We start from the raw sequence: 57,671 nt of genomic DNA on the forward strand, positions 1-57,671 counted from the left end.
TTGCGCTTCCATCACGCGCTTGCTGGTGTAGTTCTCTGACGCGATCAGCTCGATGTGATCTTCCTGGCGTTGCTCCTCGGCATTCATCGCCGCCAGCAGTGCATCGTCGTAACCCTGAATCTGGTCTTGCTTGCTGAACATCGCGTCTCTCCCAGCGGCGGCGGTGCGCCTTTCGTCTCGGTGAGGCACTGGCATTTCGGCAGTGCCCTTTGATAGCGATGGTATGACCGGCGCAGACAGGTCAAATGCCTATGGACGCCACGCAAAGGTGCGTTTACGACATGGGCCGAAATGGGTGAACGGGCGAACACCCCTGTGGCGAGGGAGCTTGCTCCCGCTCGACTGCGAAGCAGTCGTGAAACCGACAAATTCGATCTAACTGACGAACCACATGCGCCGGGTTTGGGTCTGCTGCGCAGCCCAACGGGGGCAAGCCCCCTCGCCACAGGGGACGGGCGTCAGGCGATGAGTTGGCGCAAGGCCAAAAGTACGAGGAAATGTCCGGGATAAAGGGCGTAGGCCCAGCGGCGCATCGGCGGTGGCTGGATGCCTTGGGCATGTCGCAATAGCAGCAGGCCCGAGAATGGCGCAATCAGACAAACGACAATACCCAAAATCGCCGCACCGCTGCCGAACCAGGCAGCGGAGTACAGCACTTGCCATTGATTGGCCGCCAGGCACACCAGCCCCGGCAACAGGCCGAAATACCAGGGCCGCTGGATCACCAGCAACATCGCCAGTGGCAACAGCACGCCGAAAAAGCCGAACATCAATCGCTGCGGGAACAGTGCCGCCAGCACCAAGGCAACGACCGCCAACAGACGCGACTGAACTGGCCCGTGCTGCCAGCCACGGGCCACCAGCAACCCCATGACCAGCGTAGGCAATACATTCAAGGTGTCGTGATCAGGAATGTACATCCGATACGGAATTTCGCTCAGGGCACTGAACAGCAACAACCAACCGAGGTAGCGCCACTGGCCGTCGGTCGTCACTGTACGGACACGCGCCAGGTTCGCCGCCATCGCCAGACAGAACCACGGGAACGCCAATCTGCCCGGCACATACAGCAGATCGAGGGAATAACCGACATATCGCAGGTGATCGAGCACCATGCTCAACAGCGCCAGCCACTTGAGCAGATCCAGTGCACCGTCCCTCTGCGTCATGTGCATAATTGCCCGAGGCATTTGTATTTTTCTGACAGACTCATCCCGTGTGCTCCCCGGACGATCTTCGGTAAAGTGCACATCATCATTGACCAACGAAGCGCCACAAGCGCCTCGATCACGGAAGCCGGCCATGACCGACAAGAGCCAACAATTCGCCAGCGACAACTATTCCGGTATTTGCCCTGAAGCCTGGGCTGCCATGGAACAGGCCAACCACGGACACCAGCGCGCTTATGGCGACGATGAGTGGACCGCACGCGCCGCGGATCAATTCCGCAAACTGTTCGAAACCGACTGCGAAGTGTTCTTCGCCTTCAACGGCACCGCGGCCAACTCGTTGGCCCTGTCGTCGCTGTGCCAGAGTTACCACAGCGTGATCTGCTCGGAAACCGCCCACGTCGAAACCGACGAATGCGGCGCTCCGGAATTTTTCTCCAACGGTTCCAAGCTGCTCATCGCCCGCACCGAAAACGGTAAGCTGACCCCGGAATCGATCCGCGAAATTGCCCTCAAGCGCCAGGATATCCACTACCCGAAACCGCGCGTCGTGACCCTGACCCAGGCCACTGAAGTCGGCAGCGTGTACACCCCGGAAGAAATCCGCGCCATCAGCGTCACCTGTAAAGAACTGGGCTTGAACCTGCACATGGACGGTGCCCGTTTCTCCAACGCCTGCGCTTATCTGGGTTGCTCGCCAGCCGACCTGACCTGGAAGGCCGGCGTCGACGTGCTGTGCTTTGGCGGTACGAAAAACGGCATGGCGGTGGGCGAAGCGATTCTGTTCTTCAACCACAAACTGGCTGAAGACTTCGACTACCGCTGCAAACAGGCCGGGCAACTGGCGTCGAAGATGCGCTTCCTCTCGGCCCCCTGGGTCGGGATTCTTGAAAACGACGCCTGGCTCAAATACGCCCGCCACGCCAACCACTGCGCGCAGTTGCTGGCCGAACTGGTGAGCGACATTCCTGGCGTCGAGCTGATGTTCCCGGTGCAGGCCAACGGTGTGTTCCTGCAACTCTCCGAGCCGGCCATCGCCGCACTGACCGCCAAGGGCTGGCGCTTCTACACCTTCATCGGCAACGGCGGCGCACGGTTCATGTGCTCGTGGGACACCGAAGAAGAACGCGTGCGGGAACTGGCGGCAGATATTCGGCACGTGATGACAGCCTGACTCCCTCCCCCTCACCACAGGCTCTGTGTTCCACCTCAGCTATTTGGTTGAAATGCGACTTTGTGGCGAGGGAGCTTGCTCCCGCTCGGCTGCGCAGCAGTCGTAAAACCAGCCAACGCGGTCCACCTGACAGACCGCATGCTCAGGCTTTGGGGCTGCTTCGCAACCCAACGGGAGCAAGCTCCCTCGCCACAGGTTCTGCGCTCGACCTCAGCTATTTGATTGGCAAGAGATCTTATGGCGAGGGGGCTTGCCCCCCCTTGCCACAGTCCCGCACGAGTTGGTCTACATTGACTGCGAGCCGTTTCGATCCGCTCGGATCACGCCAATCGGGAGCGTCCGCATGTCACTACAAGGCAAAACCCTGTTCATCACCGGCGCCAGTCGCGGGATTGGTCGTGAGATTGCGCTGCGGGCCGCGCGCGACGGGGCCAACATCGTGATTGCCGCGAAAAGCGCCGCCCCTCACCCCAAACTGCCTGGCACCATCTTCAGCGTGGCAGCGGAAGTCGAAGCCGCGGGTGGCAAGGCGCTGGCCCTGGAGGTGGATGTGCGCGATGAAACCATCGTGCGCCAGGCCCTGGCTGACGCCAATGAGCATTTCGGCGGCATCGACGCGCTGGTCAACAATGCAGGAGCGATCAAGCTGACCGGCGTGCAGCACATCGAACTCAAGCGCTTCGACCTGATGCACCAGATCAACACCCGCGCCGTGCTGCTGTGCAGCCAGGCCGCCCTGCCCTATCTGAAAAAATCCAGCGGCCACATCCTCAACCTGTCACCGCCGTTGAACCTGGCCACCAAATGGTTCGCCCAATACAGCCCCTACACCGTCACCAAGTACGGCATGAGCATGCTCACCCTGGGCATGAGCGAGGAATTCGCCGCCTACGGTATCAGCGTCAACTCTCTATGGCCGCAGACCATGATCGCCACGGCCGCGATCGAGTTTCAGCTCGGATCGCGCGAATCTTTCAAACATGCCCGCACACCCGCGATCATGGCGGATGCCGCCCACGTCATTCTCGACAGCAGCGGTCGCAGCATTACCGGTCGGTTGCTGATCGATGAGGAGATTTTGCGCGAGCAAGGGGTGACGGATTTTGAAGGGTATCGGTATGCGCCTGATTCCACCGACAAACTGATGCCAGACCTGTTTGTCGACTGACTGAAGCGCGCCCTCTACAGGCGCTGCCGAAGGCTGCTCCTGTAGAGGTTATTCAGCGATCATCCGACCGATCAATACTCGATCCGCACGTCACCCTTCGGCACGCTGCAGCAAGACAGGATGAACCCCTCGGCTTCGTCTTCCTCGGTAATCCCGCCGTTGTGTTCCATTGCCACTTCGCCGGCAAGCTTCATTACCTTGCAGGTACCGCAGATACCCATGCCGCAGGCCTTGGGGATCATCAGGCCCAGCTTGGCGGCAGCGGCGTGGACGGTTTCGCCCGGAGCCACGCGGATGCTCTTGCCGGAGGCGGTGAATTCCACCTGGTGCAGGTCGGCGGCGTCGATTGCAGGGGCGTCGGCCGCTTGTTCAGCGTGTTCCTCTGCATCGGCGATAGCCTCTGGCGGTGTGGCGCCGAAGGACTCTTCGTGGTAGCGCTTCATATTGAAGCCGGCGTTTTCCAGCAAACGCTTGACCGCATTCATGTAGGGCGTCGGACCGCAGCAGAACACTTCCCGCTCAAGGAAGTCCGGGACCATCAGTTCGAGCATCTTGTGGTTGAGATAACCGCGGTATCCGGCCCACGGCTCACCGAAACCGTGTTTCTCGCAGATCAGGTGCAGGCTGAAGTTTTCGATCCGCGCCGCCATGTGCTCCAGCTCGCGGTGATAAATGATGTCTTTCGGCGAGCGGGCGCTATGGATGAAGGCCATATCGACATTGCCGTTGGTATCGAAGAACCAGCGCGCCATGGACATCACCGGGGTGATGCCCACGCCGCCACTGAGGTACAACACTTTCGGGTTCGGAAAGTCGATGGCGTTGAACAGCCCGACCGGGCCGTGCACCGCCAGCTCGTAACCTTCATGCAGGGTGTCATGCAACCAGTTCGAGACCTTGCCGCCCGGTACGCGCTTGATCGTCACCGAGAAGCTGTACGGCACCGACGGCGAGCTGGAAATGGTGTACGAACGCATGATCTGCTGGCCTTCGATTTCCAGCTCCAGGGTGACGAATTGCCCCGGCTTGAAGAAGAACATGATCGGCTGGTCGGCCATAAAGCAGAAGGTGCGCACATCCCAGGTTTCCTGGATGACTTTGACGCAACGGACAATGTGTCGACCATTGGCCCAGGTCTGGGTGGTTACCGGGTTCAGGAAGTTGTTGGACATGCTGATCTCCACGGCCGACTACCGGCCTTTATGTTGGCGATTCTGCGTATAGCGCAGCCCCGCCATTTACCTATCTGCGACATTGACATACTTATCGCGACCAGCCCCCAATTACCGGGGGTTGGGCGTCGGGAACAGATTGGGCCATGTCGCCCATGGATAAGGTTCCGGGGAGCGCCGGCCCCACACTCGCCCCATACCAAGACACAACCTTTACACCTTGCGTAGCAAACCTGATTAGCCACTTTCGCCGGCCACACAGAATGGCCTTGAGGATTAAACGATGGACGTCACCACTACCCTGAGCCTGGGCGATCCACTGGAACCCGCACGCAAGGCCACTGCGCAGATGCTGCAAGAGCGCGAGCGCACTTTCTCGCTGCCGCAGCCGTTTTACTCTGACGAGCGGCTGTTTGATATCGACATGCAGGAAATCTTCCAGAAAGAGTGGTTGATTGCCGGCATGACCTGCGAGATCCCGACCAAGGGCAACTACCTGACCCTGCAAGTCGGCAAGAACCCGATCATCGTGATTCGTGGCGCCGATGGCGTGGTCCATGCGTTCCACAACGTCTGCCGCCACCGTGGTTCACGCCTGTGCACCAGTGAAAAAGGCAAGGTCGCCAAACTGGTCTGCCACTACCACCAGTGGACGTACGAGCTGGACGGTCGCCTGCTGTTCGCCGGCACCGAAATGGGCGCCGACTTCGACATGAAGCAATACGGCCTCAAACCGGTGAACGTGAAGACCGCCGGCGGTTACATCTTCATCAGCCTGGCAGAAAACCCGCCGGCCATCGATGACTTCCTGTCGACGCTCAGCCATTACATGGAACCGTACGACATGGAGAACACCAAGGTGGCGGTGCAAACCACCTTGATGGAAAAGGCCAACTGGAAACTGGTGCTGGAAAACAACCGCGAGTGCTACCACTGCGGCGGTTCACACCCGGAATTGCTGAAAACCCTGCTGGAATGGGACGACGTCACCGATCCGCGTGCCGACCAGGCCTTCAAGGACCACGTAGCCGCTTCCGCCGCTGCCTGGGAAGCCGAGAAGATCCCTTACGCCCACGCCAGTTTCGGCCTGCGTAACCGTATCGTGCGCATGCCGCTGCTCAAGGGCACCGTATCGATGACCATGGACGGCAAACAGGGCTGCGCCAAACTGATGGGACGCATCAAGAACCCGGACCTGGGCTCGATGCGCATCCTGCACCTGCCGCACTCTTGGAACCACTGCATGGGCGACCACATCATCGTGTTCACCGTGTGGCCGATCAGCGCCCAGGAAACCATGGTCACCACCAAGTGGATCGTCCACAAGGACGCGGTCGAAGGCGTGGACTACGACGTGGAGCGCATGCGCCAGGTCTGGGATGCGACCAACGACCAGGACCGTCGCCTGGCCGAAGAGAACCAGCGCGGGATCAACTCCACCGCGTACCAGCCAGGGCCTTACTCCAAGACCTATGAATTCGGCGTGGTGAACTTCGTGGACTGGTACAGCGAGCGGATGCTGAACAACCTGGGGGCCGAGCCTGCGCCTTACCTCAAAGGTGTTCCGGTTCAGGGTTAATCGAAATCTGATCGTTCCCACGCCAGGCGTGGGAACGATCCTTCCTCGCTAAATTGAAGACCACCGCACCGAACCATCCTCGCCAATAAACGTCTCTTCGATGTTCTCCCCCACCAGCCGCACCTTCACATAACCGTTCAACACCCGATCCGGGTACGCCTCATCCCGCGCATTTTGCGTTTCCGACCACAGCACCCCCGGATGCCCGTTCAGCTCGCTGGCATTGCCATAGGGAATCGCCCCGTGCCCGGCGCAACGTGCATGCAAGCCACCTTGAGTGGCATAGCAGATGCCGTTATGCAAATGCCCCCAATACCAGTAATCCGGCTCGCGCCCCAAGGCATCGCAGACCGGCTTGTACAACGCGGTCTTGTCACGCCCGGTAATGTCAAAGCCCTGGTGATGACTGAGCACCATGATCTTCTTGCGTTTGGGCAGGTCTTTCATCCAGTCGATCTGCTGCTTGTTCAGCGCGCCGTCCATATACAGGTTGATTGGACTGGAGGCATAAGCCGAGTCGATCCCGACCACCAGCCAGTCATCGTTGTACAACGCAAAATAACTGGTGCCCTGCTGCGCCGGGAAACGTTTGGCCAGTTCCTTGAAGTAGCCATGGGCGCCGCTGTACATCTCGTGGTTGGAGTTGAGAGTGAATGAGCCCTGCTTGCCCATCGGCCAACCGACCATGTCGACGTCTTCCTGGGAGCGGGTGCCGGCGTAATACACATCCCCCAGATGAATGGTGAAGTCGGCCTGGGCCAGTTGCATCTGATCGGCCACCGCCACTGCCGGGGCATGACTGTCGAACGGCCCGGTGCCCCAGTCGCCGGCAATGGCCAGGGTCACGTCACTGTCCATGCGCATCAACGCCGGGTTGGTAGCGAACGGTGCGTGATGCCGCAGGTTCTCGATCCACTTGAGCAACGCTTCGCTCCACAACAGATCCAGCAGCTCCCATTTGCGACAACCGAGCAGGCTGCCATCCTTGAGCACTTGGGTCTGCAGCTCATCTACCGATTGCGGCAAGGGGCTGGCGTTTCCGATGTGCAGGATCGACAAACCGTGGGACAACTCCCACGGCACACTCGGTTGATCGTCCGGCAAGTCGCCGTGCTTGAGCACGTATTGCGCCTGATCGTGCCCCCGCTGCAGCAGCGCGACGATGGCTTGGTACTCCTCCGGTTCAAGCTCGCTGACGAGCTTCTTCCAGGCCATTTCCAGCCGTGTGAACAGCCCGTGCAGGCGCACCTTCACCTTGTCGTATTCATGTTCCCAATGTCTGACCAATGACATGTCGCTTTCCTCCATCCGTAGTGGAATCACAGGGTTTTCATGAACTCGATGAGCGCCCGCTTATCGAGTTCCGACAACTGCGTGCCGTACAGGTGGCCACCGTTGTGGTTGCCCTCCAGGCGCGTGTCGTATTTGAAGTCCGCCGAGGCTTTCACCTGCTCGCCACTGGTGACGTAGCCGACCTTGTCCTTGTCATAAATGTCGGAACCGGTGAAGAACACCTGCGGCCGCAGTTCCGGCGGTTGCAGCAAATCCCACAGGGTCGGCACCGAGCCGTTGTGCAAGTACGGCGCGCGCAACCAGATGCCGTCGGTGGGCGTGTTGCTGTAGCTCTGGGTCTTGCGGTAAGCACCAAAGTCGAACGGCGGTTTCTTGAAGCCGTGGAAGGCTGTCACTAAACCGGTGGTGAACGAGTTCAGCCGATGGGGATCGGTGCCCAGTTCATCAATCGTGGTGGTGACCTGACCGGTGTCGGTGCGACCGAAGTCATGGCAACCGGCGCAATTCTTTTCCCAGACTGGCTTGCCCCGGGCGACCTTGGCCTGATCCAGCGCGAACGGCCAGGCCGGTGCCTTGTGGCCCAGCAGCCAATTGGTCACCCGGTTGAAACTGTCCGGCAGCACCGACTCCGGCGTCGCGCCCACGGCCATGGCCGCCGCGTAGTTGCGCTCATGGATATCGTTGTTGTTGCCGTCCCAGTGCAGGTACAGCGATTCCCGGGGTTTCTGGTTCCAGACTTGCGGCAGGTCGACGGTGCCGATGGTCGAGTCATCCGGGAAGCCGAACACCACCATTTTCGTCGGGTTGAAAGTGTCGGTACGTCCCGGCCCCTGCGGTGCGCGCAGCTTCTGCCAGGCATAGGCCTGCTTCTGTTTGATCAGCGCGCTGGTGGCCATCGGGATGATCAGGTAGCGGTTGTACAGGCGCTCGAAAAACCCGAGCTGGAACTTGCTGTTGATCGCAGTCATCACCGCGTCGGGCGTGAATTTGGGGTCGCTCGCGCAATCGTAGGCGAACCACTGGAAGGCCTGCAGTTGCAGGGTATTGGCCGGTGCGGAGGCCACCGGGGTAGCAACATCGCTGGCATTGGCGCGGTAGGAGCCGGTGTGGCACAAGGCGCAATTGGGCTCCACGGTCGGGTAGCCGATCTGCCGCTTGGCCATGCCGATCGGCAGGTCCTTGCCGTTCTCGTAGAGGAAACCGAACACTTCGTAACCCCCGGGCTTCGGCAGTTTCTCCGGGCACATCTGCGGCAACACGGCGAACAGGTAATAGGGAATCCGTGCTTCGATGCCCAGGCCGATGGCGGCGTATTTGTAGTGGTCTTCGTCAGAAGCGTATTGCTCGGCCGGCACCACCCGCAGCATCTGGTACCAGGTTTCGTAACCGATAAACCCCAGCGCCAGCACTACGACCAGCGTGGCGACCTTGAAGCTGTGCCGCCGCCAGCGTCGCGCCCACGCTGCGCACCACTCACGCCAGCCATCGCGAAGCAGGGCGAACGGCCGATTGGCCGGCGCGCTGCCCAGATACAGCAGAATCCCGAGGATCAGGAACATGCCCAGATCGCCCAGCAGCATCGGCACGAACACCTGGGCCTGGTTGCTGGTGTTGATCAGGTAGATCCAGAACGCCACGGCGACCAACCGCGACAATACGCACAGCCACGAATGCACCACGTATTTGGGGGCATTGAAGCCTGACGGCATGTAAAAAAGGCTGATCCCCACCAGCAACATGCCGGCGTTCTCCAGCCAAGGATCGGAGAGCTGCGGAGGCATTCCGAGCATCGAGGTCAGCAATGCCGGCGCGAACAGCGCCGGAATCGCGAAGACCATGTTCATTGCGATGCCTATCCAGATGAAGCGTTGAAACCAGCGGATGTAACTGTCCATGGCATCCATTTCCTTGTAGTCGCCAATCCCAAGTCAGCACACGGCTTTTGTGGCGAGGGAGCTTGCTCCCGTTCGGCTGCAAAGCAGTCGTAAAACCAGAAAACGCGGTGTATCTGATCGATCGCATCCTCAGGTTTTGGGGCTGCTGCGCAACCCAGCGGGAGCAAGCTCCCTCGCCACAAAAAGCCCGATCAACCGAGGGCGGTTTTCTCCAGGTGCTGCAGGATGATCGGGTACACATCGACCACCGCGTTCTTGCCGAACATGCAGTCGATATGCCCATAACCCGGCACCACATGCCGGCTGTAGCGTTCCGGCCCATGGATTTTGCACACGCGCTCATAGGTCCTGAGCGTGCTTTCGGGCAAGTAGCATTGGTTGTCTTCGCCACTGATGAAGCAGATCGGCATGGTCAGCCGGTCGAAGTGCGGCATGTAGACGTCCTGGCCCTTGAAGTCCACCAGATGGCCTTTGCGCAGGATCAGCGCCAGATGCTCGAAGGTCTGTATGTTCGACTCGCCGAACAACTCGTGCAGGTTGTCGTGCAGGGTTTCGTTGAGTGTGTCGTGGCGGTACAGCGACGCGTACATGAAGGTGATGCGGTGGCACACCGGGTTGGTGCAGTAACCTTGAGCCTCGATGCGGGCGTAGATGTTGAGGGCCTTGTCGTAGAGTTTGTTGAACCAGCTCTCCTTGTTGTCGGCATACGCGGTGAGGGATTTGATGCCGATGGCGTCGAGCATCCCCGGCAAATGCAGACCGGCCTTGAGCCCCGTTGCCGTGGCGACCACCGTGTCCGCGGCAATCTGCGAACAGACCACCGAACGCACGCCCTGCAACCCGGCCAGCAGCGACATGAAGAAGGTCGTCGCGCCATAGCAATGCACCACGCACTGCACGTCAGCGGCGAGGGTTGCCTGCTGGATATGCTCGATGGCGGCCTTGAAGTCGTACTGGGCAATCTGGTCGCCGTTCCATTCATGTTTGCTGGCCGGCAGCAGGATGCTGACCCGGAAATCCAGGAGCCAGACGTCGTACTCGTGCTTGCACAGGTACTCCAGCAGGTTGGTCTGGATGGTGTCGGTGGAGAAAATATTCGAGCCCACACCCAAACCATGCACCAGCATCACCGGCCCCTTGGTGCCGCCCTGATAGCGGGTCAAGCGTAGCTGGACGCTGTCTTCGGTCTGGAAGAACTGCACGCTTGGCGTCGGCGCATCCAGCGGCCGTTTCTGCCGGGGCGGCGCATCGGGGTTGAAGTAGATGTCGCCCGCGAACACCCCGCCGTAGCTCTCCCACAAGATGCCGGCGAAGAACTTGCCGAACCGCGCCAGCCCTTCAATGCGCTCACGTTCGTTGCGCGCGTTGAGCACCTTCATGGTGGTCATCTGCTTGGCAAAATCGGCCGGCTCGATGTGCATCACCCCCGAGCCGATCACCTCGCCCGTCTTGTCCGGCCCGCGATACAGCGTCACATAGAGTGTACTGGTGTCGTGCCAGACGTTCAGCACGCCGTTGTCTTCGGGCACGGTCTTGAATGCGCTGAAGTAATAATCGCTGCCGTCCTCGGCGGTCAGTTTCATGTCGTAATTCATGTGCCGCACACCGACCTGTTCCTGATATTCCTCGAACAGATTGAACACACCATTGCTGGCGGTCAGTGGTTCCGGCGACAAGCCCGGCGCATCCAGAGAGCCGACCAGTGTCGCGGCGTGTTCTGGCTCCTTGATCATGCGATTGAGGTCGTTGGCGGTGATGGTCAAGGTGAATTCGATCGGCGAGTTATCCGACTTGCCGCGTTTGGCCGCCGCTTCGTAGAGTTTGAGATCGGTGCTCTGGGGCTGGGTGAAATCTTTGGAGAAATAGCCCTTCATGGTTTCGGTGAACTGCACGCCGAGGGTCGGTGCCGCCACCGGTTTGCGCGGTGCCGAGGGCAACGTGTAGTCGATGTGCCACCCGCGATCGGCGGCCAGCAGGCTCATATTGCGCTCGCTCACGGCAGAGATGGTCAGCAGTGGATTGACCGCCAGGGAGGTCGGAATCACCGCGCCGTCGGCTACGTACAACCCGGCATAGACATCAGTGCCGCTGACGCCGCTGAACACCTGGCCCTTGTGGTTGACCACGCCCTGCGTCGCATCCTCGCCCATCACACAACCGCCCAATGGGTGCACGGAAACGATGCTGTGTTTGAGCAGCTCGGTCCAGATCGGGTTCTCGACCCAGATCCCGCCCAAGGCCTTGGTGCTCTGGTGCAGGCGCTCGTTGCCGATCTTGACGTTTTCCTGCTCACCAACGCCCGGCCAGTCGATGCGCAACTGATCCTTGCTGTCGAGCACCATGCGCCCCTTGCCGTCGTCGTGGCTCATGATCAGGTAGGTCTGCATGTTGTGCAGGGCGCCGTGGTACGGGCCGCGCAGGAAGCTTTCGGCTTCGCGCTCGGCATATTTGAGCTTGCCGGTGAAGCTGTCATCGGTGGGTTTGCCGATCAACCCGGCGAATGTGGCCATGCTCGGCACCATGGGCCGGCCGAGTGCGCCGGGGATCGAGCCTTCTTCGATGACCATGCGGCTGCGCCAGTCGCCTTCGGTGCGCATGTCGATGATCGAGGTGATGCACGGGCCGACCGGTTTCATTTCCTTCGCCGGATGGGCACCGAAACCGATGCCGTTGATCGTTTCATCGCAGTTGTGGCCGAAACCGAGGATGTCGCCGTTGCCGCTCATGTTTTCGCCAAGCTGATTGGACGTCGACAGGCCTTTGTCCCGAGAGCGCAGGAGGATTTCGGTGGAGCCCAGGGTGCCGGCCGACACCACGACAATGTCCGCCTTGACGAACAGCGTCGGCGCGGAGAATTTCTCGCGGCCGCTGTCCAGGTATTGGAAGTGCACGATCCAGCCATCGCCGTCGCGCTCCAGATGCCGGACCTCGGCCTGGCAGAAAATCTCTGCGCCGTGGTTGCAGGCATCCGGCAGGTAATTCATCAACGTGGTGTTCTTGGCCTTGTTGTTACAGCCCGAAACGCAGTCGCCGCAGTGGTTGCACGGCAATTGCTCGACGCCGACGTGGTTGAGGTTGTTCGGCAGTTTGTCGAAGGTCACGTTGATCGGCGGCTTGTAGAAGTGTGCGCCTTGCTTGAGGTAATCGGCGGACTTCTGGTTAGCCTCGAGTTTGGGCAAGGTCGGAGCGGTTTTCGGATAGGGATTGGGCTTGAGCATCTCCCGAGCCCGGGCGTAACCGTCCTTGAGCAGCGTGTCGCGATGTTCACGCACCGCCAACGGCCAACGCGGATCATCGAACACACCGGGTTCAGGTTCCAGCGCGACGTTGGCGTTGATCAACGACGTGCCGCCCAGGCCGCAACCGACCACTACGTTCTGCTGGGCGTTGACGTGCAGGTCGAACAGCCCGGTGCGCGAGCCGATGTGCCCGTCCGGGTCATGCACTTGCAGCTCTTCAGTGGCCGCCAGCATCGTATTGGGGTATTCGCCGGGCTGGATTTCCCGGCCTCGCTCCAGCAGGCACACCCGCTTGCCGGCCCGGGACAGGCGCGACGCCGCGATCCCGCCGCCGTAGCCGGAGCCAATGACGATCACGTCGTAATGTTCCTTGATATCGCTGATGGGCGTGGCGATCCGTGTCATGGGTCATTTCCTCTCGGGCAGATGGGGCAACTCTGCGGTTGCCTGCAATCGATAGACGAACAAACGCCTGGTCACCGGGCACGGTCGGGCCTCAATGGCAGCGGTGTTATGGCATAAGGGGGCCAGGCGCTATAGACGAGCGCGCTGATTGGCGGCGCGACGATGAATCCGCTTGTGCAACGAGGTGGCGGATGTCGGAACACAGGTCACGCAGGGGCTGGGGTGCGAATGTGGCTGCGAGCGATGTGGCTGGCTATCCATCACGCGTTCTCCCTGAACCAGATGTGGATAAGTGACAGTTGTCCTTATGCGATGAGAGTGAAGACAGGCGACAGATCGAAGTCAAGGAAGTGCCTTAGAACTGTATGAAATCTGATCTATCGCGTTCCGGCCTATACGGGCCGTGGCTTACAGGGTTCGGCGAACAAGTTATCCACATCTCCACCCACAGCAAATGGGGACAACTGCGGGTGACAGGCTAAATCTATTCACAAAAACCGAAGAAAAACCGTGACTTATCCAGAAGCAGGGTTTTAGCCAGGCACTGGTTGTTTTTTAATCAGAAGCTTGCAGACCACGTTTTACATAGCGTGCAGGGGATGGCGAACACCTTATCCACAGAAGCACCAACAGACTTTGGGGGCAACTTTGCGGTCTCTGTGGAAAACCGCTGAAACCCGCGAGTATTCCGGGTTTACGGGACGATTAGCGGAGGAAAACGCCGAATTGAACAATATTTGATCAACCCACTGAAAGCCGCGATCTGTATGGCCTGTAGCGGACAGCGAACATCTTATCCACAGAAGCGCCAACAGAGATTGGGGGCAAGTGTCGGCCAGTGAGCGACGTTACTCTGTGGAAAAAGCCCGAAAAAACCGTGGGTTAGGCTGGTTGTTTTTTGTACGGAGGGCTGCAGGGCTTGATTGGCATGGGGTGTAGCGAGGGGCGAACATGTTATCCACAGAAGCGCTAACAGGGATTGTGGGTAACCCAAGTGCGTTAGGAGTACATATCCGTTTCTGCGGTAACGGCGGCTTATGGTTCCGCTCTTACAGCGGGTCACTTTGGAAAAGCGCCAAAGTAACCAAAACGCTTTTGCCCCGCCATTCGGTGCCTCGCCTAGGCTCGGCATACCCTCACTCCGGCATTGCTCCGGGGGCCCGCCGCCATCGGCCATCCATGGCCGGGGGCGGCTACCGCGGCATCCTTGCCGCGGTGCCCCCTGCGCAACGCCTGCGTTCGGCCTCTGGGAAAGGGGCGTACAGATCAAGATCAAAAACCAAAGCAAAGCAAAGCAAAAGCAAGATCAAAAGATCGCCACCTCGCTTCGCTCGACAGCTCCTACAGGGAAATGCGTGCACGTGAGATCAGGCCGGCCGGTAGGCCGCCTTGCTTTTGATTTTGACGCACCGCCCCCTCGAGAGGCCGAGTGGAGGTTCTGCGCAGTGGGCCCACGGAGCAGGACCGGAGTGAGGGCATGCCGAGCCTAGGCGAGGCACCGAATGGAGGGGCAAAAGCGCTTTGGTTACTTTCGCCTGGGCCGGCATTCCGGCTTTTCGAAAGTGACTCGCTGTAAAAGCGAAACCGCCAGCCGCCGTGACCGCAGAAACGGATATGTACTCCATCAAAAACGGGAAGCCCCTAAGGCCGATGCATGAGATAGGCATCACCCGTCACCCGAATCATCGGATGAGGAACGACCTGGCAAGTTTTGACGATCCCAAAACCATGGCGCTCATAAAAACGCCGGGCCCCGGTATTCGCTGCATAGTCGATCAGGCTCAGGCCGTTGAGTTCCAGTTGATCGGCGCGCTGTTGAGCATGCTCGAGAAAGCGCACACCAAGCCCCTTGTTGCGCCACCCTTCATGCAGGGCCAGGCTTGAAATATAGAGGGTATCGGGGACTTCCATGTCGGCGTAAGGCGCCAGGACCGGATCAGTCACGGGAGCTGCCAACGGATCGTGACGCGTCACGTAACTGTGCATCATGCCGATGACCCGCCCCTGTGCCTGCGCGATAACGCAGTTCTGATAGGAGAAATCGACATCTTCACGGGCGTAACGAATGGCCCCCACTTCCAACAGATCCTGCCCGGGCTCCGCCAGCTGGCTCCAGATGTAATCCGAAGCCCCCTCTGACGAAATCTGGAACAAACGGGCAATCTCGCGCGCATCCGTGCGCAGAGCCGGACGAAATTCAACTTCCATTGATGTAACTCCCCAGAATACGAGCGACCTGCTTAGCGTGCAGGTTGATACGTAACAACCGGCCAGGCCAACGGTTTTATGGCCGGTTGTCGCTGTGGATCAACCCTGACGGACCACGCCTTCTTCAATCAGCAACTTGAGGATGGCTTCGGCGCCCGCCTGCGCGGTCACGCCCTTGAGCACTTGCCCACCGCCGCCACTGGCCTTGGCCGTCGCGGCCTTCATGCGGTCGGCACCGCTCTTGGCCTTGATCACTTTCAGGCGCTTGGGTCGTGGCTTGGCCGGTTGCAACGTGGCTACCGCCAGCAGTTCATCGTCGACCACTTCAACTTCATCTGCCTGCAATACCCCGCGTCGCGCCGGACCGTAGGCACTTTGCCGAGGCTTGGGCGCTGCGTTATCCACAGTCGCCAGAAACGGCAGGCGCACTTTCAAGCGACGGCGCTGACCGCGCGGCAAGGCCTGCAGAACCAGCGCCGAACCACCGTCGATGGATTCGACTTGCGCCAAACCCACCACCAGCGGCCAGCCGAGGCTTTCGGCCAGCAGGAACGGCAACATGCCCGAGCCTTCACCGGTTTCCGCCTGGCTGCCGGTCAACACCACCTGCGCCCCGGCGTCACGCAAATAGTCGGTCAACGCTGGCAGCGCATCTGCGCCGACCGGTTGTTCCAGCACATGCAACTGTTCCAGGCCCATGCCCAGATAGGCACGCAGCGCCGGTTCCGCAACGTCGCCAGCGTGCAGCACTTGCAGGTTATCCCCAGCCAGCTGCAGACCCAGCTCAACGGCCCGCGCGTCCTGCTCGGCGCGGCGTGGCCGGCCGGAAGTCGGGTGGGCGCCGATGGACACCAGGCTGATGATTTTCGTGCTCATAACCCTTTCCTTCCCTTAAGCCGCATCGCGCTTGGCGTCGTTGCGGTAAGCCTCTACCGCATCGATCAAGGCTTGAAGAATCTCGGCGCTCTCGCCGATCACCGACAGGTCGGCCCGTTTGATCATGTCGCAACCCGGATCGAGGTTGATCGCCACCACCTTGTCGCAGGCACCGATGCCTTGCAGGTGCTGGATCGCCCCGGAAATCCCCACCGCCACGTAAACCCGCGCGGTTACCCAGGTGCCGGACGCGCCGACCTGACGGTCGCGCGCCATGAAACCATCGTCCACCGCCACCCGCGACGCACCTTCGGTCGCGCCCAACGCTTCGGCCGTCCTGTGGAAAAGTCCCCAGTCCTTGACACCGTTGCCGCCAGAGAAGATGAACTCGGCTTCGGCCATCGGAATCGCCGCCGGGTCCACCGCCACCGCGCCCAGATCTTCGATCCGCGACAGGCTGCGAGCGACCGTTGTGGATAACTCCACCGGCAACGCTTCGTGACGGGTTTCGCTGACCGGTTCGGCGCATTCGGCAGCCGCCAAAATCAAGCGGGCCACCGGCCGCGCAAGGTCCTGCAAACCGGCACCGGCACGGCCGATGCATTCCTGATCCTTGACCTGCCAGACCCGTGTGGCCGGACGTTCGCCCAGTGCGGCAGCAAAGCGTCGACCCAGTTCGCCGCCACCACTGCGGCTGTCCGGCAGCAGCCAGTGACGCGGGCTGAACTGGTTATCCACAGCCCGCAGGCCCTGGACGCGTTGTTCCGGTGCATAACCACTGAATTCATCGCCTTCCAGTACCAGCAAGCGGTCAACGCCTGCCGTGGCGAAGGTGTTTTCCTTGTGCTCACCGAAGACCACCGCCAGTACCGCGCCGTCCTTGCCGGCCAACTGATGGGCCAAGCCGAGCAAATCGCGGTCGTGGCTGCTCAAGCGGCCGCCGACCATGTCCGGCACCACGCTGATGTAGAACGCGGGTGCAGCCACTTGATGCAGCGGCAATTGCACTTCAACCGCGGCCGAGCGTTTCGTCGCCCCGCCCTGCTGAGCGCCACTGCGGTCGATCCGTTTGATCCCGTTGGGACCGATAAAACCGATCCCGTGGGGATTCTTGCGGATGACGCCGTTAGGCCCCATCCAGCTGTGTTGCACCGGTTGCATGGCCGCGTGCAGCGGGTGCAGACGGTTGCGGGCGATCCATTCAGCGCGAGGGTCGCGGCGGATAATGTCGCTCATCAATGCACCTCCGCAGGTTCACGTTTGGCCGGTGCCGAAGGCTTTCCCGGCGCGGCGTCTTCAAGCAGCGCATCAGCCACCAGTTCGGCGATGTCCTTGATCAATGGCCGTGGCTCGACCACGCCCTCAAGCATCGCGGTGCACTGTGGACAACCCACGGCCACCAGTTCGGCGCCGGTTTCGCGGATGTCTTCCATGCGCATGTCAGGGATCCGTTGCTTGCCCGGAATGTCGGTGATCGGCGCACCGCCACCGCCGCCGCAGCAGCGCGAACGGAAACCGGAACGTTGCATTTCCTTGATCTCGATGCCCAGGGCGCGCAGCACTTCGCGTGGCGCCTCGTATTCGCCGTTGTAGCGGCCGAGGTAGCACGGGTCGTGATAAGTCACGCTGTTGCCTTTGTGCTGACCGAGGTTCAGTGCGCCTTCGCCAATGATCTCCGCCATGTAAGTGCTGTGGTGCTGCACGAGGTAGTTGCCATCGAAGGCGCCGTATTCGTTTTTCAGCACATGGAAGCTGTGCGGGTCGCAGGTGACGATGCGGTTGAAGCGGTATTTGGCCAGGGTCTGGATGTTGCGTTTGGCCAACAGCTGGAACGTCGCCTCGTCGCCCAGACGCCGGGCCACGTCACCGCTGTCGCGCTCTTCAAGGCCCAGCACTGCGAAGTCGACCTTGGCCGCTTTCAGCACTTTGACGAAGGCACGCAGGGTGCGCTGGTTGCGCATGTCGAAGGCACCGTCGCCGACCCAGAACAGCACGTCGGTGGTTTTCTTTTCGCTGAGCAGGTTCAGGTTCAGATCCGCCGCCCAGTTCATCCGCCCGCCCGGCGCGAAGCCGCCAGGGTTGTCGGTGGCGATCAGGTTTTCCAGGACCTCGGCGCCCTTGTTCGGGGTCGCGCCTTTTTCCAGGGTCAGATGGCGGCGCATGTCGACGATGGCATCGACGTGCTCGATCATCATCGGGCACTCCTCGACGCAGGCGCGGCAGGTGGTGCAGGACCACAGGGTTTCAGCGTCCACCAGACCGTTGACGATCGGTTGATGCGGATTACCGGCGTGCTCACCGATCGGCTTGCCTGGGTAAGGGCTGCCGGCAAACTTGGCATCCGTACCACCGGCCAGGCCGACGACCATGTCCTGAATCAGTTTTTTCGGGTTCAGCGGCTGGCCGGCGGCGAACGCCGGGCACGCAGCTTCACATTTACCGCACTGCACGCAGGCGTCGAAGCCGAGCAGTTGGTTCCAGGTGAAATCCTTGGGTTTTTCCACGCCCAGTGGCGCGGTCGGGTCGTTCAGATCCAGCGGCTTCAAGCCAGTGGAACGACCGCCGCCAAACCGTTCGGAGCGACGGTGCCAAGCCAGGTGCAAGGCACCGGCGAAGGCGTGCTTCATCGGCCCGCCCCAGGTCATGCCGAAGAACAGTTCCGACACGCCCCACAGCACACCGACGCCGAGAATCGCCGCCAGTACCCAGCCACCGAAGTTTTCCGGAAGGATGCCCGTCACCGGCAGGGTCAACAGGAAGAACGACGCCGAGAACGCCAGCAGGCTTTTCGGCAGGCGCATCCACGGACCTTTGGACAAGCGGGCCGGTGGGTTGCGGCGGCGCAGGAAGACAAAGATCGCACCGACGAACATCACTGCCGTCATCAACAGCAGTGCATAACCGAGGATGCGGTTATGCAGGCCGAAACCGTGAACCAGAATCGCCAGCACAATGGACGCCACCGCACCACCGGCCGTGGCGACGTGTGTATTGGCGATGTATTTGTCCCGCGCGACGACGTGGTGCAAATCGACCATGTAACGCTTGGGCATGGCGAACAGACCGCCGATCAGGTCGACTTTCGAAGCCCGGCCCTGACGCCACATAGCCACCCGCCGCAACGCGCCCAGGACAGCCAGGCCCAGGGCAGCGAACAACAGGATTGGAAGAAGGGTGTTCAACATGGTGGAGCTCCCAAAGACCTCGGGGTCATGTGCGTGCCGATGAGAGCGACGCACCTACTTGTGGCGAGGGAGCTTGCTCCCGCTGGAGTGCGAAGCGCTCCCAAAACAGTCTCAGGTGTACACCTGATACACCTCGACTGCAGGTTTTGGGGCTGCTTCGCAGCCCAGCGGGAGCCAGCTCCCTCGCCACAGGTGACGGTGGTAAATCCGTTAGAAATCCTTGCACAACCGCAGCGCGTCGTAGATCGCCGCGTGAGTGTTGCGCTGGGCCACGCAGTCACCGATGCGGAACAGCAAGTAGCCGTCGCCCGCCTGGCTCAGCGAAGGTTGTGGCTTGATCGCGAACAGGGCTTCGATGTCCATCTGGCCTTTGTTGCGCGAGCCTTCCTTCATGGCGTAGTAGATTTCTTCGTCCGGACGCACGCCATTCTCGACGACCACCTGGTCAACCACCCGCTCCTCTTTGGCGCCGGTGTATTCGTTTTCCAGTACCGCCACCAGCTTGTCGCCTTCGCGATAGACCTTTTCCAGCATCATGTCGCCGGTCATGATCACTTCTTTCGGGTACATGCTGCGGTAGTAAGTCGGGAACGACGTACCGCCGATGGCCACGCCCGGCTTGATGTCGTCAGTGACGATCTCGACCTGGCTGCCTTTGTCGGCGAGGAAGTCGGCTGTCGACATCCCGGTGAACTCGCAAATGGTGTCGTAGACCAGCACGTTCTTGCCCGGCGCCACTTTGCCGTCGAGGATGTCCCAGCTGCTGACCACCAGGCCTTCAGCCGCACCCCAGTGCTCGTTCTGCTCCAGGAACGGATGGCCGCCAACGGCGAGCACCACGACGTCCGGACGCAGGTCGAGAATGGTCGCCGCATCCGCCGCCACGCCCAGGCGCAGGTCGACTTTCAAACGCGCCAGTTCCAGCTGGAACCAACGGGTGATACCGGCGATCTGGTCCCGTTGCGGGGCTTTCGAGGCGGTAGTGATCTGCCCGCCGATGAATTCTTTCTTCTCGAACAGGGTCACGTCGTGGCCACGTTCAGCGGATACACGAGCAGCTTCCATCCCGGCAGGGCCGGCACCGACGATCACGACTTTGCGCTTCGGCCCGGTGGATTTCTCGATGATGTGCGGCACGCCCATGTATTCACGGGAGGTCGCGGCGTTCTGGATGCACAAGACGTCCAGGCCCTGGTACTGACGGTCGATGCAGTAGTTGGCGCCCACGCACTGTTTGATCTGGTCGACCTGGCCCATCTTGATCTTGGCGATCAGGTGCGGGTCGGCGATGTGAGCGCGGGTCATGCCGACCATGTCGACGTAACCGCCTTCCAGAATACGGGTTGCCTGGTTCGGGTCCTTGATGTTCTGCGCGTGCAGCACAGGAGCCTTCACCACTTCCTTGATACCGGCGGCCAGGTGCAGGAACGGCTCCGGTGGATAACTCATGTTCGGAATAACGTTGGCCAGGGTGTTGTGAGTGTCGCAACCCGAGCCCACGACACCGATGAAGTCGATCATGCCGGTGTCGTCGTAGTACTTGGCGATCTGCTTCATGTCCTCATGGCTCAGGCCATCAGGGTGGAATTCGTCACCACAGATACGGATACCAACGCAGAAGTCCGGACCGACTTCCTTGCGCACAGCCTTGATCACTTCCAGGCCGAAACGCATGCGGTTCTCGAAGCTGCCGCCCCATTCGTCGGTACGCTTGTTGACTCGCGGGCTCCAGAACTGGTCGATCATGTGCTGGTGCACGGCAGACAGCTCGACGCCATCCAGGCCACCGGCCTTGGCACGCGCAGCGGCGCTGGCGTAGTTGCCGATCACCCGCCAGATTTCTTCCGGCTCGATGGTTTTGCAGGTCGCGCGGTGCACCGGCTCGCGGATGCCCGACGGCGACAGCAGGGTTGGCCAATGCTCACCGTCCCAGCGGGAGCGGCGACCCATGTGGGTAATCTGGATCATGATCTTGGCGCCATGCTTGTGCATGGCATCGGCCAGATTCTGGAAGTGCGGAATAATCCGGTCGTCGGCCAGGTTGACCGACTTCCACCAGCCTTGCGGGCTGTCGATGGCCACGCTGGAGGAACCGCCGCAAATCGCCAGGCCGATCCCGCCCTTGGCTTTCTCTTCGTAATACTTGACGTACCGATCGGTGGTCATGCCGCCGTCGGTGGCGTAGACCTCAGCGTGCGCGGTGCTGAGCACGCGGTTGCGGATGGTCAGTTTGCCGATCTGGATCGGCTGGAACATTGCTTCGAAAGCCATGGCGGGTTCCTCGACTTACAACGGCTTGACGGTGAACAAACCGTCGTCGTGGCCTTCTTCGGAGCCACCGTAAACTTGTTCGGCGACGGTGCGGATCTTGCTGCCGCGAGCAGCCAGGATCTGGTCCATGGCGCCGGCGAACCAGCCAGTGAACATGTAGTCGACCTTGCGCCCGACCTTGCCGTACACGTAGACGAATGCGGAGTGTTCGAGCTTGACGCTGGCGGTGCCTTTGTCGAGGTCGATGTCCTGGATCTTGAACAGACCCCAGCCGCGCTGCGACAGGCGCTTCATGTAGTGCTCGAACACCGCGACGCCTTCCAGGCCATGGCACTCAGCTTCTTTTTCACACCAGTGCCAGGCGGACTTGTAGCCGGCCTTGTAGAGGATTTCGGCGTAGGCGTCGGCGCCCAGCACTTCCTCGATGCCCATGTGGTTGTTGACGAAGAAGTGACGCGGAACGTACAGCATCGGCAGGGCGTCGGAGGTCCAGACACCGGTTTCGCTGTCGACTTCGATTGGCAATTGCGGGGCGATCTTGGCCATGGAAACTTAACTCCAGAAAATTCGTTGTGTTGCCCCCGGCACGGACGGCCGGGGGAAAGGATTCTTCAGATGCGGCGGCTTATTCGCCCCAAACGTCTTTCAAAACGTTGACCCAGTTTTCGCCCATGATCTTGCGCACCACGCGCTCGGAATGGCCGCGCTTGAGCAGGGTTTCGGTCAGGTTCGGGAACTCGCCCACGGTGCGGATGCCCAGCGGGTTGATGATCTTGCCGAAGCTGGTCAGACGGCGGGCGTAGCCCTTGTCATGGGTCAGGTATTCGAAGAAGTCCTGGCCATGACCCTGGGTGAAGTCGGTGCCGATGCCGATGGCGTCTTCGCCGACGATGTTCATGGTGTATTCGATGGCTTCGGCGTAATCGTCGATGGTCGAATCGATACCCTTGGCCAGGAACGGCGCGAACATGGTCACGCCGACGAAACCGCCGTGATCGGCGATGAACTTCAGTTCTTCATCGGACTTGTTGCGCGGGTGCACTTTCAGGCCCGACGGCAGGCAATGGGAGTAGCAGACCGGCTTCTTGGATTCGAGGATGACTTCTTCGGAGGTCTTCGAGCCGACGTGGGACAGGTCGCACATGACACCGACGCGGTTCATCTCGGCAACGATTTCACGACCGAAACCCGACAGGCCGCCATCGCGCTCATAGCAACCGGTACCGACCAGGTTCTGGGTGTTGTAGCACATCTGCACAATACCGACGCCCAGCTGCTTGAAAACCTCGACATAGCCGATCTGGTCTTCGAAGGCGTGAGCGTTCTGGAAGCCGAACAGGATGCCGGTCTTGCCCTGCTCCTTGGCTTTGCGGATGTCGGCGGTAGTGCGCACCGGGATCACCAGGTCGCTGTTCTCGCGAATCAGCTTCTGACTGGCGGCGATGTTGTTGACGGTGGCCTGGAAGCCCTCCCACACCGACACGGTGCAGTTGGCCGCGGTCAGACCGCCCTTGCGCATGTCTTCGAACAGCTCACGGTTCCACTTGGCAATAATCAGGCCGTCGATAACGATGCTGTCGGCGTGTAATTCGGCTGGGCTCATCAGGCAGTCCCCTATTAACGATTCATGCGCCGAATCGTGTGCCGGCGCTTTGGGGCCAGCATATGCCTGAGGGACGGTGCAGCCGGGTGCAAAAACGACAGGGGAATTGCCGAAAGCGTCAATCCGCGACAAAGGGTCGCCAACCGACATGATTGCCTACCTGTTCAAGCCCGTTCGCATGGGCCAGAATTCGTCGCATCACCGAATGTTTCACTGAATTAAGGGCGGCGACGCAATGAAATCCATCTTCTTGGCTTTGGCACTGATAGCGACCGGCGTACAGGCGGCCGAAGGGGCCGACGACAACCCCTGTGACGCCGTCGAAAACGAAGTCCAGACCCTGGAATGCTCGGCTTACAGCAGAAACACCGCCGAACAGCTGCTGAGCGACAACTACCAAGGCCTGAACGAACGCATGCAAACGCGCTACGGCAGCAACAAGGCGCAACTGGCCGACATCACCGCAAAAATCAAAACTGCGCAACAACAATGGCTGAAGACCCGGGATGCCGATTGCGCGGTGGAAGCGTTCCCGGCGACGAGCGGCAGCAAGGCGTTCAACATTGCGCAAAATGATTGCGTGGCACGGATGAGTGACGAGCGGTCGGAGTTTTTGGAGTCGATTGGGCAGGAATAAAAACATAAAAATGGAGAATCATTTGATCCCACACGAAGTAGTCAGCCGCATCGTCGATGGCGCACCCCCTGCTCGTGCCTGGCGTGAACACCTGAACCTTACGCAGGATGAAGTGGCCAGACGCATGGGCATCTCCCAACCAGCCTTTGCCCAGCAGGAAACGGTTGCCAAGCCCCGCAAGGCCACGCGTGAGAAAATCGCCGCGGCTTTTGGCATCACCGCCAATCAACTAGAGCTGTAAGCTGCACGCCAACATCGGAAAAGGGATTGAAATGAAAATCTGCGGCATCGAAATCAAAGGCAGCGAAGCAATCCTTGCCGTGGCCTCCCTCGACGATCAGGGGCTGACCCACGTCGCGCTGGCCACCAAGAAAATCGCCCTCGACAATGACGACGAAGCCGCCAACGTCAAAGTCTTTGCCGCTCAGGTGGCGTCGTTTATTCGTGAGAATTCAATCGACCGCATCGCGATCAAAAAGCGCAGCAAGAAAGGTGAGTTCGCCGGTGGGCCGACCACGTTCAAGATCGAAGGGGTTTTCCAGTTACTGGAAAATTGCGAGGTAACGCTGCTGTCGCCGCAAACCATCAATGCGCAGAACAAAAAGTTTGACTTTGAACTGCCGGCCACGCTGAACAAGTATCAGCACGAGGCCTACAAAGCGGCCTGCTCGGTGCTGATGAAGAAGTAAAAACGACACATCTCCTGTAGGAGCGAGGCTTGCCCGCGAAGGCGTCGTGTCAGACAACAATGATTTCGAATGTGCCGGCCTCTTCGCGGGCAAGCCTCGCTCCTACAGGGGTCGGTTTCAGGCCTTCTGGCTTTGTCGGCGATCCTCCCGCGGGCACCGCTCAAACCTCGCCCGATAACTGCGGGTGAAATACGACGGCGATTCAAACCCGCAGGCGATACTCACCTCCAGCACACTCATGTCCGTCTGGCGCAGCAGCTGCCGCGCCTTCTCCAGCCTTAGTCGCAGATAGAAATTGCTCGGCGTGTCGTGCAGGTGCAGGCGAAACAGGCGCTCTAGCTGACGCCGGGTCACTTTGATCGATTCCGCCAGCTCCAAAGTGCTGAGCGGCGGTTCGCTGTGCTGTTCCATCTCCCCAATGACATGCACCAGTTTCTTGTTGCTGATGCCATATCGCGTGGCGACTTCCATGCGTTGGTGATCTTTGCGCGGGCGAATGCGCCCGAGTACGAATTGTTCGCTGACCTGAATCGCCAGTTCCGGGCCATGGGCCTGACCGATGAGGTCAAGCATCAGGTCGATCGAGGCGGTGCCGCCGGCGGAGGTGATACGCCGTCGGTCAATCTCGAACAGTTCCTGGGTGACGCTCAGCTGTGGATAAGATTCCTTGAAGGCGTCGATCGCTTCCCAGTGCAGGGTCAGGCGATGGCCGTCGAGCAGGCCGGCTTCGGCGAGGATGAAACTGCCGGTGTCGATGGCGCCGAGGGTTACGCCTTCGTTGTCCAGCCGACGTAACCAATGCTCCAGGGCCGGGGTAGCGAACTTCAGCGGTTCGAAACCGGCGACCACCAACAGGGTTGCGCCTTTCTTCAGCGGCTCCAGCGCTGCATCGGCGTTGACCGACATGCCGTTACTGGCCAGAACCGCCCCGCCATCGGCGCTCAACACATGCCAGCGGTACAACTCGCCGCGAAAGCGATTGGCGACCCGCAGCGGCTCGATCGCCGAGATAAAACCGATCGCCGAAAAACCCGGCATCAACAAGAAGTAGAAATCCTGGGACATGGAGCGCACTCGACTGGCAGGCAACGAGAGGGCGGGAAGCGTGTGGACGTTGATACGCCACTTGCCAGCAGCATTCAAGTGCGCAGGTCGCCGCAGTGCAAGAGCTGGTCGCCGCAGTGCGCTTTCACGGGGGCTTTGCTGCGTAACTTGGCATCACCGGCGCATCAGACACCGGAACCCACAATAAACGACCTGCCGAGGAACCCCGACATGAAACGACTGATCAGCAGCTGTGTTCTTGCACTCAGCGGTACCGCTTTCTTGAGCGCCAGTGTCATGGCAGCCGAACCCGCGTCGTGCCAGAACGTGCGCATGGGCGTAGTGAACTGGACCGACGTGATCGCCACCAGCGCCATGACCCAGGTCCTGCTCGACGGCCTCGGCTACAGCACCAAACAAACCAGCGCCTCCCAGCAAATCGTCTTTGCCGGCATTCGCGACCAGCGCCTGGATTTGTTCCTGGGCTACTGGAACCCGCTGATGACCCAGACCATCACGCCGTTTGTCGATGCCAAGCAGGTCAAAGTGCTTGAAGCGCCAAGCCTCAAGGACGCCCGCGCCACCCTGGCAGTACCGACTTACCTTGCCGACAAGGGCCTGAAAACTTTCGCCGACATCGCCAAGTTTGAAAAAGAACTGGGCGGCAAGATTTACGGCATCGAACCTGGCTCGGGCGCCAACACCCAGATCAAGGCGATGATCGCCAAGAACCAGTTCGGCCTCGGCAAGTTCCAGCTGGTCGAGTCCAGCGAAGCCGGCATGCTGGCGGCAGTAGATCGCGCGGTACGCCGCAAGGAAGCCGTGGTGTTCTTCGGCTGGGCGCCGCACCCGATGAACGTCAACGTGAAGATGACCTACCTCACCGGCAGCGACGACGCCCTCGGTCCGAACGAAGGCATGGCCACGGTCTGGACCGTCACCTCGCCGAACTACGCGCAGCAATGCCCGAACGTCGGTCGCTTGCTGAGCAACCTGACGCTCACCGCCGAAGACGAGAGCCGGATGATGCAGCCGCTGCTGGATCACAAGGACGCTTTCGAATCGGCCAAACAGTGGCTCAAGGATCACCCGCAAGACAAGCAACGCTGGCTTGAAGGCGTGACCACATTCGATGGCAAGCCGGCCGCTGAAAACCTGAAGCTGACCAGCAAATAGAACCGAAATGAACCACCGATTCGCAGCCCGATGCGGGCTGCGAGCGGAATCGCCACGCCCAAGCTCCACCAAAAAACTCCAGCCTGAAGGAAACCGCCTCATGAACCACGACGTCATCATCACCTGCGCACTCACCGGTGCTGGCGACACGACCGCCAAGAGCCCACACGTGCCGGTCACCCCGAAACAAATCGCTGCCGCCGCCGTGGAAGCCGCCAAGGCGGGCGCTACCGTGGTCCACTGCCACGTTCGCGACCCACAAACCGGCAAGTTCAGCCGTGACGTGGCGCTGTACCGCGAAGTGATGGAGCGCATCCGCGAGGCGGACGTCGACATCATCGTCAACCTCACTGCCGGCATGGGCGGCGACCTGGAAATCGGCGCAGGCGAGAACCCGATGGAGTTCGGTCCGAACACCGATCTGGTCGGCCCACTGACCCGTCTGGCCCACGTTGAAGAATTGCTGCCAGAAATCTGCACCCTGGATTGCGGCACCCTGAACTTCGGCGACGGCGACACCATTTACGTCTCCACCCCGGCGCAACTCCGGGCCGGCGCGAAGCGAATTCAAGAGCTGGGCGTCAAGCCTGAGCTGGAAATTTTCGACACCGGTCACCTGTGGTTCGCCAAGCAGATGATCAAGGAAGGTCTGCTGGATAACCCGTTGTTCCAGCTGTGCCTGGGCATCCCGTGGGGTGCGCCAGCGGATACCACCACCATGAAAGCCATGGTCGACAACCTGCCGGCCAATGCGGTCTGGGCGGCGTTCGGCATCGGGCGCATGCAGATGCCGATGGCGGCGCAAGCGGTGCTGCTCGGTGGCAACGTGCGGGTCGGCCTGGAAGACAACCTGTGGCTGGACAAGGGCGTACTGGCGACCAACGGCCAACTGGTCGAACGCGCCTCGGAAATCCTCAGCCGCCTCGGCGCCCGCGTTCTGACCCCGGCAGAAGGCCGGGCAAAAATGGGCCTGACCAAGCGCGGTTGAAACAAATCACCCTTTCCCCCTGTGGGAGCGAGTTTGCTCGCGATGACGGTTGTCCTGCCGCAGATAACGCATCGGTTGTACCGGCGTCATCGCGAGCAGGTTCGCTCCCACATTTTTTTTGAGCCCAATTCAGGAAGTCGCCATGAGCTTTATCACTGATATCAAAACCTTCGCAGCACTGGGCAGCGGTGTCATCGGCAGCGGCTGGGTGTCCCGCGCCCTCGCCCACGGCCTCGATGTGGTGGCCTGGGATCCGGCACCCGGTGCCGAAGCGGCGCTGCGCAAACGTGTCGCCAATGCCTGGGGCGCGCTGGAGAAACAAGGCCTGGCACCCGGCGCATCGCAGGATCGGCTGCGCTTTGTCGCCACCATCGAAGAATGTGTTCGCGACGCGGATTTCATTCAGGAAAGCGCCCCTGAGCGTCTGGAACTGAAACTGGAACTGCACAGCAAAATCAGCGCGGCGGCCAAGCCCAATGCGTTGATCGGTTCCAGCACCTCGGGACTGTTGCCGAGCGAGTTTTACGAGAGTTCGACGCACCCGGAACGCTGCGTGGTCGGGCACCCGTTCAACCCGGTTTATCTGCTGCCATTGGTGGAAGTGGTCGGCGGCAAGAACACCGCGCCAGAAGCGGTGCAAGCGGCGATGAAAGTCTATGAATCCCTGGGGATGCGCCCGCTGCATGTGCGCAAGGAAGTACCGGGATTTATCGCCGACCGTTTGCTCGAAGCCTTGTGGCGTGAGGCGCTGCACCTGGTCAACGACGGCGTGGCGACCACGGGTGAAATCGACGATGCGATTCGTTTTGGCGCGGGTCTGCGCTGGTCGTTCATGGGCACCTTCCTGACTTACACCCTGGCAGGCGGCGATGCCGGGATGCGGCACTTCATGGCGCAGTTCGGGCCAGCGTTGCAGCTGCCCTGGACGTACCTGCCGGCACCGGAGCTGACCGACAAGTTGATTGACGATGTGGTGGATGGCACCAGCGATCAGTTGGGCACACACAGCATCTCGGCACTGGAACGCTATCGTGACGATTGCTTGCTGGCGGTGCTGGAGGCGGTGAAAACCACCAAAGAGAAGCATGGGATGGCCTTCAGCGAATAAACACACACCCTGTGGCGAGGGAGCTTGCTCCCGCTCGGCCGCGAAGCGGTCGTAAAACCAGCAAACGCGATTTGACTGATACCTCGCATCCACCGGTTTTGGGACTGCTTCGCAGTCCAGCGGGAACAAGCTCCCTCGCCACACATGTGTACACCAGCGATTATCTGTGGAGTTCCACCATGCCCACCCTCACCACCTACCAAACCAGAATCATCCCCGATTGGGTCGACTACAACGGCCATCTGCGCGATGCCTTCTACCTGCTGATTTTCAGCTACGCCACTGACGCGTTGATGGACCGGCTGGGTATGGACAGCAACAACCGCGAGGCCAGCGGCCACTCGCTGTTTACCCTCGAACTGCACCTCAATTACCTGCACGAAGTGAAACTCGATGCCGACGTCGAAGTGCATACGCAGATCATCGGCCACGACCGCAAGCGCCTGCACCTCTACCACAGCCTGCATCTGGTGGGCGGTGACAAGGAGCTGGCGGGCAATGAACAGATGCTGCTGCACGTCGACCTCGCCGGGCCGCGATCCGCGCCATTCAGCGAAGAAACCTTGAGCAAGCTACAGGCCATTGTCGCTGATCAAGCCGACTTGCCCGCACCCGCCTGGATCGGCCGAGTGATCGCATTACCCCCCGAAAAATAACAAGGAGCCCGCCATGAACACCGCCGCCGCTTTTGCCGATTTCCGCACCTATCCATTGATCAGCGCGTTGAACGCCGTGCACACCCTGGCGGACCGCATTCAAGTGAAGTGGGCGGACGGTCGGGTCAGCCCTTTTCATCATCAATGGCTGCGGGACAACTGCCCGTGCCCACAGTGCGTCTACACGGTGACGCGTGAGCAAGTGCTGGAAATCGTCGATGTCGCAGAGCACCTGATGCCTGAAAACGCCACCGTCGATGCCGAAGGCTGCCTGTGCGTCGATTGGCAGGATGGCCACCTCAGCCGCTTCGATCCGGGCTGGCTGCGGGCCCATGCCTATGACGACGAGTCCCGCGCCGAACGCCAGGCCGGAAAACCGAAAGCCAGGCTTTGGCACAGCGATTTGCAGCTGCCAGTGTTCGAATACCTGGCCCTGATGGAGAACAACGACGCCTTGTTGCAATGGCTGCTGGCCGTGCGCGATATCGGCCTGACTCAAGTACGCGGAGTCCCCACCGAGCCGGGCTCGCTGAAGCTGATCGCCCAACGGATTTCGTTCATCCGCGAGAGCAATTTCGGCGTGCTGTTCAACGTGCAATCCAAGGCCGATGCCGACAGCAATGCCTACACCGCCTTCAACCTGCCACTGCACAGCGATTTGCCGACCCGGGAGTTGCAACCGGGGCTGCAATTTCTGCATTGCCTGGTGAATGACGCCGACGGTGGCGAGAGTATTTTCGTCGACGGTTTTGCCATCGCCCAAGCTTTGCGTCAGGAAGATCCAGAGGCGTTTCAAGCCTTGTGTGAAATCCCCGTGGAGTTCCGCAACAAGGACCGCCACAGCGACTACCGCTGCCTGGCGCCGATCATCGCGCTGGATGCATTCGGGCAAGTGTCGGAAATCCGCATGGCGAACTTTCTGCGCGGGCCATTCGATGCTTCAGTGGAGCAGATGCCCAGGCTGTATCGCGCTTACCGGCGTTTCATTGCGATGACCCGCGAGCCGCGCTTCCGAGTGATGACACGGCTCAACCCCGGCGAGTTGTGGTGCTTCGACAACCGCCGCACCCTCCACGCCCGCAACGCCTTCGACCCCGCCACCGGCGCCCGGCATTTCCAGGGTTGCTATGTCGACCGGGATGAATTGCTGTCGCGCATTCTCGTTTTACAACGCTAGACCGCGTCATCGTTCATCGCGGGCAAGCCTCGCTCCCACAGGTTACTCACGCCCCCTGTGGGAGCGTGGCTTGTCGGATCGCCGCACCGCCGCGATGGCGTCCGCACAAACAACACAAATTCTGGATTCGCAGGCAAAAAAAACCCCGATCAAGCCGTGACAAGATCGGAGCTGAGGAGGGTACTGTTGAGGAGCTGTTGCGCGAGGGTGACCAAACCTTCGTGATGCCAGCTGAGTCCAGTGTGCCTACTCCCATCCTTAGCAAGTTAGCCGAAAACGACCTGTTCATAGGTATTGCGGCCATTGCGACAAATCGTCCTTGCCGACGCCTACAGCCCCTACCAGAATCGAACCACGACACCGTTCCCTGAAGAAGGATTGCGTCATGATGTACGCCGATTTGATAGACCAGGAAGACCTGTTGAGCCAGCTGAAAGCGTTGGGGTTTTCAGTGCCCCCCGGCGCAACCGCCGAGCAAGCCTGCGAATGCGCAGTACGGGGCTTGAACAACGAGCGGGCAATCGAACTGCGGACCATGGTCAAGCAGATGTACACCAGCAGCGCGTCAATCCAGCCGGCCGTGCGTCAGGCCATTGACAAGCAACTGTTACCGGCATTGGCGCAGTACCAACAGAGCCATAGCGCCTGATTTCCGGGGTGTGAACACTTTGTGGCGAGGGAGCAAGCTCCCTCGCCACAATAGTTTGCCTGGTTTAGAGCCTTACGCTGGCAAACGTCGATTCATTACGCGCCTGGCTCAACGCCGACAGCGGCCCGGACAACGGCGACAGCACCAGTGCTTGCGGCAGCGGCATCATCGCCACTTGTTGCGTGGTATTGGAGCCTACGCGCTCGTCACGCGGCGGAATGCCGAAGTATTCGCGGTAGCACTTGGAGAAGTGCGGCGTGGACACGAACCCGCACACCGACGCCACTTCGATGATCGACATCGGCGTTTGCTTGAGCAATTGCCGAGCACGGATCAGGCGCAGTTTCAGGTAGTAACGCGACGGCGAGCAGTGCAGGTATTTCTGGAACAGCCGCTCCAGCTGACGACGCGAAACGGCGACATAAACCGCCAGTTCATCGAGGTCGATCGGCTCTTCGAGGTTAGCCTCCATCAGCGCCACGATTTCCTGCAGTTTCGGCTGGTTGGTGCCTAGCATGTGCTTGAGCGGCACGCGCTGGTGATCCTGCTCGTTGCGGATGCGCTCGTAAACGAACATCTCCGAAATCGCGGCCGACAGCTCACGACCGTGATCACGGCTGATCAGGTGCAGCATCATGTCCAGCGGCGCGGTGCCGCCGGAGCTGGTGAACCGGTTACGGTCGAGGGTGAACAGCCGGGTGCTCATGGCCACTCGCGGGAAAGCTTCCTGCATAGCGGCCAGACATTCCCAGTGCACGCTGCAATCGAAACCGTCCAGCAGGCCGGCGCACGCAAGGGCCCAGCTGCCGGTGCAGACCGCGCCGAGACGACGGGACTGACGCGCCTGGCTTTGCAGCCACGACACATGCTCACGGGTTACGGTGCGCTGAATGCCGATACCGCCGCAGACAATGACGGTGTCCATGGGTGGTGCTTTGTGCATGGAGGCGTCGGGGGTGATCTGCAGGCCGTCACTGGCCCAGACCTGACCGCCATCGACGGTGAGCGTGGTCCAGCGGTACAGCTCGCGACCGGACAATTGGTTGGCCATGCGCAGGGGTTCTACTGCGGAGGCCAGAGAAATCAGCGTGAAATTGTCCAGCAGCAGAAAGCCGATGGATTGAGGCGCACGGTTCTGGGGTTGGGCCCCGGAGTTGAACGTCGTCATCGCGGTATCTCCTCACACAAAGCGGGTGATGGCCTCAGGCGGAGGCTCTTTTTATTGCCATCGTTCTCGCGTGGGAGACGGGCTTTGTAATGACAGAGCAATTGCCATGCCTAAATTGAATGCGCGTTCAATAACTCCTGAAAACGACGTCGCGATGCGTCTAGATATGGCGCGCAGAGATAAGAGGTTAAAAGTGCCATCAAAGGCCCCAAACCCGTGCCCCCGTTGCGTGTGAGCAAATCGGTAGCACTTGTGGGAACAGGTCTGCGACGCGGCGGTCAAGAGTGTCACCGCTGGCACAGGTGACGAACGGTCAGGGTTTGAATTTGATCCCCGACCGGGGAGCCGGGCTTGCCTGTTTGCGACGCGCCAAAAGGTGGCGCGTTTTGATGCGCGTGTTCAATTGGTGCGCAGTTTTGACTGGTCTTGTGTAGTGCATGAGGTCTTTGTGGAGAGGAGGCTTGCCCCCTCTCCACAGGTCAACTCGGTTTCAGCACTCCACCGCGCTAACCGCCAAGCCACCGCGCGACGTCTCTTTATATTTGTCGTGCATGTCGGCACCGGTATCACGCATGGTGCGGATCACCCGGTCCAGCGAGATAAAGTGCTGGCCGTCACCGCGCAGCGCCATCTGCGCGGCGTTGATCGCTTTCACCGCAGCAATCGCATTGCGCTCGATGCACGGTACCTGCACCAACCCGCCCACCGGGTCGCAGGTCAAGCCGAGGTTATGCTCCAGGCCGATTTCCGCCGCGTTACACAACTGCTCCGGCGTGGCACCAAGAACCTCCGCCAACCCGGCCGCCGCCATGGCGCAAGCCGAACCGACTTCACCCTGGCAACCGACTTCGGCACCGGAGATCGAGGCGTTCTTTTTGCACAGAATCCCTACCGCCGCGGCACTGAGGAAGTAATCGACCACATTGGCGTCGGTCACTGCCTCGCTGAATTTCATAAAGTAGTGCAACACCGCCGGAATGATCCCCGCCGCACCGTTGGTCGGCGCCGTTACCATGCGCCCGCCGGCAGCGTTTTCTTCGTTGACCGCCAACGCGAACAGGTTGACCCACTCCATCGCGCTCAAGGTCGAGCCGATCACGTTGGGCTTGTTCAGCTCTTGCAAGCTGCGGTGCAACTTGGCCGCGCGACGGCGCACATTAAGACCGCCGGGCAGGATGCCTTCGTGCTTGAGGCCTTGCTCCACACAATCCTGCATGGCGCGCCAGAGCTTCATCAGGCCACTGCGGATTTCTTCTTCGCTGCGCCAGACTTTCTCGTTGGCCATCATCAATTCGGCCACGCGCAGGTTGTGCTTCTTGCACAGGCTGAGCAATTCGACGGCACTGGAGAAGTCGTAAGGCAGCACGGTGTTATCCAGATCCACCACACCGCTGGAAGCTTGCGCCTCGTCGACGACAAAACCGCCGCCGATGGAATAGTAGGTATCGCGATGCAGCTCGCCGTGATCGCCTTCGGCGACCAGGGTCATGGCGTTCGGATGGAACGGCAGGTTCTCGTCGATCAGACGCATGTCCCGAGCCCAGATGAACGGGACCGACAAGCGGCCGTCGAGCAATAGCGTGTGAGTTTCACGCAAGGCTTCTATACGGATGCCGATTTGCGACGGATCGATCGCGTCGGGCCACTCGCCCATCAACCCCATGATCACCGCGTTGTCGCTGCCGTGGCCGATGCCGGTGGCCGAGAGCGATCCGTATAGCTGAACTTCGATGCGACACACCTGCTCCAGAAGCCCCCGCTCGCGCAAACCTTGCACGAACAGCGCCGCGGCGCGCATAGGCCCCACGGTGTGCGAACTGGAAGGGCCGATGCCGATTTTGAACAAGTCGAAAACGCTGATAGCCATTACTGCTGAACTCCTGGATGTGCCTGCTCCAGGCGCAAAAGCGCCCAGTGACGGAGCTGCTACGCTCAAGCTGCAATCCGTCGAGATGGCCGCATCATCAGGCTTTTACCATGTCGTTCAACGTCTCACACCGACGCACTCATGCCCACTAGCGCCGCAGGTCTCTTACGCAATGTTTTCGCCGTTTTTTTGCGGATCAGCGGGGCAAATCGGGCTGAAAAAAGCTGTAAACGACGTCACCGACACTGGATGCGACCATCCCTGTACTGGTTACGACGCACCCTGTAGGCGTCAGATTTTCACTGGTACATGATCGTATCGACTCGATTGCAAGGCGCTGTGGTAGAGCTGTCTCCAAAACGCCATCCAACCGCAACAGATAAGTGCGGTGGTCCAGTCGGAACACTGCCAAAAAAAACACTTAGGAGTCGCCCCTATGAAAGGTTCCCCGTCGTTGTTGTTGGCCGCCATGCTGAGTCTGCCGTTCCTGGCTCAAGCCGCAGAGCCGGCCCAATGCAGCACCGTAAACTTCTCCGATGTCGGCTGGACGGACATTACCGCGACCACCGCGACCACCAGCGTTGTGCTCAACGCCCTCGGCTACAAGACCAAGACCACGATGATTTCCGTGCCGGTGACCTACAAGTCCCTGGCCGACGGCAAGAACATGGACGTGTTCCTGGGTAACTGGATGCCGACCATGGAAAACGACATCAAGGCCTATCGGGATGCCGGCACCGTGGAAACCGTGCGCACCAACCTCAAAGGTGCCAAATACACCCTCGCCGTACCACAAGCGCTGTACGACAAAGGGCTGCATGACTTTGCCGACATCGCCAAATTCAAGAAAGAACTCGACGGCAAGATCTACGGTATCGAGCCAGGCAACGACGGCAACCGTCTGATCCAGAGCATGATCGACAAAGACGCCTTCGGTCTCAAAACCGCCGGTTTCAAAGTCGTCGAGTCCAGCGAAGCGGGCATGTTGTCGCAAGTCGACCGTGCGCAAAAACGCGACACCGCCGTGGTGTTCCTCGGCTGGGCACCGCACCCGATGAACAAACGTTTCAAGATTCAGTACTTGACCGGTGGCGATGACTTCTTCGGCCCGGATTTCGGTGCTGCCACCGTTGCGACCAACACTCGCAAGGGGTATACCCAAGAGTGCAGCAACGTCGGCCAACTGCTGAAAAACCTGGAGTTCACCGTCGACATGGAGAGTACGCTGATGGGCAACATCCTGGACGACAAGATGAAGCCTGAAGCGGCCGCCAAGGCCTGGCTGAAAAAGAACCCACAGGTGCTCGATACCTGGCTCGCTGGCGTGACCACCATTGACGGTAAACCAGGCCTGGAGGCCGTGAAAGCCAAGCTCGCGCAGTAATCGCTTACGCCGGGCAGGCTCGCCTGCCCGGGCTGTTTATTTCCTTGCATGCGGACGTTCACTACCATGCTGATTGATCAGAAAATACCCTTAGGCCAGTACATCGCGAGCTTCGTTGAATGGTTGACGCAACACGGCGCCAGCACCTTCGACGCCATCGCCGTGTCACTGGAAACGATGATCCACGGCGTGACTTTTGCGCTGACCTGGTTCAACCCGCTGGCATTGATCGGCCTCATCGCACTACTGGCACATTTCATCCAACGCAAATGGGGCCTGACCGTTTTCGTCATCGCCTCCTTCCTGCTGATCCTCAATCTGGGGTACTGGCAGGAAACCATGGAAACCCTCGCCCAGGTGTTGTTCGCCACCCTGGTCTGCGTAGTGATCGGCGTGCCGTTGGGTATCGTCGCCGCGCACAAACCGATGTTCTACACACTGATGCGGCCGGTGCTCGATCTGATGCAGACCGTACCGACTTTCGTGTACCTCATTCCTACCCTGACCCTCTTCGGTCTGGGTGTGGTCCCGGGTCTGATCTCGACGGTGGTGTTCGCGATTGCCGCGCCCATCCGCCTGACCTACCTGGGTATCCGCGATGTTCCGGACGAACTGATGGACGCCGGCAAAGCCTTTGGCTGCTCGCGCCGTCAGTTGCTCTCGCGCATCGAACTGCCCCACGCCATGCCAAGCATCGCGGCCGGTATCACCCAGTGCATCATGCTGTCGTTGTCGATGGTGGTGATTGCGGCACTGGTGGGCGCCGACGGCCTGGGCAAACCTGTGGTCAACGCACTGAACACTGCTGATATCGCACTGGGCTTCGAAGCAGGCCTGGCGATCGTATTGCTGGCGATCATGCTCGACCGTATCTGCAAACAACCCGAAGCCAAAGTAGGGGGTGACGCATGAGCATTATTCGCTTCGAAGACGTGGACGTGATCTTCTCCAAAGATCCACGCGCCGCTCTCAAACTGCTCGACCAGGGCATGACCCGCAACGAGATTCTGAAAAAGACCGGGCAAATCGTCGGTGTCGAAAAGGCCAGCCTGGACATCGAGAAAGGTGAAATCTGCGTACTGATGGGCTTGTCCGGCTCCGGCAAATCCAGCCTGTTGCGCTGCATCAACGGCCTCAACACCGTTAGCCGTGGCAAGTTGTTCGTCGAACACGAAGGCCGGCAGATCGACATCGCGTCCTGCACCCCGGCGGAACTGAAGATGATGCGCACCAAGCGCATCGCGATGGTGTTCCAGAAGTTCGCCCTGATGCCTTGGCTGACGGTGCGCGAGAACATCAGCTTCGGCCTGGAAATGCAGGGTCGCCCCGAGAAAGAACGCCGCAAACTGGTGGACGAGAAGCTTGAGCTGGTGGGCCTGACCCAGTGGCGCAACAAGAAACCCAATGAGCTCTCCGGCGGCATGCAGCAGCGTGTCGGCCTGGCCCGTGCGCTGGCGATGGACGCCGACATCCTGCTGATGGACGAACCGTTCTCGGCCCTCGACCCGCTGATTCGCCAAGGCCTGCAAGATGAACTGCTGGAACTGCAAAACAAGCTGAGCAAGACCATCGTCTTCGTGAGCCACGACCTCGATGAAGCCCTGAAGCTGGGCAGCCGTATCGCGATCATGAAAGACGGCCGGATCATCCAGTACAGCGTGCCGGAAGAAATCGTCCTGAACCCTGCGGACGATTACGTGCGCACCTTCGTCGCCCACACCAATCCGCTGAACGTATTGTGTGGTCGCAGCCTGATGCGCACCCTGGACAACTGCAAACGCATCAACGGTTCGGTGTGCCTGGATCCGGGCGGCGATTCGTGGCTGGACCTGGCCGAAGGCAACACCATCAAAGGCGCGCGCCAGAACGGCTCGAGCCTGGATCTGCAGAAATGGATACCTGGGCAAGCGGTTGAAGCCCTGGGCCGTCGACCAACGCTGGTGGACTCCAACATCGGCATGCGCGATGCGCTGCAGATTCGTTACCAGACCGGCAACAAGCTGGTGCTGCACGACAACAACAAAGTGGTCGGGATCCTGGGCGACAGCGAGCTGTACCACGCGCTGCTCGGCAAGAACCTGGGGTAAGCAAGACAGCAGACACAAAAACGCCGCGAGATGATCGCGGCGTTTTTGTTTGTGCAGATATCAGGTCTGGAATACCGACAACTGTGGCGAGGGAGCTTGCTCCCGCTGGGTTGCGGAGCGACCCCAATCCAGACACCACGGTATTTCAGATAGATCGCGTAACCAGGATCTACGACTGCTTCGCAGCCGAACGGGGGCAAGCCCCCTCGCCACAATGGATCTGCGGTGCAGCTTGTGCACCGCATCACCTCAAACCTCAGCTATAAACCCGGCCTAGCAGCTGCCGATGGCTTTCAAACTGATCGAGCACGTCACGGGTGATCTGATCCTGAGTGAAGCCCATCAAGTCATAGTCCTGGCTGCCGTTGTGCAGGTACACCTCGGCGCGGTAGTAACGTGCGCGCGGTTCATCGGCACTTTCGGCCGACACCGCTTCACTCGCCGCCGCCAGATAACCGTCCAGGCTCACTTCGTAGACAAAAGGGTTGCCCTCTTCCATCTCGATCCGCAGGCCCATGCAACGCTTGGCTTTACCCAGCAACGTTTGCACGTTCAGGCCCTTGCCACGCAGTTGAACCACGGCCTCTTCCAGCGCCGGGCTGACTTGTTTGTCCATGAAACGCTGAACAATCGACTGATTCGGCTGCAAATCCAGCTGGGTCAGACGCTCGCTGAAACCACGACGACCACGCGCCGCCAGTTCCGCTTGCTCCTGTTCGATCTGCACGTCCTGGCGCATGGCCTTGTGCAAACCGAACATGAAGAACACCAGCACCACCGAGAACGGCAGCCCCGCCAGCACCACCATGGTTTGCATGGCTTCGAAGTTACCGGCGAACAGCAGACCGATGGTCACCAGGGTGATCACCACCGACCAGAAAATCCGCAGCCAGTGCGGCGCGTCTTCGTCGACGTTGCCGCCCTTGCACGAAAGGTTGGCCATCATCACCGCGCCGGAGTCCGCCGGGGTCAGGAACAGCACGAAACCGACAAAAATCGACACGCCAATGACAACTTTCGACGCCGGGTAATGCTCAAGCAACTGGTAGATCGCCATCGATGGCTGTTCCAGCGCCGTCTTCCCGAGCTCCACCGCCCCATGGTTCATCACCAGGTCCAGGGCCGAGTTACCGAAGATCGACAGCCATGCCAGGGTGAAACCCAGCGGGATCAGCAGCACACCGGCGACCAGCTCACGCACCGTGCGGCCACGGGAAATACGCGCGATGAACATGCCGACAAATGGCGCCCAGGAAATCCACCAGGCCCAGTAGAACAGGGTCCACAGGCCCAGCCAGCGGTCAGACTTCTCACTGTCGCCTTCGTACACGTAGAGGTCGAAGGTCTTCAGCACCACGCCATTCAGGTAGTCACCGATGTTCTGCACAAAGCCGTTGAGCAGGTGCAGGGTCGGGCCGAACAACAGCACGAAAATCAGCAGACCGCTGAACAGCACGATGTTCAGGTTGGACAGACGGCGAATGCCGTTTTCCACGCCGGACACAGCGGCGATGGTCGCCACGGTGCTCATCACGATGATCACGATCAGCAGGTTGGTGTTGCTGTGTGCCATGCCGAACAGGTTTTCCAGCCCCGACGACACTTGCAGCGAACCGATCCCCAGGTTCGTCACCAGCCCCAGCAGGGTCACGAACATGCCGAAGCCATCCACCGCATGACCGGCCGCGCCTTTGACCCAACGCTCGCCGACCAACGGATAAAGCGCCGAACGCAAGGCCAACGGCTGGTTATGACGATAAGCAAAGTACGCCACGGCCAGGCCGACCAAGGCGTAGATCGCCCAGCCATGCAGGCCCCAATGCAGGAACGTCAGCTGCACTGCCTGACGTGCGGCAAGGTTGCTGCCGGCGACGCCTTCCGGCGGGTTGAAGTAATGGTCCAGTGGCTCGGACGCACCGAAGTACAACAGCGAGATGCCGATACCCGACGAGAACAGCATCCCCGCCCAGGCGCCGTAGCTGAAGTCCGGGGTATCGTCCTTGCTGCCCAGCTTGAGCTTGCCATAAGACGAAAACGCCAGGCCAACCACGAACACCAGGTAGGCGGCGATCACTACCATGTAGTACCAGCCGAAGCTGCGGGACAACCAGGCCTGGGCAATACCGAGCATTCTGCCGGCCTCTTGCGGGGCGACGATCAGAATGGCGGTCAACAGCAGGATCAGCGCGGTAGAGGTGTAGAACACCCAACCGTTGACCATCACCTTCTCGGGTGGGGTCTTTATTAGAGAGGCAGAACTCATGGCACAGATGCTCCGGGCAGTGCGAGAGAAGAACACAAGGCAACGCGGTACCCGACCAATCGATTAGTTGGCAGCCGACCGGCGGGTGATATAAAGACACCCCGAAAAAAGCCCGAAGCCCCTGGAACGCGTCTGCGTATGGGTTTCGAGCATTTTTGGATGTCGGTTTATCGTCATTTACACGTAGGAAAAATCTGTAAGCAGCGACGAATTGTCGCAGATCTTATTCTTTGTTGATTGAACGTTCAATCAAAACAAAATAGACTGGCCCTCAATCCGGTAGGCGTATTTCGTCCACCGGGAGGCCTAAGGAGATGTGCAAGATGCCCAAGGTCGGTATGCAACCCATCCGCCGCCAGCAATTGATCGAAGCCACGCTACAGGCCGTCGATCAGGTCGGCATGGGGGACGCCAGCATTGCGCTGATCGCCCGTTTGGCCGGTGTCTCGAATGGCATCATCAGTCACTATTTTCAGGACAAGAATGGCCTGATCGCCGCCACGATGCGGTATCTGATGAGCGTCCTCAGCGAGAACGTCACCGCGCGCCGTCAGGCGATGGCAGATGACAGCCCACGGGCGCATCTGCAGGTGATTATCGAAGGCAACTTCGACGCCAGCCAGGTCAATGGCCCGGCAATGAAAACCTGGTTGGCCTTCTGGGCCACCAGCATGCACCAGCCGTCTTTGCACAGGTTGCAGCGGATCAACGATCACCGTCTGTATTCCAACCTGTGCTGCCAGTTCCGCCGTGCGTTGCCGCTTGATCAAGCGCGCAGCGCCGCCCGGGGCCTGGCAGCCCTCATTGACGGTTTGTGGTTGCGCGGCGCGCTGTCGGGAGATGCTTTCGACACCGAGCAGGCGCAAAGAATCGCTTACGAATACATGGATATCCAATTGGCCAAGCAGGTGAGTTAGAGCACACATAAAACCGCTCAGCCCCTGAACGCCACTGATCAGCGTCGCCAACGCTACACGGCACGTCCCAGTGGTTAACGCCAACCAACTTATGCACTTGCGAGGACTTTATGGCCCGTTTCGAACTGCAAAAACTCTACATCGACGGCGGCTACAGTGACGCCAGCAGCGACGCCACCTTCGAAGCCATCAACCCGGCTAACGGTGAAGTCCTCGCAACCGTACAGCGTGCGACCAAGGAAGACGTCGAGCGTGCAGTGGTCAGTGCCGAAAAGGGCCAGAAAATCTGGGCCGCGATGACCGCCATGGAGCGTTCACGCATCCTGCGTCGTGCCGTCGACATCCTGCGCGAGCGCAACGATGAACTGGCCGCCCTGGAAACCCTGGACACCGGCAAGGCGTACTCCGAAACCCGTTACGTCGACATCGTCACCGGCGCTGACGTGCTGGAATACTACGCAGGTCTGGTACCGGCCATCGAAGGCGAGCAGATTCCGCTGCGCACCACCTCTTTTGTCTACACCCGTCGCGAGCCGCTGGGCATCGTGGCCGGTATTGGCGCGTGGAACTACCCGATCCAGATCGCCCTGTGGAAATCCGCTCCAGCCCTGGCGGCCGGCAACGCGATGATCTTCAAGCCAAGCGAAGTCACCTCGCTGACCACCCTGAAACTGGCCGAGATCTACACCGAAGCCGGCCTGCCGGCTGGTGTGTTCAACGTGTTGACCGGTAGCGGCCGTGAAGTCGGCACCTGGCTGACCGAACACCCACGCATCGAAAAAGTATCCTTCACCGGCGGCACCGACACCGGCAAGAAAGTCATGGCCAGCGCTTCCGCCTCCACGCTGAAAGACGTGACCATGGAACTGGGCGGCAAATCCCCGCTGATCATTTTCGACGACGCCGACCTCGATCGCGCCGCCGACACCGCGATGATGGCCAACTTCTACAGCTCCGGTCAGGTCTGCACCAACGGCACTCGCGTGTTCGTCCCGAGCCACCTGAAAGCCGCGTTCGAAGCCAAGATCGTTGAGCGCGTTGCACGCATCCGCGTTGGCAACCCGGAAGACGAAAACACCAACTTCGGCCCGCTGGTCAGCTTCGCCCACATGGAAAGCGTGCTGGGTTACATCGCCAAAGGTAAGGAAGAAGGTGCTCGCCTGCTGTGCGGCGGCGCTCGTCTGACCGACGGCGAATTCGCCAAAGGCGCATTCGTGGCCCCGACCGTGTTCACCGACTGCACCGACGAGATGACCATCGTGCGCGAAGAAATCTTCGGCCCGGTGATGAGCATCCTGACCTACGAAACCGAAGAAGAAGTGATCCGTCGCGCCAACGACACCGACTTCGGTCTGGCTGCCGGCGTCGTTACCAAAGACCTGAACCGCGCGCACCGCGTGATTCATCAACTGGAAGCCGGTATCTGCTGGATCAACGCCTGGGGCGAGTCCGACGCCAAGATGCCGGTCGGCGGCTACAAGCAGTCGGGCGTGGGCCGTGAGAACGGCATCAGCTCGCTGAACAACTTCACACGCATCAAATCGGTACAGGTCGAACTGGGCGATTACGCCTCGGTTTTCTGATCTGACGCGAACCTGAAGCTGGGGCCTTTGTGGCGAGGGAGCTTGCTCCCGCTGGGCTGCGAAGCAGCCCCAACTTCAGGTTCAGCGCTCATTCAGACAGAACACGGTCGCTGATTTGCGACTGCTGCGCAGCCGAGCGGGAGCAAGCTCCCTCGCCACAGTAAGTGACAAATCCGCGACCGCGACCTGACCAACTTCAAAGAGGGTGCATTCAATGTCCCAAGTATTCGATTACATCATCATCGGTGCCGGCTCCGCCGGTAACACCCTGGCGACCCGTCTGACTGAAGACGAAGGCGTCACCGTCCTGCTGCTCGAAGCGGGCGGCCCGGATTACCGTCTGGATTTCCGCACACAAATGCCAGCGGCTTTGGCGTTCCCGCTGCAAGGCCGTCGCTACAACTGGGCGTACGAAACCGATCCAGAGCCACACATGGACGGTCGCCGGATGGAATGCGGTCGCGGCAAGGGCCTGGGTGGTTCTTCGCTGATCAACGGCATGTGCTACATCCGCGGCAACGCCATGGACTACGACAACTGGGCGAAACTGCCAGGCCTGGAAGACTGGACTTACCTCGACTGCCTGCCGTATTTCCGCAAGGCGGAAACCCGTGACATCGGCCCGAACGACTACCACGGTGGCGACGGTCCGGTCAGCGTGACCACGCCCAAAGCCGGCAACAACCCGCTGTTCAGCGCGATGGTCGAAGCAGGCGTGCAGGCCGGTTACCCGCGTACCGAAGACTTGAACGGTTACCAGCAAGAAGGTTTCGGCCCGATGGACCGCACCGTGACGCCGAAAGGCCGTCGCTCCAGTACCGCTCGCGGTTACCTGGACATCGCCAAGAAGCGTTCGACCCTGACCATCGTCACCCACGCCCTGACCGACAAGATTCTGTTCGAAGGCAAGCGTGCAGTCGGCGTGCGTTACCTGATCGGTGCCGCCGAAGAACGCGTTGAAGTCCGTGCCCGCAAAGAAGTGTTGCTGTGCTCCGGCGCCATCGCGTCGCCGCAGATCCTGCAACGCTCCGGTGTCGGCCCGGCCGAACTGCTGAAAAAGCTTGATATTCCGGTGGTCCACGACCTGCCGGGCGTCGGTGAAAACCTGCAGGATCACCTCGAGTTGTACCTGCAATACGCCTGCACCCAACCGGTCTCGCTGTACCCGTCGCTGCTCCTGCACAACCAGCCGGCCATCGGTGCCGAGTGGCTGTTCAACGGCACCGGCATCGGCGCCAGCAACCAGTTCGAAGCCGGCGGTTTCATTCGTACCCGCCCGGAATTCGAATGGCCGAACATCCAGTATCACTTCCTGCCGGTAGCGATTAACTACAACGGCAGCAACGGCGTGAAAGAGCACGGCTTCCAGGCGCACATGGGTTCCATGCGTTCGCCAAGCCGCGGCCGCATCCAGGCCAAGTCCAAGGATCCGCGCGAATACCCGAGCATCCTGTTCAACTACATGGCCACCGAGCAGGACTGGCAGGAATTCCGCGACGGCATCCGCCTGACCCGTGAAATCATGCAACAGCCAGCACTGGACGCCTTCCGTGGTCGGGAAATCAGCCCTGGCATCGACGTGCAAACCGACGAGCAGCTGGACAAGTTCATCCGCGAGCACGCCGAAACCGCGTTCCACCCGTCCTGCTCGTGCAAGATGGGCACCGACGAAATGGCCGTGGTCGATGGCGAAGGTCGTGTGCATGGCATGCAAGGCCTGCGCGTGGTCGATGCTTCGATCATGCCGATCATCACCACCGGCAACCTGAACGCACCAACGATCATGATGGCCGAGAAAATCGCCGACAAGATCCGCGGTCGCAAACCATTGCCGCGCAGCAAGGCCAAGTACTACGTGGCCGGCGGTGCACCGGTGAAGGGCAAGCCGTTGCGGGATGTGAGCGCTCAGTAAGCCGTAACACCGAGGCGCGGCCTTCGCGGGCAAGCCTCGCTCCTACAGGGAATCGCATTCGCCCTGTAGGAGCGAGGCTTGCCCGCGAAAGCGTCCGCCCAAGCAATAAGATAAATTCCTGACTCACCCAACCTCAACTCTTCCTACACCGCTCTTCACTTGATCCTACCCCCCACGCAGGCCTAATCTAGCGCCACGCAAACGTTTCCCCCCCTCGCAACACCGATTCGCCGCCACTCCATACCAAGGAGGTTCCCGAATGTTCGATTTCCACCCCCAGCTCAAGCAGCGCTTCGCTGCGTTGCGCACGGGCGCTGAATTCTTTTCGCTGCGTTATGTTCGCGAATCCGGTCAGTATCTTTCAGTGCGCAAGAACGTCGCCGAACCACCGAGCCTGAGCCGGGACGAAGGGGCGATGCTGACCGTTCGGGTCAACGGCGTCGAAGCCTATGCCGCGACCAACGACTTGTCCCAGTCCGGGCTGCAAGCCGCGCTGGAGAAGGCCGAGCAACAAGCCCGTCGACTCAAGCCACACGCCCTCCTCGACTTGCGTGAGCAAGCGGTTTCCAGCGAGCGCGCCGACTATTTCTCGCCGAGCCTCGACCAACCCTTCCCGTCTCTCAGCGATTGCTACCAACTGCTCGGCGCCGAATCCGCCGCCGTGCCCAAGGACGAACGCCTGGTGAACTGGCAGGCGAGCATCGGTATCACCAACGTCGAGCAGATCTACCTCAACAGCGCCGGCGCCGAACTGCGCCAGGCCCAGCGCTTCGTCTACCCGAGCATGGACGTCACCGCCTACGACGGTAACGACAGCCAGACCCGCACCCTCGGCCGCGAGAATTTCGGTCAGCAGGGCGGCTTTGATGTGATCAGCCGCTGCGGCCTGATCGGCGCCGGCCCGAAAGTCGCCGACCAGGCGTTGCAATTGCTGCTGGCACCGAACACCCCGCAAGGCCCGCGCGACCTGTTGCTGATGCCCGACCAGATGATGCTGCAGATCCACGAGTCCATCGGTCACCCGCTGGAACTGGACCGCATCCTGGGCGACGAGCGCAATTACGCCGGCACCAGTTTCGTCAAGGCGCAAGACTTCGGCCGCCTGCAATACGGCTCCGAACTGCTCAACGTGACATTCGACCCGGACATCCCCGAACAGCTCGCCAGCTACGGCCATGACGACGAAGGCACCGCCGCCAGCAAGCAATTCCTGATCAAGCAAGGTTTGCTGCTGCGACCATTGGGCGGCGCGCTCTCGCAGTTCCGGGCCAGCCTCGACGGCGTGGCCAACAGCCGCGCCTGCGGCTGGAACCGTCCGCCGATCGACCGCATGGCCAACCTCAACATCGAGCCCGGCGATCAGCCGCTTGAGCAACTGATCGGCAACATCGAGCACGGCATTTTGATGAGCACCAACCGTTCGTGGTCCATCGACGATGCGCGCAACAAATTCCAGTTCGGTTGCGAATGGGGCCAGTTGATCGAAAACGGCGAACTCAAAGGCGTGGTGAAGAACCCGAACTACCGGGCGATTTCCGCGCAATTCTGGAAGAGCCTGCGCGCCGTCGGTGACGTCAGCACCTTCAAGGTGCTGGGGACGCCGAACTGCGGCAAGGGCGAACCGAACCAGGTGATCCGTGTCGGCCATGCGTCGCCGGCCTGTGTGTTCAGCAACGTTGATGTGTTTGGGGGAGATGCCTGATGAGTACGTCCACGAGCACTTCAAAAAACCAGGCCGATTCGTTCAAGGCCTTGGTCGACTGGCTGCGCGATGCACTGCGCACGCCTGAGCAGTTCACCCTCAGCTACGCCGCCGAATCGTCGGCCTTCGTGCGCTTCAACCACGCCAAGGTGCGTCAGGCCGGGCAGGTGCAGCAGGCAAGCATCGGCTTCAAACTGATCAACGACGGCCGCCACGCCGACCTCGATATCACGTTGTCGGGCGATCCGGAAGTCGACCTTCAGCGTCTGGCCGAGGGGCTACAACAGTTGCGCGAAACCCTGCCGTTGCTGCCTCAGGACCCGTACCTGCTGCTCAACCATGACGACTGGCAGAGCAACAACGTGCAGGATCATCCGCTGCCGGACACCGAGCAGGTGGTCGCTGAAATCACTCAGGCCGGCGAGGGGCTGGATCTGGTCGGTTTCTATGCCGCCGGGCCGATCAGTCGCGGCTTCGCCAGCTCCTCGGGCGCGTTCGGCTGGCATCAGGCCAATAGCTTCAACTTCGATTTCAGCCTGTTCCATGAAAACGGTCAGGCGGTGAAAGCCAGCTATGCCGGGCACGACTGGAACAGCGAAGGCTTTGCCCGGCGTTTCCAGCAGGCCCGCGAGCAGTTGGCGTTTCTGGGTCGGCCAACGCGCACGCTGGCGCCGGGTCAGTACCGCGCCTACCTCGCGCCGGCAGCCCTGGAAGAAATCATGGGCATGCTCAGTTGGGGCGGGTTCTCGGCGCAGTCGATTGCCAGCAAGAGCAGTCCGTTGCAGAAGCTCTACGGTGGCGACAGCTCGTTCAGCCCGTTGGTGTCCCTGGATGAAAAAGTCAGCGGCTCCCTGAGCCCGGCGTTCTCCGGTGAAGGTTATCCACGCAGTGATCTGCGGCTGATTGTTGAGGGCAAGGCGGGCGAGCAACTGGTCGGTTCACGCAGCGCCGCCGAATACGGCCTGACCGCCAACGGCGCCGGCGGCGGTGAAGCCCCAAGTGCATTGAACATGGCGGCCGGCTCTTTGCCTGACGCCGAGATTCTCAAGCAACTGGGCACAGGTCTGTACATCAGCAACCTGTGGTACCTGAACTACTCGGACCAACCGGCAGCGCGCCTGACCGGCATGACACGGTTCGCGACCTTCTGGGTCGAGAACGGCGAGATTCAGGCACCGGTCAGCACCATGCGTTTCGATGACAGCGCCTACAGCCTGCTCGGTTCGCAGCTGGAAGCGTTGACCGAGGAACGCGAGCTGATGTTGTCGGCCAGCACCTACAGTCAGCGGAACACGTCTTCGGCATTGCTGCCGGGAGCGCTCGTCAGCCGATTGACCTTGACCCTGTAAACACAAAAACCTGTGGCGAGGGAGCTTGCTCCCGCTGGGCTGCGAAGCGGCCCCAGACCGGCAATGTGCTCTATCAGACAGACCGCATTCACCGGATTTACGACTGCTACGCAGCCGAGCGGGAGCAAGCTCCCTCGCCACAGGGTTCAGCGCCAGCCACGAATCTGCATTAACAAGAGGCCCCATGCCCAACCGCCCACCTCTCGACGCCGTCACCGCCCGCTGGTTGCCATGGGTCGTGGCCATTGCCTTCTTCATGCAGTCCCTCGACGGGACAATCCTCAACACCGCCCTCCCCGCCATGGCCCGGGACCTGGCCGAAGACCCGCTGCGCATGCAGGGTGTGATCATCGCCTACATGCTCACCGTCGCCTTGCTGATTCCCGCCTCCGGCTGGATCGCCGACCGTTTCGGCACCAAGAAAATCTTCTTCGGCGCCATCCTGTTGTTCAGCATCGGCTCATTGCTCTGCGCCTTGTCGAGCACCCTGAGCATGCTGATCGGCGCCCGGGTGATCCAGGGCCTGGGCGGCGCCTTGATGTTGCCGGTCGGACGCTTGGTAGTGCTGCGCGCGTATCCGCGCTCGGATCTGGTGCGGATCATGGGGTTCATCACCATTCCCGGCCTGCTCGGCCCGCTGATCGGCCCGACCATGGGCGGCTGGATGGTGCAATACCTGACCTGGCACTGGATCTTCCTGATCAACCTGCCGGTGGGTGTCATCGGTTGCTACGCGGTATGGAAATTCATTCCCGACCTGCGCGGCAGTGAACGCACCCGCTTCGATAGCCTGGGCTTCTTGCTGTTCGGCGCGGCGATGGTGCTGATCACCATCGCCATGGAAGGCCTCGGCGAACTGCGTCTGCCGCACTTGCGGGTGATGTTGCTGTTGTTTGCCGGCATGGCCTGTCTGGCGGCCTATTGGCTGCGGGCCGGGCACATCGACAATCCACTGTTTGCGCCATCGCTGTTCAAGACCCGGACCTTTGCCGTGGGCATCCTCGGCAACCTGTTCGCCCGGTTGGGCAGCGGCGCATTGCCGTTCCTGGTGCCGTTGCTGCTGCAAGTGGCGCTGGGCTATTCGCCGTCACAGGCCGGGATGAGCATGCTGCCCCTGGCCGCGGCCGCGATGGTCGCCAAATCGGTGGCGCGGCCGTTGATCGAACGTTTCGGCTACCGCATCGTGCTGACCGGCAACACACTGGCGCTGGGGATCATGCTGGCGAGCATGGGTCTGGTCAGCGAGCAGACGCCGTATTGGCTGTTGCTGGGCCAGTTGGCGATTCTGGGGGCGATCAACTCCTTGCAGTTCACCGCGATGAATACCGTGACACTGATCGACCTCGACGACGCCAGCGCCAGCAGCGGCAACAGTTTGCTGTCGGTGGTAGCGCAATTGTCCCTGAGCCTGGGCGTGGCGTGCGCCGGTGCGCTGCTCGGCGGATTCACGGCGGAGATGGGCAATGACGACGTGGACACGGTGCTGGGCGCGTTCCAGCTGACGTTTGTGACGGTAGGAATCATGGCGATGCTGGCTGCAACGATCTTCTCGCAACTTTCACCAAAGGACGGCCGACGGATGGTCAGCCGTGAGCACGATATCGAGCACTGACCCGTAGCAGCTGCCGAGGCACGAGGCTGCGTTGGGCTGCGAAGCGGCCTCCCGGGGCGGTCCTGCGGACACGCAACGCAGCCTCGTACCTCGACAGCTGCTACGGCTATTCGTCCAGAATTTGCAGGTGGAGAGCCTGGGACTGATACACTGCGCGACATTTTGTTTTGCAGGCCAGTCCCGTGACCACCATCGCCACCGCTTTTAATACTTTGCCGCTGTCCGCCGCCATGCTGGCTAACCTCGACTCCCTCGGTTATGCCCAGATGACGCCGATCCAGGCGCAAAGCTTGCCGGTGATCCTCAAGGGGATGGACCTGATCGCCCAGGCCAAGACCGGCAGCGGCAAGACCGCCGCCTTCGGTATCGGCCTGTTGAACCCGATCAATCCGCGCTTCTTCGGTTGCCAGGCACTGGTCATCTGCCCGACCCGTGAGCTGGCCGACCAGGTCGCCAAGGAAATCCGTCGCCTGGCCCGTGCCGAAGACAACATCAAGGTCCTGACCCTGTGCGGCGGTGTGTCTTTCGGCCCGCAGATCGGCTCGCTGGAGCACGGCGCACACATCATCGTCGGCACTCCAGGGCGCATCCAGCAACACCTGCGCAAGGGTTCGCTGGTGCTTCACGGCCTGAACACGCTGATCCTCGACGAAGCCGACCGCATGCTCGACATGGGTTTCTACGATTCCATCGAAGAAATCATCGCCCAGTGCCCGGAACGTCGCCAGACCCTGCTGTTCTCCGCCACCTATCCGGTGGGCATCAAGCAGTTGGCGTCGAAGTTCATGCGTAATCCGCAGCAAGTGAAGGCCGAGGCGTTCCACGACGACACGCAGATCGAGCAGCGCTTCTACGAAATCTCCCCGGAAGAGCGCATGAGCGCGGTGACCAAGGTGCTCGGCCACTTCCGTCCGGCGTCCTGCGTGGCGTTCTGCTTCACCAAGCAGCAGGTGCAGGAAACCGTCGATCACCTGACGTCCAAAGGCATCTCCGCCGTCGGCCTGCACGGCGATCTGGAACAGCGTGACCGCGACCAGGTGTTGGCCATGTTCGCCAACCGCAGTACGTCGGTACTGGTTGCCACCGACGTCGCCGCACGCGGCCTGGACATCGATGCGCTGGACATGGTGATCAACGTCGAACTGGCCCGTGACTCGGAAATCCACATTCACCGTGTCGGCCGTACCGGTCGTGCCGGTGAGAAAGGCATCGCGATCAGCCTGGTCGCACCGTCCGAAGCGCATCGCGCCCAAGCCATCGAGCAACTGCAGAAGTCGCCGTTGAATTGGGATCAGGTGGATAACCTCACGTCCCAGGGCGGCGGTCCGCTGCTGCCGCTGATGAGCACGCTGTGCATTGGTGCGGGCCGTAAAGACAAAGTCCGTCCGGGTGACATTCTCGGTGCACTGACCGGCGAGGCGGGCATTCCCGGCGCCCAGGTCGGCAAGATCGCGATTTTCGACTTCCAGGCCTATGTGGCCGTGGAACGCGGGATCGCGAAGCAAGCCTTGCAGCGTCTGAACGACGGTAAAATCAAAGGCCGTTCGCTGCGCGTTCGCATTTTGTAAAACCGCACCGCCCCCCCTGTAGGAGCGAGGCTTGCCCGCGAAGAACGAAAACTCGGTACACCTGATGCAACGCGTTATCGTTCTTCGCGGGCAAGCCTCGCTCCTACGGGATCGCCGTTAGCTCTGAGATTTATGTGAGGACACCGTTTTGCGCTCTACCGAAGTCGTGATCATTGGCGCTGGCGCCGCAGGGTTGATGTGTGCGCTGACCGCCGCCGGGCGCGGGCGCAAGGTGATGTTGCTTGACCATGCCAACAAGGCCGGCAAGAAAATCCTGATGTCGGGCGGTGGCCGCTGCAATTTCACCAACATGTACACCGAGCCGAGCAATTTCCTCTCGCAGAACGCACATTTCTGCAAATCTGCGTTGGCACGTTACACCCAGTGGGACTTCATCGCTCTGGTGGCCAAACACGGCGTGCCGTACCACGAGAAGAAACTCGGCCAGTTGTTCTGCGATAACAAATCCAGCGACATCCTCGACATGCTGCTCGACGAGTGCAATCAGGTTGGCGTCAGCCTGCACCTGGACACCTCGATCCAGACCATCGAGAAGCTCGAAAGCGGTTATCTGCTGGATACCACGCTGGACCAGATCACTTGCCAATCCCTGGTGATCGCCACTGGCGGCCTGTCGATTCCGACCCTCGGCGCCACCGGTTTCGGCTATCAGGTGGCCAAGCAGTTCGGCCACGACCTGCTGCCGACCCGCGCCGGTCTTGTACCGTTCACCATCACCGATCAGCTCAAGGAGCTGTGCACCGAGCTGTCCGGTACGTCGGTGGATTGCCTGGTGAGCTGCAACGACCAGAGTTTCCGCGAGAACATCCTGTTCACCCACCGCGGTCTCAGCGGCCCGGCGATTTTGCAGATTTCTTCGTTCTGGGAATCCGGCGACACGGTAGAGATCAACCTGATGCCGGATCACGACGTACCGAGCTGGCTGCAACAGCAGCAAGTCGAACGCCCGAACAGCGAGTTGAAAACCCTGCTCGGTGAGATCTTCACCAAGAAGATGGCCAACTTGCTGGCAGACAACTGGTTCGTCTCCAAACCGATGAAGCAATACACCCACGCAGAAATTGCAGACATCGCTGAAAAACTGGCGAGCTGGAAAGTCGTGCCGGCCGGCACCGAGGGCTACCGCACGGCCGAAGTGACCCTGGGTGGCGTCGACACGCGCGAAGTGTCATCCAAGACCATGGAGTCGCTGAAAAGCCCCGGCCTGTATTTCGTCGGTGAAGTGCTCGACGTCACCGGGCATCTGGGTGGTTTCAACTTCCAATGGGCCTGGGCCTCCGGTTACGCGGCGGCGCAATACGTCTGACCGATCGCGTTATCGTTCTTCGCGGGCAAGCCTCGCTCCTACAAGGGTCACCTAAATCCCTGTAGGAGCGAGGCTTGCCCGCGAAGACGTCCTGACAGGCAACACAGAACGAGGAAGGAACAGATTTTGCTGTCTGATGTGATCGGCGCCATTGCGTCGGCGTCATTAGTGGCTCAATTTAGCGTCATTGCCTCGGAAGGCCTTCGCACTTCATGTCATCGACCACATTTCGGCAGTCTCTGCGTCGCCTCTGGGCGCTGGATAAATTCAGTTACAGCGTTCGGGTATTCATCGCCCTGACCGGCACCATGGCGCTGTGTTGGTCTCAGGATCAAATGGGGCTGCTGATCCCGTTGTTCCTGGGGATCATCGCCAGCGCCCTGGCCGAAACCGACGACAGTTGGCAGGGCCGCCTCAACGCACTGGCCGTGACGCTGGTGTGTTTTATGGTCGCCGCCCTGTCCGTCGAACTGCTCTTCCCCTACCCCATCCTCTTTATCATCGCCTTTGCCCTGGCCAGCTTCTGCCTGACCATGCTCGGCGCGCTGGGCGAGCGTTATGGCGCGATTGCGTCAGCGACGCTGATTCTGTCGGTCTACACCATGATCGGCGTGGACCAGCGCGGCGGCGCAGTCACTGATTTCTGGCACGAGCCGGTACTGCTGGTGGCGGGTGCGGCGTGGTATGGCTTGCTCTCGGTGTTGTGGCAGGTGCTGTTTTCCAACCAGCCGGTGCAACAGAGCCTGGCGCGGTTGTTCCGTGAACTGGGTTATTACCTGAAACTGAAATCGTCGTTGTTCGAACCGATCCGGCAGTTGGACGTGGAAGCGCGCCGCCTGGAACTGGCCCAGCAGAACGGTCGGGTGGTGGCAGCCCTGAACGCCGCCAAGGAAATCATTCTGCACCGGGTCGGCGATGGCAGGCCGGGGGCGAAACTCAGCCGTTACCTGAAGCTGTACTTCCTCGCCCAGGACATCCACGAGCGCGCCAGCTCCTCGCACTACCCTTACAACGCGCTGGCCGAGGCGTTCTTCCACAGCGACGTACTGTTCCGCTGTCAGCGCCTGCTGCGCCAACAAGGCAAGGTGTGCCGCGCGCTGGCCGAATCGATCCAGATGCGCCAGCCGTTCATCTATGACGCCAGCTTCGCCGAAGCCCTGAGCGACCTGCACGCCTCCCTCGAACACCTGCGCATCCAGAGCAATCCGGCCTGGCGTGGTCTGTTGCGCTCGTTGCGGGCATTGGCCGCCAACCTCGGCACCCTCGACCGTTTGCTCAGCGACGCCAGCAACCCCGATGCGCTTGCAGACGCCACCGACAGCAGCCTGCTCGACCGTTCGCCACGCAGTCTCAAGGATGTGTGGATTCGCTTGCGCACGCAGCTGACGCCAACGTCCTTGCTATTCCGCCACGCCCTGCGCCTGCCCCTGGCATTGAGCATCGGCTACGCGATGGTGCATTTGATCCACCCCTCGCAAGGTTACTGGATCATCCTCACCACGTTGTTTGTCTGTCAGCCGAACTACGGCGCCACCCGCCGCAAACTGGGCCAACGGATCATCGGCACCGCCATCGGCCTGACAGTGGCCTGGGCGCTGTTCGATCTGTTCCCCAACCCGTTGATCCAGTCGAGCTTCGCCATCGTCGCCGGGGTGGTGTTCTTTACCAACCGCACCACCCGCTACACCCTGGCGACAGCCGCCATTACGATCATGGTGCTGTTCTGCTTCAACCAGGTGGGCGACGGTTACGGGCTGCTTCTGCCGCGACTGTTCGATACCTTGCTCGGCAGCCTGATCGCCGGCCTGGCGGTATTCCTGTTCCTGCCGGACTGGCAGGGCCGACGCCTGAACAAAGTGCTGGCCAATACCCTGACCTGCAACAGCATTTACCTGCGCCAGATCATGCAGCAATACGCCGCCGGTAAAAGCGACGACCTGGCTTACCGCCTGGCCCGACGTAACGCGCACAATGCCGACGCGGCGTTGTCGACGACACTGGCCAACATGCTGATGGAGCCGGGGCACTTCCGTAAGGAAGCCGATGTCGGGTTCCGATTCCTGGTGCTATCGCACACCCTGCTCAGCTATTTGTCGGGGCTTGGGGCACACCGTGAAACCCAACTGCCGTCGGATGTGCGCGAGCACCTGATCGACGGTGCGGGCGTGAGCGTGGCCGCCAGCCTCGACGACATTGCCCAGGGCCTGGCGAGCAAACAGCCGATTGCGATTCAGAGTGATGAGGAAGAAGCACTGGCCAATGCGCTTGAGCAGATGCCGGATGAAATCGATGAAGGCCAGCGGCTGGTACAGACACAACTGGCGTTGATCTGTCGGCAACTGGGGCCGTTGCGGACGTTGGCGGCGCATTTGATCAAGGACACTAACGAAGCCTGAAATGTGCAGCGACCGGGCTTGCCCGCGAAGGCTTCAGCTCGGACACTGCAGGCCTTTCAGATTACATCCCATGCTGCCTGAGCAACTTCTCATAACTCCCGTCAGCCTTCATCGCCGCAATCTCGCGATCGAAACCGGCGACGATCTGTTCATGCTCCGGGTTCTTCAGGCTCACCAGAATATGCAGACTGTTCTCGCTCAACGGCTTGGGCAGGAACTCCACGGCATTGCGCACTTTGGGTGATTCCCGCGCCAGGTAATACCGGGCGACGAACTCGTCTTCCAAAGTCAGCTTGACCCGATCGGCCGCGACCATGCGCACAGCCATGGCGAAATTATGCACCGGGACTTTCTGCAACGACACATCCTCATCAAATTCCTGCGAATAGGCATAACCGCGTACCACCGCTATCGGGTAGGTGTGCAGTTGTTGCAGGTTGTTGTATTCGATTGGCGTGTCTTTGCGCTTGAGAAAGCGCACGCGGTTGAGCAGGTACTCGCCGGAAAATTGCCCCAGCTTCGTGCGCTCGTCGGTGTACCAGGTGTTGACCAGTACGTCGTAACGTCCCTCGCCCACCCCAAACAAGGCCCGGGCCCACGGCACTTGTTCGAAATCGCTGGCGTAACCGGCCCGGGCCAGCGCGGTGCTGACGATGTCCGTGGCCACACCGCCATTGACCAGCGTGGCGTCGGTAAAGGGTGGCCAGGCATCGGCGACCAGACGCAGCTTTTCCGCAGCCTCGGCCTGTGTCAGCAACAGCAATCCGATCAAAGCAAACGCTCGATGAAACCGCGGCATGCCAGAAATCCTTAGCGGGCGGGCTGCCCGACGTGTTTTTCAGCCAAAACTCCAAGATTCCTCTACCGGCGAACCCAGGTCCTAACATTAGCTCATTGAGGCCATTGCACAGCGCTTCATCGCAGATTACACAAAGAAGACAACTTCGCGAGAAATGAATGATGGCATTTTGGTCTTTATCACAGATTCCCTGCGATAAAGACATCCCGCCTCAGGGCGCTTAGTATCGGAACAACGTTGTTCAAGGAATGTGAAGATGACAATCGATTGGGTCTGCAAACACCACAGCGATCTGGGTAAAGAGCAGCTGTATGCCATTTTGCAACTGCGCGCCGAAGTGTTTGTCGTCGAGCAGAAATGCGCTTATCAAGACATCGATGGCCAGGACCTGGAAGGTGACACTTGCCATTTGATGGGCTGGGACGGGGATCGGCTGGTGGCCTACCTGCGATTGCTCGACCCGCAATTGCAGGGCGGCGACGTGGTGATTGGCCGGGTGATCATTGCACCCCAGGCACGCGGTGCCGGGCTTGGGCATGAGTTGATGAGCCAGGCGTTGAAACAGGCCGAGAAGCACTGGCCCGAGGTGCCGATCTACCTCTCGGCCCAGGCGCATTTGCAGGGGTACTACGGGCGGTACGGGTTTGTGGTGGTGGGTGAGGAATACCTCGAGGATCAGATTCCGCATATCGGGATGCGCCGTTCCTGAGGCCCCTATGAGCGTTCCCACGCTCTGCGTGGGAATGATCGGGGTCGGGAATTCAGGGGTATTCAAGCACCGCTTTGATCTGCCGCAGATTACGCTCGATCCACCCCCGATCAATCGCCCCCCACTCGCGAATCCGATAGCGCCCCGCGTGGTTACGTGCGCCTTCTTCCTGCTCGAATTCACAAACGATATCCAGATCCGCCAACGCCGCGATGGTGTCCTGAGCCGTGCGTCGGGGCATGCCGGTCACCTCGGTCAATGCAGGGACGTTACTGGCCAGCCCACTGTCGATCAGGTACGCCACGTACAATCGGCGGTAGAAGCTGCTCTTGGTCTTGCTCACGTCCATCCATGCGCTCCCGATTAATTAGCAGATTTGTTCAGTGCATATCCCGCCACGTCAGGTATACCCGCAAATCGAACTCCACCTGGTGATACCCCGGCAACATGTGCTCGCACAGCTTGTAGAACGCCTTGTTGTGATCCGACTCTTTGAAGTGCGCCAGCTCATGCACCACGATCATCTTCAGAAACTGCGGCGCCGCGTCCTTGAACAGCGAGGCGATGCGAATTTCTTTCTTGGCCTTGAGCTTGCCACCCTGCACCCGTGAGATCGCGGTGTGCAGACCGAGCGCGCGGTGGGTCAGGTCCAGACGGTTGTCGAACAACACCTTGTCGATGGCCGGGGCGTTACGCAGGTATTCCTGCTTGAGGTCCAGGGCATAGGCGTACAGCGCCTTGTCGCTCTGCACCCCGTGTTTTTCTGGATAGCGCTGGCTCAGGTAATCGCCCAGCCGACCTTCGGCGATCAGTTTGCGCACCTGGTCCTGCAACGCGGCAGGATAAGCCTGGAGGTATTTCAACACAGTCATTGGAGCGGCAACACGCATCACGAAAAGGTTGCCAGTGTAGCGAATTCAACTCGTCAGCGCGCCCCAGTCGAACGGCTCGACAAAGTGACCGGTATCCTCGGCCATCAACGGCCGCGCCACCAGGAAACCCTGCACATACTGGCAACCGTTGGCTTGCAGCCACTCATACTGCGCCACCGTTTCAACCCCTTCGGCGATCACCAGCAGCCCTAACCGGTTGCACAAATCGATGACACTGCGTGCCAGCGCCGCATCCCGTTCGGACCCTGGCAACCGGGCGATCAAATGCCGGTCGAGCTTGAGCGTGTCCAGTTCCAGGTCGCGCAAATGCGCCAGCGAACAAGCCCCGGAGCCGAAGTCATCCAGCGCCACCCGTACCCCCAGATTGCGCAGCAAACGCAGTTGTTTGCGGGTCTCGTCGGGGTTAGACATCAAGGCCTCTTCCGTGACCTCGACTTCCAGCTGCTGCGGCTTCAGGCCATGGCGCTCCAGCACCTGACGCAGCTCGGTGACCAGGTTGGGCAACCCGAATTGGGTGCTACTCAAGCTGACGCCCAGCACCAGATCTTCGGCAAACAAGGTTTCCCAGGCTTTGCGCTGTTTGGCCCCGCGATGATAAATCCAGCTACCCAGGCGACTGATCAACCGCGCCTCTTCCAGCAACGGCAAAAACAGCCCCGGCGGTACATCGCCGACACTCGGATGCTGCCAGCGCAACAACGCTTCGAACCCGCGGATCTGCCCATCGGCAATCGCCACCTGGGGCTGATACACCAGGTTGAAATCGCGGTTCTC

At 60.5% G+C, this 57,671-nt stretch carries 45 protein-coding genes and 1 pseudogene (2 of these 46 cut by a window edge); 25 read left to right on the forward strand and 21 right to left on the reverse strand.

Annotated elements, in window-relative coordinates; genetic code table 11:
• On the reverse strand, positions 1–141 hold the 5' portion of the coding sequence (gene glyA / locus LOY28_RS27265; protein WP_018928796.1) for a serine hydroxymethyltransferase. It extends 1,113 nt beyond the left edge of the window; 141 of the gene's 1,254 nt are visible here — the first part of the coding sequence; the start codon lies at positions 139–141; its stop codon lies beyond the left edge, outside the window.
• A 317-nt stretch (positions 142–458) separates the two neighbouring features.
• On the reverse strand, positions 459–1,175 hold the full coding sequence (locus LOY28_RS27270) for a TraX family protein (protein ID WP_064620833.1): 717 nt from the start codon (positions 1,173–1,175) through the stop codon (positions 459–461).
• A 127-nt stretch (positions 1,176–1,302) separates the two neighbouring features.
• Here LOY28_RS27270 and LOY28_RS27275 point away from each other — a divergent pair, with 127 nt between their 5' ends.
• Both LOY28_RS27275 and LOY28_RS27280 read left to right on the forward strand, forming a co-directional pair.
• On the forward strand, positions 1,303–2,343 hold the full coding sequence (locus tag LOY28_RS27275; RefSeq protein WP_018928794.1) for a low specificity L-threonine aldolase: 1,041 nt from the start codon (positions 1,303–1,305) through the stop codon (positions 2,341–2,343).
• Between the two features lie 343 nt (positions 2,344–2,686).
• Positions 2,687–3,511, forward strand: a complete 825-nt coding sequence (locus tag LOY28_RS27280) for an NAD(P)-dependent oxidoreductase (RefSeq protein WP_064620837.1) — start codon at positions 2,687–2,689, stop codon at positions 3,509–3,511.
• A gap of 71 nt (positions 3,512–3,582) precedes the next feature.
• Here the strand turns inward: LOY28_RS27280 and gbcB are convergent, their stop codons facing one another.
• A complete protein-coding gene (gene gbcB, locus LOY28_RS27285; RefSeq protein ID WP_018928792.1) occupies positions 3,583–4,683 on the reverse strand; it encodes a glycine-betaine demethylase subunit GbcB in 1,101 nt (366 codons plus the stop codon).
• A 283-nt stretch (positions 4,684–4,966) separates the two neighbouring features.
• Between gbcB and gbcA the strand changes: the two genes are divergently transcribed.
• Complete coding sequence (gbcA, locus tag LOY28_RS27290) at positions 4,967–6,262, forward strand: glycine-betaine demethylase subunit GbcA (protein ID WP_018928791.1); 1,296 nt, start codon at positions 4,967–4,969, stop codon at positions 6,260–6,262.
• Between the two features lie 48 nt (positions 6,263–6,310).
• Here the strand turns inward: gbcA and LOY28_RS27295 are convergent, their stop codons facing one another.
• From LOY28_RS27295 to LOY28_RS27340, 10 genes are all read right to left on the reverse strand, one after another.
• A complete protein-coding gene (locus LOY28_RS27295; protein ID WP_018928790.1) occupies positions 6,311–7,555 on the reverse strand; it encodes a metallophosphoesterase in 1,245 nt (414 codons plus the stop codon).
• 26 nt (positions 7,556–7,581) lie between these two features.
• Positions 7,582–9,450 carry a hypothetical protein gene (locus LOY28_RS27300; RefSeq protein ID WP_138866417.1) on the reverse strand — a complete coding sequence of 623 codons (1,869 nt, stop codon included), beginning with the start codon at positions 9,448–9,450 and terminating at the stop codon, positions 7,582–7,584.
• Between the two features lie 191 nt (positions 9,451–9,641).
• A complete protein-coding gene (locus LOY28_RS27305; protein ID WP_018928788.1) occupies positions 9,642–13,094 on the reverse strand; it encodes a GMC family oxidoreductase N-terminal domain-containing protein in 3,453 nt (1,150 codons plus the stop codon).
• Positions 13,095–14,735: 1,641 nt separating this feature from the next.
• Positions 14,736–15,302 (reverse strand): GNAT family N-acetyltransferase, encoded by a 567-nt coding sequence (locus tag LOY28_RS27310; protein WP_018928787.1) that lies wholly within the window; start codon positions 15,300–15,302, stop codon positions 14,736–14,738.
• Positions 15,303–15,401: 99 nt separating this feature from the next.
• Positions 15,402–16,178 (reverse strand): electron transfer flavoprotein subunit beta, encoded by a 777-nt coding sequence (locus LOY28_RS27315; RefSeq protein WP_018928786.1) that lies wholly within the window; start codon positions 16,176–16,178, stop codon positions 15,402–15,404.
• Positions 16,179–16,193: 15 nt separating this feature from the next.
• Positions 16,194–17,414, reverse strand: coding sequence for an electron transfer flavoprotein subunit alpha/FixB family protein (locus LOY28_RS27320; RefSeq protein ID WP_258612766.1), 1,221 nt, complete (start codon positions 17,412–17,414; stop codon positions 16,194–16,196).
• Positions 17,414–19,363, reverse strand: a complete 1,950-nt coding sequence (gene dgcB / locus LOY28_RS27325; protein WP_258612767.1) for a dimethylglycine demethylation protein DgcB — start codon at positions 19,361–19,363, stop codon at positions 17,414–17,416. Before dgcB ends, LOY28_RS27320 begins: the two co-directional genes overlap by 1 nt.
• A gap of 210 nt (positions 19,364–19,573) precedes the next feature.
• Positions 19,574–21,634, reverse strand: a complete 2,061-nt coding sequence (gene dgcA, locus LOY28_RS27330; protein ID WP_007938000.1) for a dimethylglycine demethylation protein DgcA — start codon at positions 21,632–21,634, stop codon at positions 19,574–19,576.
• A 15-nt stretch (positions 21,635–21,649) separates the two neighbouring features.
• Complete coding sequence (locus tag LOY28_RS27335) at positions 21,650–22,180, reverse strand: DUF5943 domain-containing protein (RefSeq protein ID WP_007926354.1); 531 nt, start codon at positions 22,178–22,180, stop codon at positions 21,650–21,652.
• A 79-nt stretch (positions 22,181–22,259) separates the two neighbouring features.
• Entirely contained in the window at positions 22,260–23,237 is a 978-nt protein-coding gene (locus LOY28_RS27340; protein ID WP_007907542.1) for a dipeptidase, read from the reverse strand.
• 235 nt (positions 23,238–23,472) lie between these two features.
• On the opposite strand from LOY28_RS27340, the gene LOY28_RS27345 reads away from it, so the two are divergent.
• The 3 genes and pseudogenes from LOY28_RS27345 to LOY28_RS27355 all read left to right on the forward strand — a co-directional run bounded on the left by LOY28_RS27345 (position 23,473) and on the right by LOY28_RS27355 (position 24,563).
• Positions 23,473–23,874, forward strand: coding sequence for a lysozyme inhibitor LprI family protein (locus tag LOY28_RS27345; RefSeq protein WP_018928783.1), 402 nt, complete (start codon positions 23,473–23,475; stop codon positions 23,872–23,874).
• Between the two features lie 7 nt (positions 23,875–23,881).
• A pseudogene (locus tag LOY28_RS27350) lies at positions 23,882–24,115 on the forward strand (helix-turn-helix domain-containing protein); the annotation flags it as partial.
• Positions 24,116–24,146: 31 nt separating this feature from the next.
• Positions 24,147–24,563 (forward strand): DUF3010 family protein, encoded by a 417-nt coding sequence (locus tag LOY28_RS27355; RefSeq protein WP_258612768.1) that lies wholly within the window; start codon positions 24,147–24,149, stop codon positions 24,561–24,563.
• Positions 24,564–24,680: 117 nt separating this feature from the next.
• Here LOY28_RS27355 and LOY28_RS27360 read toward each other — a convergent pair whose 3' ends face one another.
• Positions 24,681–25,628 carry a GlxA family transcriptional regulator gene (locus LOY28_RS27360; protein WP_064620848.1) on the reverse strand — a complete coding sequence of 316 codons (948 nt, stop codon included), beginning with the start codon at positions 25,626–25,628 and terminating at the stop codon, positions 24,681–24,683.
• Between the two features lie 210 nt (positions 25,629–25,838).
• Between LOY28_RS27360 and LOY28_RS27365 the strand changes: the two genes are divergently transcribed.
• From LOY28_RS27365 to LOY28_RS27390, 6 genes are all read left to right on the forward strand, one after another.
• Positions 25,839–26,783 carry a choline ABC transporter substrate-binding protein gene (locus LOY28_RS27365; protein ID WP_258612769.1) on the forward strand — a complete coding sequence of 315 codons (945 nt, stop codon included), beginning with the start codon at positions 25,839–25,841 and terminating at the stop codon, positions 26,781–26,783.
• Positions 26,784–26,883: 100 nt separating this feature from the next.
• A complete protein-coding gene (locus tag LOY28_RS27370) occupies positions 26,884–27,771 on the forward strand; it encodes a 3-keto-5-aminohexanoate cleavage protein (RefSeq protein ID WP_019580671.1) in 888 nt (295 codons plus the stop codon).
• A gap of 142 nt (positions 27,772–27,913) precedes the next feature.
• The gene (locus LOY28_RS27375) at positions 27,914–28,879 is read left to right on the forward strand and encodes an L-carnitine dehydrogenase (RefSeq protein WP_258612770.1); all 966 of its coding nucleotides are present in this window, start codon (positions 27,914–27,916) and stop codon (positions 28,877–28,879) included.
• Positions 28,880–29,058: 179 nt separating this feature from the next.
• On the forward strand, positions 29,059–29,535 hold the full coding sequence (locus tag LOY28_RS27380) for a thioesterase family protein (RefSeq protein ID WP_018928777.1): 477 nt from the start codon (positions 29,059–29,061) through the stop codon (positions 29,533–29,535).
• A gap of 13 nt (positions 29,536–29,548) precedes the next feature.
• Positions 29,549–30,712 carry a gamma-butyrobetaine dioxygenase gene (locus tag LOY28_RS27385; protein ID WP_258612771.1) on the forward strand — a complete coding sequence of 388 codons (1,164 nt, stop codon included), beginning with the start codon at positions 29,549–29,551 and terminating at the stop codon, positions 30,710–30,712.
• Positions 30,713–31,097: 385 nt separating this feature from the next.
• Positions 31,098–31,361, forward strand: coding sequence for a hypothetical protein (locus LOY28_RS27390; protein WP_018928775.1), 264 nt, complete (start codon positions 31,098–31,100; stop codon positions 31,359–31,361).
• Positions 31,362–31,425: 64 nt separating this feature from the next.
• Here the strand turns inward: LOY28_RS27390 and LOY28_RS27395 are convergent, their stop codons facing one another.
• Both LOY28_RS27395 and LOY28_RS27400 read right to left on the reverse strand, forming a co-directional pair.
• The gene (locus LOY28_RS27395; protein WP_007975492.1) at positions 31,426–32,529 is read right to left on the reverse strand and encodes a GlxA family transcriptional regulator; all 1,104 of its coding nucleotides are present in this window, start codon (positions 32,527–32,529) and stop codon (positions 31,426–31,428) included.
• A 490-nt stretch (positions 32,530–33,019) separates the two neighbouring features.
• Entirely contained in the window at positions 33,020–34,396 is a 1,377-nt protein-coding gene (locus LOY28_RS27400) for an L-serine ammonia-lyase (RefSeq protein ID WP_018928774.1), read from the reverse strand.
• 436 nt (positions 34,397–34,832) lie between these two features.
• Between LOY28_RS27400 and LOY28_RS27405 the strand changes: the two genes are divergently transcribed.
• The 3 genes from LOY28_RS27405 (at position 34,833) to choV (ending at position 37,867) form a co-directional block, all read left to right on the forward strand.
• Entirely contained in the window at positions 34,833–35,780 is a 948-nt protein-coding gene (locus LOY28_RS27405; RefSeq protein ID WP_018928773.1) for a choline ABC transporter substrate-binding protein, read from the forward strand.
• Between the two features lie 66 nt (positions 35,781–35,846).
• Positions 35,847–36,692 carry a choline ABC transporter permease subunit gene (gene choW / locus LOY28_RS27410; RefSeq protein ID WP_018928772.1) on the forward strand — a complete coding sequence of 282 codons (846 nt, stop codon included), beginning with the start codon at positions 35,847–35,849 and terminating at the stop codon, positions 36,690–36,692.
• Positions 36,689–37,867, forward strand: a complete 1,179-nt coding sequence (gene choV / locus LOY28_RS27415) for a choline ABC transporter ATP-binding protein (protein ID WP_018928771.1) — start codon at positions 36,689–36,691, stop codon at positions 37,865–37,867. The genes choW and choV overlap by 4 nt, the downstream gene beginning before the upstream one ends.
• Before the next feature lie 256 nt (positions 37,868–38,123).
• Here the strand turns inward: choV and LOY28_RS27420 are convergent, their stop codons facing one another.
• A complete protein-coding gene (locus tag LOY28_RS27420; RefSeq protein WP_231508959.1) occupies positions 38,124–40,073 on the reverse strand; it encodes a BCCT family transporter in 1,950 nt (649 codons plus the stop codon).
• A gap of 380 nt (positions 40,074–40,453) precedes the next feature.
• Here LOY28_RS27420 and betI point away from each other — a divergent pair, with 380 nt between their 5' ends.
• The 9 genes from betI (at position 40,454) to yccS (ending at position 54,496) form a co-directional block, all read left to right on the forward strand.
• Positions 40,454–41,047 carry a transcriptional regulator BetI gene (betI, locus tag LOY28_RS27425; protein WP_018928769.1) on the forward strand — a complete coding sequence of 198 codons (594 nt, stop codon included), beginning with the start codon at positions 40,454–40,456 and terminating at the stop codon, positions 41,045–41,047.
• Positions 41,048–41,157: 110 nt separating this feature from the next.
• The gene (gene betB, locus LOY28_RS27430) at positions 41,158–42,630 is read left to right on the forward strand and encodes a betaine-aldehyde dehydrogenase (RefSeq protein ID WP_018928768.1); all 1,473 of its coding nucleotides are present in this window, start codon (positions 41,158–41,160) and stop codon (positions 42,628–42,630) included.
• A 214-nt stretch (positions 42,631–42,844) separates the two neighbouring features.
• Complete coding sequence (gene betA, locus LOY28_RS27435; RefSeq protein ID WP_064620863.1) at positions 42,845–44,542, forward strand: choline dehydrogenase; 1,698 nt, start codon at positions 42,845–42,847, stop codon at positions 44,540–44,542.
• Positions 44,543–44,801: 259 nt separating this feature from the next.
• Positions 44,802–46,244, forward strand: coding sequence for a TldD/PmbA family protein (locus LOY28_RS27440; RefSeq protein WP_258612772.1), 1,443 nt, complete (start codon positions 44,802–44,804; stop codon positions 46,242–46,244).
• Positions 46,244–47,593 carry a TldD/PmbA family protein gene (locus LOY28_RS27445; protein WP_258612773.1) on the forward strand — a complete coding sequence of 450 codons (1,350 nt, stop codon included), beginning with the start codon at positions 46,244–46,246 and terminating at the stop codon, positions 47,591–47,593. Before LOY28_RS27440 ends, LOY28_RS27445 begins: the two co-directional genes overlap by 1 nt.
• A gap of 25 nt (positions 47,594–47,618) precedes the next feature.
• On the forward strand, positions 47,619–49,205 hold the full coding sequence (mdtD, locus tag LOY28_RS27450; protein WP_258612774.1) for a multidrug transporter subunit MdtD: 1,587 nt from the start codon (positions 47,619–47,621) through the stop codon (positions 49,203–49,205).
• Between the two features lie 230 nt (positions 49,206–49,435).
• Positions 49,436–50,773, forward strand: a complete 1,338-nt coding sequence (gene dbpA / locus LOY28_RS27455) for an ATP-dependent RNA helicase DbpA (RefSeq protein WP_230139067.1) — start codon at positions 49,436–49,438, stop codon at positions 50,771–50,773.
• Between the two features lie 148 nt (positions 50,774–50,921).
• Positions 50,922–52,100: an NAD(P)/FAD-dependent oxidoreductase gene (locus tag LOY28_RS27460; RefSeq protein WP_258612775.1), complete on the forward strand. Its 1,179-nt coding sequence runs from the start codon at positions 50,922–50,924 to the stop codon at positions 52,098–52,100.
• Between the two features lie 212 nt (positions 52,101–52,312).
• Positions 52,313–54,496 carry a YccS family putative transporter gene (gene yccS, locus LOY28_RS27465; protein WP_086944428.1) on the forward strand — a complete coding sequence of 728 codons (2,184 nt, stop codon included), beginning with the start codon at positions 52,313–52,315 and terminating at the stop codon, positions 54,494–54,496.
• A gap of 61 nt (positions 54,497–54,557) precedes the next feature.
• Here yccS and LOY28_RS27470 read toward each other — a convergent pair whose 3' ends face one another.
• Positions 54,558–55,295: an ABC transporter substrate-binding protein gene (locus LOY28_RS27470; RefSeq protein WP_018928760.1), complete on the reverse strand. Its 738-nt coding sequence runs from the start codon at positions 55,293–55,295 to the stop codon at positions 54,558–54,560.
• A 256-nt stretch (positions 55,296–55,551) separates the two neighbouring features.
• Here LOY28_RS27470 and LOY28_RS27475 point away from each other — a divergent pair, with 256 nt between their 5' ends.
• Positions 55,552–56,004: a GNAT family N-acetyltransferase gene (locus LOY28_RS27475; protein WP_086944427.1), complete on the forward strand. Its 453-nt coding sequence runs from the start codon at positions 55,552–55,554 to the stop codon at positions 56,002–56,004.
• Between the two features lie 52 nt (positions 56,005–56,056).
• Here the strand turns inward: LOY28_RS27475 and LOY28_RS27480 are convergent, their stop codons facing one another.
• The 3 genes in view from LOY28_RS27480 to LOY28_RS27490 are tightly spaced (at most 45 nt apart) and all read right to left on the reverse strand, a layout consistent with a single transcriptional unit that may run on beyond the window.
• On the reverse strand, positions 56,057–56,353 hold the full coding sequence (locus LOY28_RS27480; protein WP_007937940.1) for a helix-turn-helix domain-containing protein: 297 nt from the start codon (positions 56,351–56,353) through the stop codon (positions 56,057–56,059).
• Positions 56,354–56,384: 31 nt separating this feature from the next.
• Positions 56,385–56,876 (reverse strand): M48 family metallopeptidase, encoded by a 492-nt coding sequence (locus tag LOY28_RS27485; RefSeq protein ID WP_258612776.1) that lies wholly within the window; start codon positions 56,874–56,876, stop codon positions 56,385–56,387.
• Between the two features lie 45 nt (positions 56,877–56,921).
• Positions 56,922–57,671 carry the 3' end of a bifunctional diguanylate cyclase/phosphodiesterase gene (locus LOY28_RS27490; protein WP_018928758.1) on the reverse strand. It continues 1,374 nt past the right edge of the window, so 750 of the gene's 2,124 nt are visible here — the last part of the coding sequence; the start codon falls outside the window, past its right edge; its stop codon occupies positions 56,922–56,924.

Source organism: Pseudomonas sp. B21-017 (assembly GCF_024749245.1).
Taxonomy (GTDB): domain Bacteria; phylum Pseudomonadota; class Gammaproteobacteria; order Pseudomonadales; family Pseudomonadaceae; genus Aquipseudomonas.

Excerpts from the sequence above, each read along its gene's own strand:
- LOY28_RS27270 (WP_064620833.1), bottom strand. The coding sequence starts at position 1,175 with ATGCACATGACGCAGAGGGACGGTGCACTGGATCTGCTCAAGTGGCTG.
- LOY28_RS27470 (WP_018928760.1), bottom strand. The coding sequence starts at position 55,295 with ATGCCGCGGTTTCATCGAGCGTTTGCTTTGATCGGATTGCTGTTGCTG.
- LOY28_RS27370 (WP_019580671.1), top strand. The coding sequence starts at position 26,884 with ATGAACCACGACGTCATCATCACCTGCGCACTCACCGGTGCTGGCGAC.
- LOY28_RS27280 (WP_064620837.1), top strand. The coding sequence starts at position 2,687 with ATGTCACTACAAGGCAAAACCCTGTTCATCACCGGCGCCAGTCGCGGG.
- LOY28_RS27340 (WP_007907542.1), bottom strand. The coding sequence starts at position 23,237 with ATGAGCCCAGCCGAATTACACGCCGACAGCATCGTTATCGACGGCCTG.
- LOY28_RS27320 (WP_258612766.1), bottom strand. The coding sequence starts at position 17,414 with ATGAGCGACATTATCCGCCGCGACCCTCGCGCTGAATGGATCGCCCGC.
- LOY28_RS27315 (WP_018928786.1), bottom strand. The coding sequence starts at position 16,178 with ATGAGCACGAAAATCATCAGCCTGGTGTCCATCGGCGCCCACCCGACT.
- yccS (WP_086944428.1), top strand. The coding sequence starts at position 52,313 with ATGTCATCGACCACATTTCGGCAGTCTCTGCGTCGCCTCTGGGCGCTG.
- LOY28_RS27400 (WP_018928774.1), bottom strand. The coding sequence starts at position 34,396 with ATGGCTATCAGCGTTTTCGACTTGTTCAAAATCGGCATCGGCCCTTCC.
- betB (WP_018928768.1), top strand. The coding sequence starts at position 41,158 with ATGGCCCGTTTCGAACTGCAAAAACTCTACATCGACGGCGGCTACAGT.
- LOY28_RS27395 (WP_007975492.1), bottom strand. The coding sequence starts at position 32,529 with ATGACGACGTTCAACTCCGGGGCCCAACCCCAGAACCGTGCGCCTCAA.
- dbpA (WP_230139067.1), top strand. The coding sequence starts at position 49,436 with ATGCTGGCTAACCTCGACTCCCTCGGTTATGCCCAGATGACGCCGATC.
- LOY28_RS27380 (WP_018928777.1), top strand. The coding sequence starts at position 29,059 with ATGCCCACCCTCACCACCTACCAAACCAGAATCATCCCCGATTGGGTC.
- LOY28_RS27390 (WP_018928775.1), top strand. The coding sequence starts at position 31,098 with ATGATGTACGCCGATTTGATAGACCAGGAAGACCTGTTGAGCCAGCTG.
- LOY28_RS27480 (WP_007937940.1), bottom strand. The coding sequence starts at position 56,353 with ATGGACGTGAGCAAGACCAAGAGCAGCTTCTACCGCCGATTGTACGTG.
- LOY28_RS27365 (WP_258612769.1), top strand. The coding sequence starts at position 25,839 with ATGAAACGACTGATCAGCAGCTGTGTTCTTGCACTCAGCGGTACCGCT.
- choW (WP_018928772.1), top strand. The coding sequence starts at position 35,847 with ATGCTGATTGATCAGAAAATACCCTTAGGCCAGTACATCGCGAGCTTC.
- dgcB (WP_258612767.1), bottom strand. The coding sequence starts at position 19,363 with ATGTTGAACACCCTTCTTCCAATCCTGTTGTTCGCTGCCCTGGGCCTG.
- LOY28_RS27275 (WP_018928794.1), top strand. The coding sequence starts at position 1,303 with ATGACCGACAAGAGCCAACAATTCGCCAGCGACAACTATTCCGGTATT.
- betA (WP_064620863.1), top strand. The coding sequence starts at position 42,845 with ATGTCCCAAGTATTCGATTACATCATCATCGGTGCCGGCTCCGCCGGT.
- LOY28_RS27405 (WP_018928773.1), top strand. The coding sequence starts at position 34,833 with ATGAAAGGTTCCCCGTCGTTGTTGTTGGCCGCCATGCTGAGTCTGCCG.
- LOY28_RS27300 (WP_138866417.1), bottom strand. The coding sequence starts at position 9,450 with ATGGACAGTTACATCCGCTGGTTTCAACGCTTCATCTGGATAGGCATC.
- LOY28_RS27305 (WP_018928788.1), bottom strand. The coding sequence starts at position 13,094 with ATGACACGGATCGCCACGCCCATCAGCGATATCAAGGAACATTACGAC.
- LOY28_RS27360 (WP_064620848.1), bottom strand. The coding sequence starts at position 25,628 with ATGTCCCAGGATTTCTACTTCTTGTTGATGCCGGGTTTTTCGGCGATC.
- betI (WP_018928769.1), top strand. The coding sequence starts at position 40,454 with ATGCCCAAGGTCGGTATGCAACCCATCCGCCGCCAGCAATTGATCGAA.
- LOY28_RS27440 (WP_258612772.1), top strand. The coding sequence starts at position 44,802 with ATGTTCGATTTCCACCCCCAGCTCAAGCAGCGCTTCGCTGCGTTGCGC.
- LOY28_RS27445 (WP_258612773.1), top strand. The coding sequence starts at position 46,244 with ATGAGTACGTCCACGAGCACTTCAAAAAACCAGGCCGATTCGTTCAAG.
- LOY28_RS27485 (WP_258612776.1), bottom strand. The coding sequence starts at position 56,876 with ATGACTGTGTTGAAATACCTCCAGGCTTATCCTGCCGCGTTGCAGGAC.
- LOY28_RS27355 (WP_258612768.1), top strand. The coding sequence starts at position 24,147 with ATGAAAATCTGCGGCATCGAAATCAAAGGCAGCGAAGCAATCCTTGCC.
- gbcA (WP_018928791.1), top strand. The coding sequence starts at position 4,967 with ATGGACGTCACCACTACCCTGAGCCTGGGCGATCCACTGGAACCCGCA.
- gbcB (WP_018928792.1), bottom strand. The coding sequence starts at position 4,683 with ATGTCCAACAACTTCCTGAACCCGGTAACCACCCAGACCTGGGCCAAT.
- LOY28_RS27310 (WP_018928787.1), bottom strand. The coding sequence starts at position 15,302 with ATGGAAGTTGAATTTCGTCCGGCTCTGCGCACGGATGCGCGCGAGATT.
- choV (WP_018928771.1), top strand. The coding sequence starts at position 36,689 with ATGAGCATTATTCGCTTCGAAGACGTGGACGTGATCTTCTCCAAAGAT.
- LOY28_RS27335 (WP_007926354.1), bottom strand. The coding sequence starts at position 22,180 with ATGGCCAAGATCGCCCCGCAATTGCCAATCGAAGTCGACAGCGAAACC.
- LOY28_RS27475 (WP_086944427.1), top strand. The coding sequence starts at position 55,552 with ATGACAATCGATTGGGTCTGCAAACACCACAGCGATCTGGGTAAAGAG.
- LOY28_RS27385 (WP_258612771.1), top strand. The coding sequence starts at position 29,549 with ATGAACACCGCCGCCGCTTTTGCCGATTTCCGCACCTATCCATTGATC.
- dgcA (WP_007938000.1), bottom strand. The coding sequence starts at position 21,634 with ATGGCTTTCGAAGCAATGTTCCAGCCGATCCAGATCGGCAAACTGACC.
- LOY28_RS27375 (WP_258612770.1), top strand. The coding sequence starts at position 27,914 with ATGAGCTTTATCACTGATATCAAAACCTTCGCAGCACTGGGCAGCGGT.
- LOY28_RS27345 (WP_018928783.1), top strand. The coding sequence starts at position 23,473 with ATGAAATCCATCTTCTTGGCTTTGGCACTGATAGCGACCGGCGTACAG.
- LOY28_RS27295 (WP_018928790.1), bottom strand. The coding sequence starts at position 7,555 with ATGTCATTGGTCAGACATTGGGAACATGAATACGACAAGGTGAAGGTG.